The following is a 57,671-nucleotide window of genomic DNA, read 5'->3' as shown; positions in this document are numbered from 1 at the left end:
ATAACGGTCCTAGCGGACTTCCAGCGTAGTCCGGGCATACAAGATTCACCCTAAGGTGGTCGCCCCTGGATTTGTCGCTCGGCGATGCCGGGTCTCGTCCCGCGGTAGTGCCTGCTGTACCCGAAGACGGCAGCTGACGGGATCGATCACTCCTCACCGCTCCGCCAGGCTGGAATCGTTCTCGATCGATTCGGCTGGGGAGTTCTCATGGGTCGGAAAGTGTCTCTCGTCGCCGGTGCGCTGGTGGCTCTCACCGCTGTGGCGTCGCTGGCCGGGCCGGCGGCCGCCGGTGACCGGGTGCAGCATCGGCTTGACGCGCTGGTCAGTCAGGATGGTTTTCCGGGGGCGCTCGCCTCCGTGCGGAGCAACGGGAAGGTCCGCGACTATGCGGCCGGCGCGCGCGTGCCGCTGGACGGGCGGGTGCGGATCGGCAGCAACACCAAGACCTTCACCGCCGTTGTGGTGCTGCAGCTGGTCGGTGAGGGCAAGGTCGCGCTGGATCAGACCGTCGCGCACTACCTGCCGGGGGTGGTCGAGGACCGCCGGATCACCGTGCGGCAGCTGCTTCAGCAGACCAGCGGGCTGCCCGACTACGACGACGTGCTCTTCACCGAGCCGCAGGACCTGGTCGGCCTCAGTCACTCCTACTACGACCCTCGGCGGCTCGTCGACGCGGCTCTCACCCGGCCCGCGGGCACGCCGGGGGCGAAGTGGGAGTACAGCAACACCAACTACATCCTGGCGGGGCTGATCGTCGAGCGGGTCACCGCGCGGCCCGTCGGGGAGGAGATCACGCGGCGGATCATCGAGCCGCTGCGGCTGCGCGACACCTACTGGCCGCAGCAGGGTGAGCAGGACATCGCCGGGCGGCACCCGCGGGGATATGTCGCTGTCGCGCCGGGGGCGCCGTGGGTGGACGTCACTCGGATGGATCCGTCGTTCGGGTGGGCGGCGGGGCAGCTGATCTCGACGCCGAGCGACCTGCGGACGTTCCTCGAGGCGCTCGTCCAGGGCCGGCTGCTCGCGCCGGCGCAGCAGGCCGCCATGCTGAAGACCGTTCCCTCGCCCGATTTCGAGCCGACCGACGGCTGGGAGTACGGGCTCGGCATCGCCCGCCACGCGCTGCCCTGCGGCGGCTTCGCCTGGGGGCACGGCGGCGACATCCAGGGCTTCGAGACGCGCAACCTGGTGACCGGCGACGGCCGCAGCGCCGTGGTCGCCGTGACCGCGCTGCCGACCACGCTGGAGATGACGGCGCACGTGTCCGAGGCCGTGGACGCGGCCCTCTGCTGAGGCGGGACTACGAGGTTCAGTGATTCGAGCGGGGCGACTCCGTTCCTACGGTGGGGACAACCCAACGAAAGTGAACGGAGTCGCCATGTCTCTCTCCACGTCCCTGCTCTGGCGCGGAGTCCTCGCCGTCATCCTCGGCATCGTCTCCGTGGCGTGGCCGGACATCACGATCGGGGCCTTCGCCGTCCTGTTCGCGGTCTACGCGTTCGTCTCCGGCGTGCTGGAGATCGCGCGCGCGTTCAGCAGCGACAAGGCCGGGCCGGTGTTCGGGTGGCTGCTGCTGGCGCTGCTGTCGATCGCGGCCGGTGTCGTGGCGCTGGCCTGGCCGGGCATCACCGCGCTGGTGCTGACCATCTGGATCGGCGCGTGGGCGCTCGCCACCGGCATCCTCGAGGTGGCGCTCACCTTCCGACAGGGGCAGAGCGCCGGCGAGCGGGCGGCCTGGATCCTCGGCGGCCTCGTCTCGATCGCGCTGGGCGTCGTGCTCTTCATCCGGCCGGACATCGGCGCGGTGTCGCTGGCCGAGGTATTCGGCCTGTTCAGCCTCTTCTACGGCATCCTGGCGATCGTCCAGTCCATCCGCGCGCGCCGGGTGATCAAGGCGTTCCAGCCGGCGTGAGAAGGACGCGGACCAGCTGCGTGCGGGACCGGACGCCCAGCTTCCGGTAGACCTTCGCCAGGTGGTACTGCACCGTGTTCTGGCTGAGGAACAACTGCTCGGCCACCTCGCGGTTGGAGTGTCCCTCGGCGACGAGCCGGGCGACCTCAGCCTCCTGGGCGGTCAGGCCGTCGCGCTCCCCCACCGTCTCGGCCGTGGCGCCCAGTTCCACGGCGGCCCGGCGGGCGAAGGCGACGGCATTCATCGACGCGAACATGTCGCCGGCGGTCCGCAGGTGGTCGCGGGCGTCGCGGCGGCGGCGCCGGCGGCGCAGCCACTCGCCGTAGAGGAGATGGGCGCGGGCGAGCGACACGTGCCGGAGCTCGTCGAGGGCCTGGCGGTAAAGGTCGTCCACATCACCGTACGAGAGCAGCGCGCGGCACAGCGGCGACAGCACGCCGACGTCGACGCCCCGGGCCGCCGTCGGCACGGCACCGGGGTGGCTGCTCCGGGTCGCCGCCTCGAGCAGGTCGGGAACGATCTGCTCGCGCAGCGGCGGCGGCCCGCAACGGCGCACCGCCAGCGCGTGCCCGAGCGCCGCGTCGTAGCGGCCCAGCCCCAGTTCGAGGATCGTGAGCGCGTGGTGGGCGGCGGTGCGGGACTCCGGTGAGCCGTCACGCAGCAGACCGGTGGCCAGCGAGCGCGTCTCGCCCTCCCACCCGCGCCAAGCCGAGACGAGCGCGTCACGCCCAGCCGAGACGAGCGCGTCACGCCCAGCCGAGACGGGCGGGTCTCCGTCCAGGCCGGCAGGGTCGGGCAGCGTCCGCAGGCGATGCGCGACGAAGTCGAGCACCGAGGCCCGCGACGACGACGTCGAGGCCAGCAGGCCGAGCAGCACGCGGTCGAGTTCGTCCATGCCGTCGATCGTGAGTGCGGCGCGGCGCGGCGCCCTACGTAAGATGACGGCCCGGCGCGGCGGGAAGCGCCGGCTGCCCCCGGGTGCACGATGCCGCCCGCGCGGCCCGTGCGCCCGGGGATCGGCAATAGCGTTCCCCCGCATGAAATCCGTTCAACTGCACGAGTACGGCAAGCCCGTCACCCTCGTCGAGGCCGAGCCGGCGCCGCTCGGCGACACGGACGTGCGCGTCGCCATCGAGGCCGCGCCGCTCAACCCGTCGGACTTCCTCACGCTGAGCGGCCGCTACGCCGTCCGGCCGCCGCTGCCCTCCCCGGTGGGCGGCGAGGGCGTCGGCGTGGTGACCGAGACCGGCGCGGGCGTCACGGCCGTGCGGACCGGCGACCTCGTGCTGGTGCTGCCGAACCCGCGGCCGGGCACGTGGCAGGAGGAGATCGTCGTCCCCGAGCGCTTCGTGGTGCGCGCCGACCCGAGGGCCGAGGTCACCCAGCTCGCCACCGCGGGCATCAACGCGGCGACCGCCTACCTGCTGCTCTCGTACGGCGAGCTCCGGGAGGGCGACTGGGTCGTCCAGACCGCGGCGAACTCCGGCCTGGGCACCTTCGTCAACGCCCTCGCGAAGCTCCGCGGCGTGCGCACGCTCAACGTGGTGCGGCGGGCGGACGCGGTCGTGCGGGGCGGCGACGCCGTGGTGGTCAGCGACGGCACGCTCACGGAGCAGATCGCCGCGGCGCTGGCCGGCGATCGCCCGAGGCTGCTGCTCGACGGCGTCAGCGGCCCGGTCGTCACCGAGCTCGCCGCCGTCCTCGCGCCGGGCGCCCACATCGTCAGCTTCGGGGCGCTCAGCCAGCAGCCGTTCACGCTCAGCACGCCGCATCTGCTCTTCAAGAACCTCACCGTGCACGGCTTCTGGCTCAACAACTGGATCGCGGCCGCGCCCCGGGAGGAGATCGAGCGGGTGTACGCCGACGTGACCGCCCTGATCGCCGAGGGCGTCCTGCGCACCGAGATCGCCGCCGAGTACGCCCTCGCCGACTACGCTCGCGCCATCGAGCACGCGAGCGCTCCCGGGCGCACCGGAAAGGTGGTCTTCACCAGATGATCGAGCTGACCGAGGCCGAGTTCATGTACGCCTACGAGACCGGCACGCCGGAGCCCGCGCGGTCTCGTCTCGGCGTGGCGGCCGCGCGGATCGGCGGCGGTGTGGCGCTGGCCATGCCGAACGACCCGTCGGGCTACTGGAGCAAGGCGCTCGGCTTCGGCGTGACCGAGCCGTTTACGCTCGCCGTGCTCGACGAGGTGCTCGACTTCTACCGCGCGCACGGGGTGCGGCAGGCGGTCCTCCAGCTGATCCCCTCGGTGCTGCCGGACGGCTTCGCCTCGCGCGGCCTCGAGAAGACCGGCACGTGGGTCAAACTGGGCGGCGATCCCGCGGCGGTCGCCGAGGCCGCCGCGCCCACCGGGCTGCGCATCGCGCCGGTGACGCCGGACCACGCCGAGCGGTGGGCCGACACGGTGCTGGAGACCTTCGGCATGCCCACCGGCGATCTCACGGCCATGCTCGCCGCGACGGCCGGCCGCGACCATTGGCGTCCCTTCGCGGCCTGGGACGGCGACGAGATCGTGGCGGGGGCAAACCTTTATCTGCACGGAGAGAGCGCCGCCCTGAACGCCGCCGCCACGAAACCGGGCCACCGCGGCCGGGGCGCCCAGTCGGCCCTCATCGCCGCCCGCGCGCGGGCCGCCGCCGAGGCCGGATGCCGGCATCTCTACGCCGAGACGTGGCGGGGCGACGGCAACCAGTCACTGTCCAACATGGTCAGAGCCGGCCTGAAGCCGTTGTACGAGCGCGAGAACTGGACAGCACGTTTCTGAGCTGGGCGCGGTTGCTGACGCCCAGCTTCGGGAACACCTTGTACAGGTGCGTGCCGATCGTGCGGTGCGACAGGTAGAGCTGGTCGGCGATCTCCTTGTTGGTCAGCCCCTCGGCGGCCAGCTCGACGATGCGCAGCTCTTGCGCGGTCAGCTGATCGAGCACGTCCCGGCCCGGCCGCGCCGAGACGGGCGCGACCCCGGCGGCCCGCAGCTCGGTCGAGGCGCGTTCGATCCACGGGTGGGCGCCAGCGGTCTCGAAGGCCCGCAGGGCCGCGCTCAGCTGCTCGCGGGCGTCGACGATGCGCCGGCGCCGGCGCAGCCACTCGCCGTACGCGAGCCGGGTGCGGGCCAGTTCGAGCGCGCCCGCCTCGCGGCCGGCCGTGGCCAGCGCCGCCTCGTAGTGCTCCTCGGCCCCGCCCTCCGGCGCGACCTGCGCGAGCCCACGGTGCACCACATTGGTGAGGTACGGGCTGGCGAACAACTCGGCCTGCCGCGCCGCCCGCCGCAGCAGCGGCTCCACCTCGGCGCCGCGGTTCGTGCGCACCGCCGCCTCGGTCAGGTCGCCCAGCGACCACAGCCCGGTGGTGGCGATGGCCTGCGCGGCCGACAGCGCGGTCCACGCGTCCTCGTAGCGGTGCTGGTTGAGCGCGATCAGCCCGGCCGACCAGCTGGCGCGGGCCTTGATGAAGGTGAGGTCGACGCCGGCGCCCCGTTCGACCGCCGCCAGCGCGCGGGCGTTGTCGCCCTTCCACGCGTACGCGCGGGCGGCGGCGAGCGCCGAGTCGGCCGCGGTGACGCGCAGCCCGAGGTCAACGCTGAGCCGCAAGGCCATCTCGGCGTCGGCCAGGCCCTCGTCGAGCTGCCCGAGCCCGATGCGGATCAGGGCCCGCTCGCGCATGGTCCACGCCTCGTCGCCGGTCGCGCCCGCGCGGTGGAAGTGGTCGACGCCGAGGTTCCACCATTGCAGCGCGGCCGGCAGGTCGTGCACCGCCTGGGCCGCGAGGCCGATCCCGATGATGATCTGTGAGCGGCTCGGCGGGCCGCCGGCGAGGTAGTCGCGGACCGTCCGGTGCAGGCCCGGCAGCAGCTCGCGCGCCTCGGCGGCATGCTCGGCGGGGTGCAGCAGCACCCGGCCGACCAGCACGTGCGGCCCGCGCTCGCCGCCGGCAGCCGCGTCGATGGCCGCCGCGAGCCGGTCACGCAGCTCGCCGGGGAGGCCCTGGATGGCGTGCGCGGTCGCCGCCGTGGCGAGCACGCGCAGCCGCTGCGTCCGGTGGTCGCCGCCGTCCGGCCCGGCCAGGCGGTCGACGAGGGCGAGCAGCTCGTCGGTGCTGTGCCCGGGCACCGCGGCGCTGGCGCCCAGCGCGACCTCGGTGAGCGCCAGGTGGGCGAGCACGTCGGCGTCGGTCGCCAGCGGCCATGCCTCGCCGACCAGCTGGGCGCTGTCGGCGACCTCGCCGGCCTGCCGGGCTATCTCCGCGGCGGCCGCGAGCCGGCGGGCACGATCGGCCGTCGACGACGAGAGGGCCGCGGCCCGGCGCAGCGCCGCGACCGCCTCCGTCTGCGCGCTGCGGTCGCGGGCGCGGTCGGCCGTCCCCTCCAGCGCGGCGGCCACCTCGTCGTCGTAGTCGGGGGTCGCCGCGGCGGCGTGCCAGGCGGCCCGGTCGGGGTCGGTGGCGGCGGCGGCCAGCAGCCGGTGGGCGGCGGTCCGCTCGGCGAACGACGCCGCGTTGTAGACGGCCGAGCGCACCAGCGGGTGGCGCAGCACCACCCGGTCGCCGGAGACGCAGGCCAGCCGGGCCCGCTCGATCGGGGCGAAGTCGTCGAGGGTCAGGCCGGCGCCGGCCGCCGCGGCCATCAGCTGGCGCAGCGACGACTCGGGCGCCGCGGCGACCAGCAGCAGCATCTGCCGGGAGCGCTCGGGCAGGCCGGCGGCGCCGTCGAGGAAGGCCTGCTCGAGCCGGCGGGTCATCGGCAGCCACGCGGCGGCCGCGCCGGGCGCGTGGGCCACCGCCTGCGGCAGCTCGGTCAGCGCCAGCGGGTTGCCGACGGCCTCGGCGAGGATCCGCTTGCGGGCCGGGCCGGGCAGCTCCGGCTGGCGGGCGGCGAGGAGCCGCTCGGACTCCTCGCCGGAGAGCGGGCCGAGCGGCATCTGCGGCAGCGAGGCGAACAGCTCCGAGGCGGCCCGCACGGTCACGACCATCAGCACCGGGGCCTGGGACAGCCGGCGCGCCACGAAGGCGAGGGTCTGCGCCGTCGACGCGTCGAGCCACTGCGCGTCCTCCACGACGACGAGAGTGCGCCGCTCGGACGCGTATTCCTCCAGCAGGCCGAGCACCGCGAGGCCGGTCATCAGCCGGCTCGGCGCCGGACCGTCGGCCCGGCCGAGCGCCACCTCGAGCGCCTGGCGCTGCCGCTCGGGCAGGGTCGCCAGGCGGTCCAGGACGGGGTGGAGCAGCTCGTGCAGGCCCGCGAAGCCGGACGTCGTCTCGCTCGCCACGCCCGTGCAGCGCAGCTCGCGGAACCCCTGCTCGGCGGCGAGCCCGGACACCGCGTCGACGAGGGTGCTCTTGCCGATGCCGGCCTCGCCCTCGACCAGCACGGCGCGGCCGCCGGCGCCCACCTCGGCGAGAAGCTCCCGGAAGTGGGACAGCTCACGCTCCCGACCGACGAAGAAGGCGCTCTGAGCTGGCACGCGATCGAGCTTAGCGGCGCGGCGGGCAACCACCGTTGCCCCTGTGACGCCGCGAACGCTCAGCGGGTGACGGACGCCACCGGCGCCTGCCACCGTTGCCGGGTGAACAGGACGTCTTTTCCCGAGATCGAGGACCTGCCCGCCGCCGCGACCGCCCGGCTCACCGCCGAGCAGCTCGGGCGCGCGGCCGCGTACGGCGAAGAGCTGACCGTGACCGCCGGGACCCGGCTGTACGAGGTGGGCGAGGCGAACTGCGACCTCATCCTCTGCCGGACCGCCACGCTGTGGGACGGCTCGTTCACCTACGGGCCGGGCGGTTTCGCCGGGGAGCTGAGCCTGCTCACCGGCCAGACGCGCAACCAGGCGGTGACCGTTGTCGAGTCCGGCACGGTGCTGGTGATCGGCCAGGGCGAGTTCCGGCGGCTGATGGCCCAGCAGACCGACCTCGGCGACCTCTTCCTGCGCGCGTTCCTCGCCCGGCGGCGGCTGCTGCGGCTCGGCGCCGAGCAGACGACGACGATCGTCGGTGACCCGCGCTCGGCCGGCGGGCTCGCCCTGCGCGTCTTCCTGAGCCGGCAAGGGCTGCCGCACCTCTGGCTCGACGCCACCTCCGGCGAGGGCCGCCGCGTCCTCGCCGAGGCAGCGCTGACGGACCGGGACCTGCCCGTGGCGATCACCCCGGAGACCGTGATGCGCGCCGTCACGCCGGGCGTGCTGAGCGAGCACCTGGGGCTGACCTACCGCAGCATCGGACGGGGAACCGTGGACCTCGCCATCGTGGGCGCGGGCCCGGCGGGGCTGGCGGCGGCCGTCTACGGCGCCTCGGAAGGGCTGAGCACGCTGCTGCTCGACGGTGTCGCGACCGGCGGCCAGGCGGCCACCAGCGCCCGCATCGAGAACTACCTCGGCTTCCCGTTCGGGCTCAGCGGCCTCGACCTGACCACGCGGGCGGCGGTGCAGGCGCTCAAGTTCGGCGCCGAGATCGCCACCCCGTGCGGGGTGGCGGCGCTGCGCCAGGGCGACAAGGAGCACGTGCTGCTGCTGGAGGACGGCACCGAGATCCCGGCGCGGGCCGTGATCGTCGCGACCGGAGCCGCGTACCGCTCGCTGCCGATCGACCGGTGGGACCACTTCGTCGGCAACGGCATCTATCACGCGGCGACCGACCTGGAGGCCCAGGGCATCGCCGGTGAGCCGGTCGCGGTGGTCGGCGGGGCGAACTCGGCCGGGCAGGCGTCGCTGCACCTGGCCCGCTACGCCAGTCACGTCACGCTGATCGTCCGGGGGCCCGACCTGTACGCGAAGATGTCCTCCTACCTGGTGGAACGCATCCTCGCCGACTCGCGCATCACGGTCCTGACCGGCACCGAGATCCGCGGCATCGGCGGCGGCGACCACGTCGAGAGCCTGACCCTCACCGGCCGCGACGAGCCCCTGGCGTGCCGCGGGCTGTTCAGCTTCATCGGCGCCGTCGCCGCGACCGGCTGGCTCGAGGGCGTACGGCTCGACAGGTCCGGCTTCGTCGAGACCGACGCGCTGTTCCGGACGAACGTCCCGCGGGTCTTCGCGGTCGGCGACGTCCGGCAGGGCTCGCTCAAGCGGGTGGCGGCGGCGGTCGGCGAGGGATCGGCCGCGGTGCGCTCCGTCCACCAGGCGCTCGCCGAGGTTCAGTGATCTGACTTATGCCTCCTCGCGGCGCGCGCGGCACTGTTGCCGAAGCAAGCCGCGAAGGAGGACTCCCATGACCCAGGCCCTGGTCAAGACGCTCGACGTGTCGGTGCAGGCGACCGACCCGCTCACCCTCGCCGGGCTGACCGTGCTGCTGGCGGACCGGCCCGAGCTGCGGGTCCTTCCTCAGGACGAGGCCGGCGGCGACGTGCTGGTCTTCGCCGCCGACCGCCTGGACGCCCGGGTCGTGGCGGCGCTGCGCCGTTCGGCCGCCGCCACCCGGCGTCCCGTGGTGCTCGTCCTCGACAAGATCAACGACTCGGAGCTGCTGCTCGCGGTCGAGTGCCGGGTGCACTCGGTGCTCCCGCGCGCCGCGGTGACCGCCGAACGGCTGAGCCGGGCGGTGACCGCCGTCGCCGCCGGCGACGGGATGCTGCCGCCGCCGCTCGTCGGCGACCTGCTGGAGCACCTGCGCTCCCTGCAGCAGCGGGTGCTCGACGAGGCTGGCCTCAACGCCGCCGGGCTGACCCCGCGCGAGATCGACGTGATCCGGCTGATGGCCGAGGGCCTGGAGACCACCGAGATAGCCGCGAAGCTCTGCTACTCGGAGCGCACGGTCAAGGGGATCATCCACACGATCACCCGGCGCCTGGGGCTGCGCAACCGGTCGCACATCATCGCGCACGCCATGCGCTACGGAGTCATCTGAAAGACCGCGCCAGCTGGGCGCGTGTGGTCACGCCCAGCTTCGGGAACGCCTTGTAGAGATGGGTCGCCACGGTCCGCGGCGACAGGTGGAGCTGGTCGGCGATCTCCTTGTTGGTGAGCCCGCCGGCGGCCAGCTCGGCGATGCGCAGCTCCTGCGGGGTGAGCTGCAAGCGGTCGGCGTCGCGGGCGCCGGCGGGCGCCGTGCCGGTGGCGAGCAGTTCGCGGGCCGCCCGCTCCGCCAGGTGCGCCGCCCCGGCCCGGCGGAACTCGGCGAGCGCGGCCTGCAGCGGCTCGCGGGCCCGCACGATGTGGCGGCCGCGGCGCAGCCATTCCGCGTACGCCAGGCGGGTCCGGGCCAGTTCGAGGGGGTTGCCCGCCTCCTCGGCGCTCGCCATCGAGCGCAGGTACGAGCCCTCGTCCGGGCTGACGATCGCCCGGGCGCGATGGACGATCGCCCACAGATGCGCCGAGCCGAACGCGGCGGCCTGCTTCTCGGCCGCGGCGACCGCCTCCTCGGCCTCCTCGGTGTGGCCGCTGCGGGTTCCCGCCTCCGCCAGGTCGGCCAGCGCCCACAGTCCCGTCGCCGGGTGGGCCGCCACCTCGGCGAGCTCCCGCCAGGCCTGCGCGTGCCGCCCGTCGGCCGCGGCCAGCAGCCCGGCCGCCCAATGTGCCCGGGCGGTCGTCAGGGCGTACGGCTGGCTCTCGTTGAGCTCGGCGCTGTCGGCGATGCGCTTCTCCGCCTCGGCGGTCTCGCCACGCAGCGCGTGCCCGAGCGCGGCAATGGCCGCGGCCTGCCCCGCGATGCGGACGAGGCCGTTGCCGTGGGCCAGGTCGAGGGCCTGCTCGGCGTCGGCCACGCCGCCGCTCAGGTCGCCGCGGAGCAGCCGGTTGAGCCCACGCCCCTGCAACCCGAACGACTCGTCCGCCAGGGTGCCGGAACAGTGGTGGAAGCGCCAGAAGAGCTCCCAGCACTCGCCGGCCGTGTCGAGGTCCTGCTGGGCCTCGGCGGCGCAGACGAAGATGGACAGGCTGCGGCTGCTGCCCATCACGCTCTCGCGGCCGTTCACGAACGCGTAGGCGAGCGCCTCGGCCAGCAGCTCGGGCAGCCGCGGCCGCACCCGGGGCGCCTGGCCGGCCGGGTCGGTGATGGCCAGCCCGATGTCGCGCTGCCAGACTCCCTCGTCGACGAGGTCGAGCACGGCCTGGTGCAGCCGGCTCATGGTCTCCGGATCGTGGGCGAAGCCCCAGGCCCGCCCGATGGCCGTGTTGAGCGCCCGCATCCGCTGGAGGTTGTCGCCGGGTATCCGGGCGGCCAGCCCGATCACCTGCTCGGCGCCGCGCACCGGCGTGCCGTACTCGATGCCGAGCAGCAGCTCGGTGGCGGCGAGGTTGACCGCGTCGGCCGACGCGTCGGCCAGCGGCATGGCCTGCAGCAGCAGGCTCTGGCAGAGCACCGAGAGCCCGGCCTGGCGCGCCAGCTCGGCGGCGAGGGCGAGCCGGTGGGCGCGACCGGGCACGGCCGGCGAGAGGGCGGCCGCCCGGCGCAGGGCCTCGACGGCCTCGCGCAGCGCGCCGCGGCTCCGGGCCACCTCGGCCGCCTCGGTGAGCTCCCGGGCGACCTCCTCGTCGAGCCCCGGCGTGGCGGAGGCCCGGTGCCACGCGGCCCGGACCGGGTCGGTGACGACCTCGGCCAGCCAGCGGTGCGCCGACGCCCGTTGCGAGAGCGACGCGGCGCCGTAGACGGCCGAGCGGACCAGCGGGTGGGTGAACTCGAGCCGTCCCGGCTCCACCACGATGAGCCGGTTGTGCTCCAGCGGCTCGAGGTCGGCCGGCCCGGCGCCGGCCAGGGCCCCGGCCGCGAGGACCTCCGCGAGCGAACCGCCGGCGGCCGCGACGAGCAACAGCCGCCGGCTCGGCTCGGGCAGCGACGACAGGTCGCCCAGGAAGGCCCGCTCGATGCGGCGGGTGATGGGCAGGCTGCCCCCGGCGTCCAGATGCCGGGCCTCGCCGCCCAGCTCGCGCAGCGCGAGCGGGTTGCCGGCGGCCTCGGCCAGGATGCGCTCGCGCAGGTCGCCGGGGAGGCCGGGCGCCGCGGCCGACAGCAGCTCGGCCGATTCGCCGGCGCTCAGCGCGCCGAGCCGCAGGCGGCGGACCCCGGCCCCGGCCAGGACGGGGTTGCCGGTGCGCACGGCGGCCAGCAGCGTGACCGGCGCGTCCCGCAGCCGGGTGGCGATGAACTCGAGGGCGGCGAGACTGGACGGGTCGAGCCACTGCGCGTCGTCGGCCACGACGACCACCGGTGTCTCGGCGGCCGCCTCCTCGAGCAGGCCGAGCAGGGCGAGGTTGACCAGCAGCGGGTCGGGGGCGGAGCCGTCGGCCAGGCCGAGGGCGACCAGCAAGGCCTCCCGTTGCCGGCCGGGCAGGGCGTCCGCCAGCGGCATCAGCGGCGGCAGGAGCTCCTGCAGGCCCGAGTAGCCGAAGACGGCGAAGCTCTCGAAGCCGGTGCACCGCAGCACGCGCAGGCCGCGCGCCTGCGCCGCGTCGGCCACGGCGGCGACGAGCGTGGTCTTGCCGATGCCGGCGCCACCCTCGACGACGATGCCCTCGGTGAACCCGAGCGCGGCCGTCAGGGCGCTCATTTCGGCCTTGCGTCCGATCATGACGGGAGCCTAAGCACGCCACCCGCCGGCCCCTTCAGTCACGTGACTTATACACGCTCGCGACCTCCGTCACCAGGCTTGCCTCATGGAGATCGGCGCATGGGTGGAGGCGACCGCCGGAGCGGTGGTGATCGGCGGCGACGCCGGCTCGGGCAAGACGACCGTCCTCGACCGGGTGGCTCGTGGCGCGCGGGAGCGCGGAAGTCTCGTGCTGCGCTGCTCGGGACTGCGCTGCGAGACGGCCGAGCCGGGCGCCGGCCTGCACGAGCTGCTGCACGAGGTCCTCGACCGCGCGGACGGCCTGCCGGCCTTTCTCCGCACGGCGCTGCGCGCGCAGTTCGGCCTGGACCCCGCCGGGGCGAGCCGGGCCCACCTGGGCCTGGCCACTCTGCGGCTGCTGGAGAGCCTCGCCGCCGACCGGCCGGTGACCGTCGTGGTCGACGACGCGCAGTGGCTCGACGAGCTGACCGCGGGCGTCCTGGAGTTCGTCGCCCATCGCCTGCGCACCACGCCGGTCCTGCTGGTCGCCGCTTCGCGGCTTCCCCTGCGGTGGCCGGGCGAGGCGATCCGCTTGCGCCCCCTTGCGGTGCGCGCGGCCGAGGACTTCCTGACGTCCCACGCGTCCACCTTGTCCGCTCCCGCGCGCCGCCGTGTCATCGAGATGGCTCAGGGCAACCCGCTCGCGCTGCGCGAGTTCGCCACCGTCCTGTCGGAGCGGGGCGACGACGGCGGCCCGCTGCCCGTCACCCGGAGGCTGCGGGCCAGCCTCCTCGCCGAGGCGGCGACCCTGCCCCCGGCGACGTGGCGGTTCCTCGTCCTGCTCGCCTGCGCGGAGGAGCAGCCGCTGCGCGAGCTCATGTCGGCCGCGGCCCGCGCCGGGCTGCGGCCCGAGGACCTCGACCCGGCGGAGCGCGCCGGTCTGGTCGTGATCACCGGCGACCGGGTGCGGTTCCGGCAACCCCTGGTGCGCGCGGCGGTGCAGGGGGCGGCCACCTGGTCGGAGCGCAGTGTCGCGCACGGCGCCGTGGCCACCGGCGCGCTCGACCCGGGCTGGGCCGCGTGGCACCGCTCGGCGCTGACGGTGGGCGCCGACGAGGCCGCCGCGGCCGAGCTGGAGGCCGCCGCCACCCGCACGTCCGGCGACGGCGCCGAGCGGCGCGCGATCCGGTTCCTGCGCCGGGCCGCGGCGCTCTCCGCGGCCCCCGAGGAGCGGGCCCGCCGGCTCGCGGGCACGGCGGAGCTGGCCCGGCAGGCGGGGCGCAACGCCGAGGCGTGGCGGCTGATCGGCGAGGTGACGTCGCTGTCGCCGCCGCGCGCGGTGCTGGCACAGGCCGAGCTCACCCGCTCGATCCTGGTGCTGACCGACGGGCTCGCCGGCCGGTCGGCGGCCGAGACGATCGGGGCGACGCTGCGCGCGGCCACCGATCCGTCGTCCCCGTACGAGCGGGAGGCCGCGGCCCGCATGCTGATCGCCGCCGGGTCGATGGCGTGGACGCACGAGGTGTCCCCGGACGTCCGGGCGGAGCTGCTGCGCAGCGTGGACGCGGCGCTGGCGGCGATGGACGCGACGCTGGTGAGCGACGTGCTGGCGCTGAGCCGCAGCTGGACCGACCCGCTCGGCGGCGCGGCCGGCGCCCGGGAACGGCTGCCCCGGGTCCTCACGGCGCTGCGCGAGCGGGTGCTCGCCGACGTGCCGGAGCTGCGCCGGCCCACCCGCCATTTCTTGATCGCGGCCGCTCGTACCGCCGAGACCCTGCACGACCCGGTGACCGCCGCGAAGGCGTGGGACCTGCTCGACGACGCCATGTCGACCACCGCGACGGCCACCACCGACGAGGTGCGACGGCTCGCCGAGCGGTCGCTGAGCCTCGTCCTCGGCGGCCGGCTGGAGGACGCCGCGGCGCACACGGACCGGGCGCGCGAGCACGCCGAGTGCCTGGGCCTGCCGGTGCTCGGCGCCCTGGCCACCACCACCCACGCGCTGGCGCGGGCCTGGACGTCCGCCCCGGCGCAGGCCCCGAGCGTGTGCGCCGGCGGCCATTCGGCGCTGGTGCTGGCCGTCGGCTCGTGGGCGACGGGCCTGCTGGCACTCCGCGAGCGGCAGTACGCGAACGCGTGGTCCGCGCTGCGCGGGGCGCGGGCCCATCGGGTCGTCGCCTGGAACGCCGTCGGCGATCTGGTCGAGGCGGCGGCCGGCACCGGCGACGGGGAGCTGATCGCGGCCGCGCGGGCGACGCTGGCGGAGGCCGAGACCGGCGCCGGCCTGCTCGACTCCGACCATCTGCGCGCGCTGACCGCCCGCGGCCGCGCGCTGCTCGACGAGGAGGGCGCGGAGCCGCACTTCCAGCGGTCGGCCGCGGCGGCACGGCGGGCGGGCATTCCACTCGAGCTGGCCCGCACGCTTCTGGCGTACGGGGCGTGGCTGCGCCGCCGGGGGCTGGTGCTCAAGGCGCGCGAGCAGCTGGGTGAGGCGCTGTTCGTCTTCGAGCGTGCCGGTGCGCGGCCGTGGGCGGAGCTGGCGGCGGTGGAGCTGCGGGCGGCCGGCGTGGCGGCCGGCGGCCGGGGCGTCGACGCGGCCGAGGTCCTCACCCCGCAGGAGCTGCGGATCGCGCGGATGGCGGCGCGGGGCATGACGAACAAGGAGATCGCGGTGGTGATGCAGCGGTCGAGCCGGACGATCGGCTCGTACCTCTATCAGATCTATCCCAAGCTGGCGATCAGCAGCCGGGCGCAGCTGCGCTCGGTGGTGGGGGACCCCGAGCCGTAGCCCGGGGCCCCGCCGGTCCTCATCGGACCGTGACGTCCTTCAGGTCGATCGAGACGATCAGCGGATCCGGGATCCGGTGGTTGTTCTCGTCGGTGCTGTAGATCTTGCGGCTGGTCGCGACGACGAGCCCGTCGACCGTGGCGAAGTCGAGGGCGTACTGCGCGCTCGGCGCCCGGCCGGCGATGTCGACGGTGTAGTCGCGGCGGCGGATCAGCCCGTCGCTGTCGACGTAGAGCACCTGGCGCGGCGTGTGCGTGGCGATGCCGGCCGGATAGGTGACGGCGAGGCGGCGGAACTTCTTGCCGTCCTCGGTCCAGCCGCCGATCTCCTCGGTCTCGACGCCGGGCAGCAGCAGCGAGGCCGGCTCGGTGGTGTACGTCCACATCGCGTACCCGGAGAAGTAGGCCAGCTGGAGCCGGGTCCAGGGCGTGGTGAGCTCGTGCCCCGCGAAAGAGGCCCGCGGGTCCAGCAGCTCCTCGACCACGTCGCCGCCGTCGGTCTCGACGGCGACCCGCTGCGGGGTGAAGTCGGTGTGGTGGCCGTCGGCGAAGAACGGCTCCTGGCGGGTGTGCTCACGGTGCAGGTCGACGGTGACCTGGACGTCGTTCAGCGCGCCGGGCCAGCCCTTCATCGCCCACAGCACGCCGCCGAAGAACTGGCGTGCGCTGATCTGCCGGGCGTCCGCCCAGGCCGTGCGGCCGCCGTAGGTCTCCAGGATCTCGTCGAGCAGCTCGGTCATCGGTCTTCCTCTCCGGCCAGGAACTCGTTGATGTCCGCGGCCGCCCGGGTCGCGTACTGGAAAAGGGACGCGTGCGCCGCGTCGGGGTAGATGCGCAGGCGGGCGCCGGGGATCAGCCCGGCCATGGTGTGGCTGCCCTTGGTGGGGATCATGAGGTCGTCGTCGCCCTGGAGGATCAGCGTGGGCGCGGTGATGCCGGTCAGCCGCTCCAGCGCGGACAGGTCCGGGATGCCCCACTCGATGATGGCGTCGAACTGGGCGTCGCGGACGGCGATCGTGGTCGGCGCGTCACGGTCCTCGGTGCGCGCGAAGATGCGCCCGAGGAACTCCTTGCCGAGCTGCTGGCTGGTCTCGGTGTGCGCGAAGAAGATGTAGAGCAGGTCCTCGGCGTCGTTGACCTGCGCCCGCGCGTGCGACTCGATGTCGGGCCGCCACGCGTGCATGCCCGGCGCGCCCTTGGGCCCGGTGCCGGCGAGCACGAGCTTGCGGATCAGGCGGGGTCGCACGAGGGCGATCTCCTGCGCCACGAAGCCGCCGAGCGAGAAGCCGAGCAGGTCGATCCGCTCGAGCCCGAGCGCCTCGGTGAAGGCGATGATGTGGCGGGCGCTCTGTGCCACCGAGGTGGCCGGCTCGCCCGTCGACGATCCCACGCCGGCGTAGTCGACGAGGATCACCTCGCGCGACGCGGCGAGCCCGTCGGTCAGCGCCGGGTCCCAGTTGTCGAGGTTGCCGCGGTAGTGCTGGAGCAGCACCAGCGGCACCTGGCCGCCCGACCCGAAGCGCCGGTAGGCGTACGAGATGCCGCCCGCCTCGGCGAACCGGGTCGGCGCGGTCTGATGAGTGATGTCTGGCATGAGTCGAGTACAACCACGCCACCGGTCCCCCGCCCGCCCGCGGCGACGACCATGGCCTAACGGGTCACGCCGGTCGCCCCCGCGAACTGTTTTCGAGCGCGCGGTAGAGCTCGCGCGCGCCCGGCGCGGGTGGCAGCGGCTCGGTGTCGCCGGCCTCGCAGGCGCGCAGCAGGTAGGCGACGAGCCGCCGCCCGGCCACGGCGAGGGCCTCGCTGCCGGGCCGCACGACGCCGGAGGTGGCCAGCAGGAACAGCGGCAGGTCGTGCGGCGAGAAGTCGGCGCGCAGCTTGCCGGCGGCCTTGGCCCGCCCGACCAGGCGGATGAAGTCGCGCAGCGCCGCCTGCCGCTCGGCCTCGAGCCGCTCGGCCCCGGGGAACATGGTGGTCAGCACCTGGTTGAAGCCGCGGTTGCCGCCCTGCACCCGCACGAGGTAGCCGAGGAAGCCGCGAAAGCCCTGCCACGGGTCGGGGTCGGCGGCCGCGGCGGCGGCCGCCGTGGCGTAGTCCCTCATCGCGGCGAGGAACGTCTCCTCGATCAGCTCCTCGCGGGCGGGGAAGTTGCGCATCACCGTGGCGATGCCGACCCCCGCCCGCCGTGCCACCTCGCTCATCGGCACGTCGATCCCGGCCTCGCCGAAGACCTCCTCCGCCGCCCGGACGACCAGCGCCCGGTTGCGCTCCGCGTCGGCCCGTCGTGCCATCGATCACACTCCCGAATATTTGGAAGACCTCTTCCGTTTAGGCTAGCGTACGGAAACGGAATACCCCTTCCACTTCACTGAGGAGCACTGACATGAGCATGGACGAGCTCGACTTCTTCGTCGGCACCTGGAAGGCCGAGGGCCGGTTCCACGACACCCCGTTCGGGGCCGGCAAGCCGATCGAGATGGTCATCACCGGCAGCCGCGAGGACCGGGGGCACTGGACGATCGTGCGCACCGAGGAGGTCGCCACCGACCAGAACCCCGACCCGCTGACGGCCCGCTACATCTGGGGCTACGACGAGCAGGCCGGCGAGTTCGTCGCCGAGTGGTTCGACGCCAACGGCGGCCGCGCCACCCAGCGCTCGACGGGCTGGCAGGGCGACACCCTCGTCTTCGAGGGCACCATCACCATGGGCGGGCACCGCCTGCCGCTGCGCGACTCGTTCACCCGCCTGGGCGACGACCGCTACTACCACATCGGCGAGACCGACCTGGGCAACGGCTGGATCACCGTCGACGACGAGACCGCGACCCGGTCATGACGATCGAGATCGGCGTCTCGACCCTGACCGACCTGCACGGCGACCCGGCGCGGCGCATGGCCCGGATCGTCGAGCTCGGCGTGCAGGCCGACGAGGTGGGACTGGACGTCTTCGGCGTGGGCGAGCACCACAGCCCCGACTTCCTGGTCTCCTCGCCCGTGCCGGTGCTGTCGGCCGTGGCGGCACGCACCGGCCGGATCCGGCTGACGAGTGCGGTGACCGTGCTCAGCGTGCACGACCCGGTGCGGGTCTACCAGGATTTCGCGACGCTCGATCTGATCAGCGGCGGCCGCGCCGAGATCACGACGGGCCGCAGCGCCTACCCCGACCCGTTCCCGCTCTTCGGCGTCGACATCAACCGGTACGACGAGGCCTTCGCCGAACGGCTCGACCTGCTGCTGCGGCTGCGGGACGGCGACACGGCGCCCTGGTCGGGCCGGCACCGGGCACCGTTGGTGCCGGCCGCCGTGGTGCCCCGCGCGGTGCAGCAGCCGCTGCCCGTGTGGATCGGGGCGGGCGGCAGCCCCGGCAGCGTGCTGCGCGCCGGGGCCGCGGGCCTCCCGCTGATCCTCGGCTACATCGGCGGCACGCCGGACGACCTGCGGCGGCTCGTCGACCTCTACCGGGCCGCCGGCGGCACCCGGGTGGGGCTGGCGGTCCACTTCCTCGCCACGGCGACGGAGGAGGAGGCCCGCGCGGCCTACCCCCACTACCGCGAGTTCCTGCGGCCCAAGCGCCCCGAGAGCCCCGGCATCACGGTCTCACCCGCCGCCTGGGCCGACGGGCTGCGACCGGACCGTCACCTCATGGTGGGCACCAGCGAGCAGATCGCCGAGAAGCTGCGGCTGCTGCACAAGGCGGTGCCGTTCGACCGGGTCCAGGCCCTGGTCGACTGGGGCGATCTCCCGGCCGAGGCGGTGCGCGCGTCCGTGCACCGCCTCGGCACCGAGGTGGCCCCGGCGCTACGCGATGTCGCCGAGTAGCGGGCCGAGGTCCACCTCGAGCCGGGGGCCGTGCTGGGCGAAGAGCTCGCGCAGGCCGCCGAGCCGCCGCGGGTAGCCCGGGAAGCTCAGCGAGGCCAGGAACTCCTGGTACGCGGCGTGCAGGTCGGCCTCCGGCGGCAGGGTGGCCCGGTTGACCTGCCGCTTGGCGGCGGCCAGGGCCTGCTTGTCGAAGCCGGCGAGCCGGGTGGCCAGCGCGTCGACCACGCCGTCCAGGTCGGCGTCGGGCACCGCGCGGGTCACCCAGCCGTACCGCTCGGCCAGCTCGGCCGGGTAGTCGTCGGCCGACAGGATCGCCTCGAGGGCCCGGTCGCGGCCGATCAGCCGGGGCAGCCGCTCGGTCGCCCCGCCGCCGGGCAGGATGCCGGTGCCGACCTCGATCTGGCCCACGACGGCACGCTCCCGGCTGGCATACCGGATGTCGCAGGCGAGCAGCAGCTCGTCACCGCCGCCGCGCGCCCGCCCCCGGACCTTCGCGATCGACACGACCGGCGCGGTGCTCAGCTTGATCACCGCGTCGGTCCAGAGCGGCGGAAAGTCCTTGATCCGCGCCAGGTCGAAGTGGTTGACCCAGAAGAGCTCGTTCGCGCTCTCGAAGACCACCACCTTGAGCTCCGGCTCGGCGACGATCCGCTCCACTGTCGCGTGCAGATCCCGGACGAGCTCGGGGGTGACGAGGTTGGTCGGCCCGTTGTCGACGACAACCCGCCACCGGTGCTCATCCACAACGTCAACGGTCAGTGTCTCGGTAGTCATGGCCTACCGTCCCCCGCCCACGGCCGCCATGGGGACATGACGGCGCGCCTTCGCCCACAGGGGCAAAGGCGCGCGTCCGTCAGTCGTTGGCGGGGTCGCGGACCAGGATGCCGTCGAGGTTGGCGATCTCGAGGACCATGCGGACCATGGCCGTCGGCTCGCGCAGCATCAGGGTGGCGCCCCGGGACGCGGCCAGGCGCTGGGCCGCGACCAGGACGCCGATGCCGCTGGAGTCGAGGAAGGTGACGCCGCTCATGTCGACGTCGATGCGGTCGCTGTCGGTGGCCTCGACGGTGCCGCGCAGGACCTCCCTGAGCACATCGACCGTCTCGAGGCTGATGTCTCCCTCGGGCACCACCGTGATGGTGCCCGACTCGCGTTCGATCCGGTACTCCAACGACATGTCGACCTCTGGTTGATCTCGTGCTGCCGGGTGGTCGGTGCGCGATACCCGGGCAGGCCGCCGTCAAACGTCCCGTTATTCTCCCGGCTTCTTGAACTCGACGCTCGGCTGGCCCTCCATGTAGTCGGCGAGCGTGCGGTAGACCACCGGGTTGACGATGCTGTGCGGCATGCGGTCGGTGTGGTTGGCCCAGTCCGGGTTGACCATGTAGCCGGCCACGACCAGGTTGCGCGAGCCCACCACCAGCGACGCCGTCTTGTCGTTGTCGGTGGTGCCGGTCTTGCCGAAGATCGGGTGCTTGATCGTGCGGTACGCGTTCGGCTCGGTGGCGCCGGCGCAGTTGCCGAGCTGGGCGCGGTCGCCGACCGGGCAGCGGGCCGCGTCGAGGGCCTTGCGGGCCACGTCGGCGGTGGTGGCCCGCTTGCACGACGGCTGGCCGGCCTTCACCTTCGAGCCGTTCGACGCGTAGATCTGCGTGATCGGCGTCGGCGCGCAGTACATGCCGTCGCCGGCGAGGGTGGCGTACGCGTTCGCGATCTCCAGCGGCGTCGACGCGGTCACGCCGAGGGTGAAGGCGCCGAACTGGTGCGCCGCCTCCGGGGTGGCGATGAGGTCACGGTCGGTGGAGCGGTACTGCATGCCGAACCGCTTCGAGACGTCGACCACCTTCTCCGCGCCGACCTGCTCCTGGAGCGGCACGAAATAGGTGTTCACCGACTTGCCGAAGCCGGTCCACATGTTGAACGTGCCCTTCTCGCTCTTCGACGCGTTCTCCGGGCAGTAGAACGACGTGCCGGGGCAGGCCGCCGGCGAGTTGAACGCAACCGGGTAGCGGGACTTGTAGAAGTAGTCCGAGGTGATCGAGTGGCTCAGCTCGAGCCCGTTCTCCAGCGCCGCCACCATGGTGAACATCTTGAACACCGAGCCGGCCTGGTAGCCGTTGATGTCGCCACCGCCCGTGATGATCGGGTTGGTGGTGTTCGGGTAGGTGGCCTTCGCGCCGTACTTGCGGGTCTGCGGGTTCGAGCTCAGCGGGTTGCTGCCGTTGTCGAGCTTGAAGGTGCGGTTGGCGGCGAGCGCCTTGACCTCACCCGAGCCGGGCTCCACCGCGGCGATCAGGACGGCGTTCTTGTTCCTGTCCTTGATCTTCTTGCTGATCTCGGTGCGGGCGGCCGTCTGCGCCTTGATGTCCAGCGAGGTGACGATGCGGTAACCGCCGGTCTTCAGCTGGCGCTCCCGCTCGTACGCGTTGCTGCCGAACGCCTTCTGCTCCATCCACCAGCGGTAGAAGTAGTCGCAGAAGAAGCCCCAGTTGTTCTTGGCGACGTTGGTGCAGCCGTTGCCCGGGCGGTTGGTCGTCCGCGCCAGCTTGGTCTTCTTGGCCGCGTCGCCCTGCTCCTTGGTGATCTGGCCCAGCTGCACCATGTTGTCGATGATGTAGTTGCGCCGGTCGAGCGCCTGCGGGTAGCCGGTGGCGGTGGTCGGGTCGAACGCGGTCGGCGCCTTGACCATGCCGGCGAGCAGCGCGGCCTCGGCGATCGTCAGGTTCTTCGGCGTCTTCTTGAAGTAGACCTGGCTGCCGGCGTAGATGCCGTACGCCCCGTTGCCGAACGGCGCGAGGTTGAGGTAGCGCTCGAGGATCTGCTTCTTGTCCAGGTCCTTCTCGACCTGGAGCGCGTACTTGATCTCGGTGACCTTGCGCTCCGGGCTGTCCTTCGTCGCGTCGATCGCCTCCTGCGGCGTCTTCGCGCCGTACGCCTGGGCCATGCGCACGTACTGCATGGTCAGGGTGGAGGCGCCCTGCTTGGACCCGCCGTTGTTGTTGTTGACGAACGCGCGGGCGATGCCCTTGAGGTCGACGCCGTTGTGCTCGTAGAACTTGTGGTCCTCGGCGGCGACGATGGCGTCCTGCATGTACTGCGAGATCTGGGTGATCGGCACGTCGCTGCGGAACTCGTCGTAGAGCACGGCGATCTGCGTCTTGCCGTCGTTGGCGAAGACCCGCGTCACCTGCGGGGCGGCCTGCTGCTCGATGGTGCTCGGCAGCGACGCGAACTCCTCGGCGCCGGCCTTGGCGACCAGGCCGCCGAGCGCGAACGCCGGGAACGACGCGGCCGAGACCACCACCCCGGTGAGGAGCCCGCAGAGGAGCAGCAGAACGGCCTTGCTGGGCCACTTACGGTCTTTCGTCCGGTTAGCGACAGACACGGAGCTCCAGACCACCTTTCTCGACGATTAACCCGCGAACACGCCGGCACAGGGAACCATCCCCGCGCAACAGGCCGGGCAAGCCTACGTGATCTTGTTTAACGCTGCCTGGGAGCGCCGTCGCCCCGGCCAGGCCACCACTTCCCCGGCCCGGGCGAGTGACAAACGTCTCGGTGGCGGCGCGCGGGCCCCTGCCAGAATTCACCCGTGCTTGCCTCGCTGGGATTGACCGAGCTCGAACAGAGGGTCTACGTGGAGCTGCTCACGGGGCGCGCGACCACGGTGGGTGAGCTCGCGGCCGCGCTGGGCGCCGATCCGGCGGAGGCGGTCGAGGGGCTGCGCCGTCATCGGCTGGTCGGCTGGGACGGCGAGCGGCTGCATCTCACGCCGCCCGACCTGGCGCTCGACTCGCTGCTGCTCGACCGGATGCGGCAGCTTCAGGAGGCCCGGCTCGGCGTGCGCGACTGGGTGCGCAGCCAGCAGGGTGGCGAGGGCAAGGACGGCGGGGTAGAGGTCGTCGCCGGCGCGGCGGCGGTCGGCCAGGTCTTCGAGCAGGTCCTGCGCGGCGCCCAGGAGGAGGTGCTGGGCTTCGACCGGCCGCCGTACCGGGGCGGCTACCACGACAACCCGACCGAGATGGAGCTGCTGGAGCGCGGGGTGCGGTTCCGCATCGTGTACGACCGGCGCACCCTGGAACGGCCGACGGCGGCGCAGCGGATCGGGGCGTGCGTGGCCGCCGGCGAGCAGGCGCGGGTGGCGGCCGACGTCCCGGCGAAGCTGGCGGTGGCCGACGGCCAAGTGGGCATGCTGTCGTTCCCGGGCCCGGGCGAGCTGCCCGCGGAGCCGTGGGCGTTCGTGATGCGGGGCCGCCCGTGGGTGGAGGTGCTCGCCGCGCTCTTCGGCGAGGTGTGGGACAGGGCGACCCCGCTGCGCCTGTCCCCCGCCGCCGACGAGATCGACCACCGGAGCACCCCCACCCCGGCCGACCGGCAGATCCTGTCGCTGGTCATGTCGGGTCTGCCGGACAAGGCCGTGGCGTCCCAGCTGGGCATGTCGCTGCGCACGATCCAGCGCAGGTTGCGGCACCTGATGGACGTCACCGGCTCCGCAACCCGCATGCAGCTGGGCTTCTTCGTGGCTCGCCACGACTGGCTGTGACGAGCCACCGCACTACTTCCGTACGGTCAGCGACACGGTCACCGGCACCGAGGCCGCCCGCGCCCCGTTGCTCACCAGCAACAGCGTCGCCTGGTACGTGCCCGGCGCGAGCGACGTGGCGTCCACGGTGACCCGCAGCGGCGCCTTCCCGCCGGCGGCGACGGTGCCCGCCGGGTTCTCCGCCGTCAGCCACGGGATGTCGCTGTACGCCGGCAGCTGCCCCGACAGGTGATAGACCGCCGCCTGCCCGGGAACCCGGGTCTGGCCGACCGTCCAGACGTCGCCGCGCGAGTCGAGCGTGAGGCCGGCGCCGCTGAGCGGATCCGCGTCGGGGTCCGGCATCCAGCTCAGCTCGGCGCACGTGTCCGGGTCGAGCGCCCGGATCGCCTCGCCGCTGCTGTCCTGGTTGATGCTCCACAGCACGCCGTGCTCCTGGTTGAGCTCGATGCCCGTGGTCCACGGCACCTTCGGCGTGCACTGGCCGAGCACCTCGCCCGGCCGCGCGTGGCCGAGTCCCGCGATGTGCCGGATCCCGCCGTCGCCGGCCAGGTAGAAGGTGTCGTCCGACTCGCGGTACGCAAGGCCGTAGTAGAGCGTGCCCGGCTTCGGCGTCGGGATCTCGGCGACGACCTTCAGCGACTCCCGGTCGAAGCAGACGATCGGCAGGTCGCCGACGATGGACATGCTCGGCCCGCAGGACAAGTGGCGCGACGGCACCGAGGTGAGGTCGGACGCCCATCCGTTCATCGGGATGACGCCCTTGCCGAGCAGCGTGCCCTGCTCGTCGAAGCGCTCGACCTGTCCCCAGAAGTACGTGTCGGTGACGAGCACCTTGCCGTCGTGCCAGTCCACGCCGTACGCGTTGTAGAGGTCGCCGATCCCGAAGGAGCCGAGCACCTTGCCGGGCTCGCCGTCCGGCGGCGCCGGCGAGTTGATCTCCCGGGCGTCCCAGGTCGCCGGCAGGCCGCCCCGGTTGCTCAGCGTGATCTCGGCGGTCGCCTTCGCGCCCGCGCGGACGGTCACGCTCTGCTTCCGCGGCGCGCTCAACAAGGGGGTACGCAGTTTCGCGTCGACCACCCGCACGGCGGCCGCGGCCACTCGCACCGGCACCGCCGCGTTCTCGTACGCCGGCTTGCTGATCGCCACCGTGGCCGCGCCGGCCGGCGCCTGCACCTGCCACACGCCGTCGGCATCGGTCTTGGTGGTGACCGGGGTGGCGCCGCCGGACACCTGCACCGCGGCCTCGGCGACCGGTTCGCGGTCGTTGGCATCGAGCACCCGGCCACGCACGAGGCCCGCGCCGGGCACCGCGAAGGTCACCGCGATGTCGTCGCTCACCGTGTCCGCCGGCGAGGCGTACGAGAGGAAGGCGTTGCCGCCGTCGGCGATGCCGACCGCCGCGGTGCGCCCGCCGACCGACCGGAACCGGATCGTGACACCGCCGTTCTCCAGCAGCAGGATCTGCACGTCGACCCGGTCCGCGGTGCCCTTGACCAGCGCGCCGGTCCAGGTGACCTCGAAGGCGGCCGAGGTGGTGCGGGTGTGCACCTGGGAGCGCTTGTCGAGCACCAGGTCGGTGCGGAAGCCGTCGATCGACGCGTCACCGAGCGTCAGGTAGCCGTCGGTGTGCACCTCCACGGAGCGGTAGGTCTTGCCGTAGAAGGTGACCGGGAACGGCAGCCTCGCCGTCGCCGACGCGTCGTCACCGGTGAGCCGCACCAGATTGCCGCCGGTCGTGAAGCGCGAGCGCGACTCGGTGACCGTGTAGCCGTACTCGTCGGTCTTGGCCTTCAGCGTCACGTCGAGTGACTCGTCGCCGTCGACGGTCACCGCCACGGTCGCGGGCGCGAGCCACCGTCCGTAGTCGACCACCACGTCGTACGACCCCTCGGGCAGTTGCCCCGCGAAGCGGCCGTCGCCGCCCGTCACGAAGCCCGGGAAGGTCTCGTCCGCGAGCCGCACGCGGGCGCCGGCCAGCCCGCGTCCCGCCGGGTCGCGCACCACGCCGGTGACGGCGTGCCACGGCGCCGCGGCGGTCAGGTCGACGTCGACGTGCGGGTCCGCGCCGGCCGCCAGGGTGAGCGTGCGCCGCTGGGTGAGCTGGGCGAAGCGGGACACGGTCAGCGTGTACGTGCCGGCCGGCACCCGGCCCAGCTCGACCGTGCCGTCCGCGCCGGTGCGCGCCGTGCGGGTGACCACGTCGGACGCGAGCGTCACCTTCGCCTCGGCCATCGGGCCGCCGCCGGCGGTCACGGTCACCGTCACGCCGCCGTGCTGGCCGCCGGTCGCGCTTTCCACCAGGGCGTACGCGTCGAGCCGGCCCTCGCCGTAGACGTTGTTGTCGGCCGCCGTGCCGCCGCAGGTCTCGTCGTCCACGTCGTGCGCCGTGCGGTCGAGCAGCTCGCGGGTGGCGGCCACGTCGCGCCGCAGGTTGGGCTGGGCCGACCAGAGCAGCGCGACCGCGCCGGCGACGTGCGGCGCGGCCATCGACGTGCCGCTGTTGAGCCCGTAGCCGCCGCCGGGGACGCTGGAGAGCACGTCGACGCCGGGCGCGGCGATGTCCGGCCGGGTGGAGCCGTCGGCCGCCGCTCCCCGGCTGGAGAAGTAGGCCGCGGTGCCGGCCCGGTCGACCGCGCCCACCGCGTACGCCTGCGCGTTGGCGGCCGGATAGCCGGCGGTGTCGCAGCCGTACTCGCCGTCGTTGCCGGTGGAGAAGACCGGGAAGATGCCGGCGGCCGTCCACGAGCCGATGATGTCGTCGTAGAAGCGGTTGCCGTCGTCCGGGCCGCCCCACGAGTTGTTCACGATGTCGGGCGACAGGTCCGGCCGCGGGTCCGAGCCGTCGGCCGCCGTCGGGGCGAGCATCCACTGCCCGGCCGCGAGCAGCGCCTCCTCGGTGCAGCCGTCCACCTGGCAGCCCTTGGCCGCGATCCACGTGGCGCCGGGCGCGACGCCCACCGCGTGCCCCGCACCGTCGTCGCCGACCATCGTGCCGGTGGTGTGCGTGCCGTGGCCGACGTCGTCGCAGGGCACGCCGGCCGTGGGGCAGGTGCCGGTGGCGTCGAACCAGTTGTGGTCGTGCGTGAACGTGCCGTCGCCGTCGTTGCCGCGGTACTGCCGCACCAGCGCCGGGTGGTCGAACTGCACGCCGGTGTCGAGGCTGCCCACGACGACGCCCTCGCCGCGCACGCCGTAGGAGTCCCAGACCTTGTCCGCGCCGATCTGGGTCAGCCCGTACGGCAGCTCGGCGCCGCTCGCGGCCGTGGCACCCAGCGGATCCACGGTCACCGCGACCGCCGGCAGCGCGATGCGGCTCACGTCGGCGCGGGCGGCCAGCTCGCGCACGAGGGCGGCGTCGCCGGTCACCTCGATCGTGTTCGAGATCCAGAACGGGGTGTACGCGACCCCGCGCGCGCTCAGCAGCTCCCGGAGCCCGCGCTGGGTCTCCGCGGCGTGGCCGACCTTGTCGCGGTAGACGCGCGCCGTGCGGGCGACCCGTCCTGCCCGGCCCGGCTGCGCCGCCTGCACCCGGTCGAGCTCGGCGCCGTCGAGCCGGCCGGCGTCGGCCAGGTCCACGAAGAACGTCTGCTGGTCACCCGAGCCGAACGCCCGCAGCAGCGCGGGGTCCACAAAGGCCCGCGGCGCCGCGAGCGCCATGCTCGTCCCCGGCGCGATCACGGCCGACGCCACGAGCACGGCCGCGACCGCCCCCGTGAGCCACCGAAGTCTCTGACTGGACAACTACTCCTCCTCGCGCGGTCACGCCGAAGTCAGGAAGGCGTGCCACGAGGCTGATTCTGGGCACCGGCGGCCGTTGCGGAACCGGCGCGAGCTGGCGAAGAACCGACATGGCGGAACTCCGCCACGTCATCGAGGCCCGTCGTTACGGCCGAGCAACACGCCGGAAGCGCCGGAAGCACTTTTCGACGAATGCCGTAAAAGTTAGGTCGGTCGATCCAAAAGTCTGGACAGGGCCGACGCGAACTTCATAACGTGGGCAGCACTACGGGAATGTTTCCGGCAGATGTCCCCCTCGCTCATCCCCAGGTAAGGAAGGGACTCCGTGAACCATCAGACCCGAATCCATCGATTAATCGCGATGGCTTCCGCCTCTCTCCTCCTCACGTTCGCGGCCGCCGCCCCAGCGGCCGCGGTCATCAACCCGGCCGACTTCCAGCAGGTCACCCTGGCCAAGGGCGTCGCCGAGACCGGCGAGCCGATCGGCCTGGCGGTTCTCCCCGACCGCTCGGTGCTGCACACGTCCCGCGACGGCACGCTGCGGCGCACCGACGCCAACGGCACCACCACCGTGTCCGGCAAGCTCGCCGTCTACACCCACGACGAAGAGGGCCTCCAGGGCGTCGCCGTCGACCCCGGCTTCGCCACGAACCGGCACATCTACCTCTTCTACGCCCCTCCGCTCAGCACCCCCGCCGGCGACGCTCCCGCCACCGGCACGGCCGCGACCTGGGCCACCTGGGCCGGCGTCAACCGCCTGTCCCGGTTCACCCTCAACGCCGACTACACGCTCGACACCGCCAGCGCGGTCACGGTCCTCGACGTGCCCACCGACCGGGGCATGTGCTGCCACGTGGGCGGCGACATGGACTTCGACGCAGCCGGCAACCTCTACCTGTCGACCGGCGACGACTCCAACCCGTTCGACTCGGCCGGCTACTCCCCCATCGACGAGCGCAGCAACCGCAACCCGGCCTACGACGCGCAGCGCAGCGCCGCCAACACCAACGACCTGCGCGGCAAGATCCTGCGGATCAAGGTGAACGCCAACGGGACGTACTCCATCCCGGCCGGCAACCTCTTCCCGCCCGGCACGGCGAACACCCGGCCCGAGATCTACGCGATGGGCTTCCGCAACCCGTACCGGATCAGTGTGGACAAGGCCACGGGCGCCGTCTACGTCGGCGACTACGGGCCGGACGCGGGCACCACCTCGGCGACCCGCGGGCCCTCGGGGCAGGTCGAGTTCAACCGGGTCACCGCGCCCGGCAACTTCGGCTGGCCCTACTGCACCGGCACCAACACGGCCACCGAGACCTACAACGAGTGGGACTTCGCGGCCAACACCGGCGGCGCCAAGTACAACTGCTCGGGCGGGCCCACCAACAACTCGTTCCGCAACACCGGCCTGACGACCCTGCCACCCGCACAACCCTCCTGGATCCGGTACGCGGGCGACGCCGGCTCGCCGCCCGAGTTCGGCGGCGGCTCCGAGTCCCCGATGGGCGGCCCGGTCTACCGCTACAACGCCGCCAACCCGTCCACCACGAAGTTCCCGCAGTCGTTCGACGGGCAGTTCTTCGCCGGCGAGTTCGGGCGCGGCTGGATCAAGCCGATCGTGGTCAACGCGAACGGCACGCCCGGCACGATCGACACGTTCCCGTGGAACGGCAAGCAGGTCATGGACATGGCGTTCGGCCCCGACGGCGCGCTCTACGTCCTCGACTACGGCACCGGCTACTTCAACGGCGACGCCAACTCGGCGCTCTACCGCTACGACTACGTGGCCGGGGCCAACCGGGCGCCGACCGCCGCCGCGAGCGCCACCCCGACCTCCGGAGCGGCCCCGCTGACCGTCGCGTTCTCGTCGGCGGGCAGCAGCGATCCCGAGGGCGGCGCCCTGACGTACTCGTGGGCGTTCGGCGACGGCACCACGTCGACCGCGGCCAACCCGGCGAAGACGTACGCGACGAACGGCACCTACAGCGCGACGCTGACCGTCCGCGACCCGCAGGGCGCGACCGGCACGGCGAGCGTGACCGTCACCGTCGGCAACACCGCCCCGGCGGTCACCATCACCACCCCGGCCGCCGGCCAGCTCGTGTCCTTCGGCGACAGCGTGCCGTGGAGCGTCACGGTCACCGACCCCGAGGACGGCGCGATCGACTGCTCGAAGGTGACGATGGCCTACGTGCTCGGGCACGACCAGCACGGTCACCAGATCACGTCGCAGACCGGCTGCTCGGGCACGATCACCATCCCGACCGACGGCGAGCACGACGACGCGGCGAACATCTTCCCGATCTTCGACGCGGCGTACACCGACAAGGGCGGGCTGACCACGCACACCCAGCACATCCTCCAGCCCCGCAAGCGGCAGGCCGAGCACTACAAGACGTCCTCCGGCGTCAACAAGTTCGCCAAGGCCACGGCCGAGGGCGGGCAGACGGTCGGCGACATCACCAACGGCGACTGGATCCAGTTCGACCCGTACCGGCTGAGCAACGCCACCTCGTTCACGGCTCGCGTCTCGTCCGCGGGATCCGGGGGCACGCTCCAGATCCGCACGGGCTCGCCGACCGGCACGGTGATCGGCTCCGCCGCCGTCGCGCCGACCGGCTCGTGGGACACGTTCGTGAACGTCACCGGCGCCCTCTCCGGGGCACCGGCGGGCACCACGTCGCTCTACCTGACCTTCGCCGGCACGGGCACGGGCGCGCTCTTCGACGTGGACAGCTTCACCTTCGCCACCGCGAACCTGCTCTCGCTCGGCAAGCCGGCGACGGCGTCCAGCGTCGAGAGCGCCACCTACCCGGCCTCCGCGGCGGTCGACGCCTCGACGACCACCCGGTGGTCGAGCGCGTTCGCCGATCCCCAGTGGATCCGGGTCGACCTGGGCTCGTCACAGCCCATCTCCCGGGTGCGCCTGCAATGGGAGGCCGCCTACGGCTCGGCCTACCAGATCCAGACGTCGCCCGACGGCACCACGTGGACCACCGTCCGCTCGGTGACCGGCGGCGACGGCGGGGTGGACGACCTCACCGGCCTCAACGCACAGGGACGCTACGTCCGCGTCAACGGCACCACCCGGGCCACCGCCTGGGGCTACTCGCTCTTCAACTTCGAGGTGTACGGCAGCTGACCTTCCCCGCAAGGAGGTGGGCGCTCGTCCCCCCACGCGAGCGCCCACCCTCCCCCGAGTCAACGGAGGTTCCATGCGCAAGCTCCTGGCCGGCGCGATGGCCCTGATGGCCACCGCCGCCTGCACCATGAGCGCGTCGCCCGCCAACGCGGCCGACGCGCCGTACGACGTTCTCGTCTTCTCCAAGACGGCCGGGTTCCGGCACGACGCGATCCCGGCCGGCATCCAGACGATCCGCGACCTGGGCGCCGCCAACAACTTCACGGTCACCGCCACCGAGGACGCGGGCGCGTTCACCACGGGCAACCTCGCCCAGTACGAGACGGTGGTGTTCCTCAACACCACCGGCGACGTGCTCAACGCGACGCAGCAGAGCGCCTTCGAGGCGTACATCCGGGGAGGTGGCGGCTTCGCCGGCGTGCACGCGGCCGCCGACACCGAGTACGACTGGCCCTTCTACGGCCAGCTGGTCGGCGCGTACTTCCACTCGCACCCGGCCATCCAGCAGGTCACCTCGCGGGTCGAGGACCGGGCGCACGCGAGCACGGCCCACCTGCCGCAGGCGTGGACGCGCACCGACGAGCTCTACAACTACCGCACCAACCCGCGCGCCGACGCGCACGTGCTGGCCACGCTCGACGAGTCGACCTACTCCGGCGGCAACATGGGCGCCGACCACCCGATCGCCTGGTGCAAGACGGTCGAGGGCGGCCGGTCCTGGTACACGGGATTCGGGCACACCCAGGCCTCGTACGCGGAGCAGAGCTTCCGCAGTCACCTGCTCGGCGGCATCCGCTACGCGGCCGGGCGCGCCAAGGCCGACTGCCGTCCCGAGACCGGCTACACCGCGCTCTACAACGGCGGCACGACCGGCTGGTCGCAGTCCGGTCCGGGCAGCTTCACCAACACCGACGCCACGCTCACGTCGGTCGGCGGCATGGGCCTCTACTGGTATTCGGCCAAGCAGTTCACGTCGTACTCGCTCAAGGCCGACTGGCGGCTCACCGGCGACAGCAACTCGGGCATCTTCGTCGGCTTCCCCAACCCGGGCGCCGACCCGTGGGTGGCCGTCAACCAGGGCTACGAGGTGCAGATCGACGCCACCGACGCGGCCGACCGCACCACCGGCGCCATCTACGGCTTCAAGTCGGCGGACCTGGCCGCCCGCGATGCCGCGCTCAACCCGCCGGGTGAGTGGAACACCTACGAGCTGCTCGTCGAGGGCCAGCGGATCCGGGTCTACCTCAACGGCCGGCTCGTCAACGACTTCACCAACACCGACCCGGCCCGCAACCTGGACGGCTACATCGGCCTGCAAAATCACGGCAGCGCCGACACGGCCGCCTTCCGCAACGTGCGCATCAAGGAGCTGACCGGGCAGCCGCCGGCCACCAACGTGGCGCTGAACAAGCCGGCCACCGCCTCCAGCGTCGAGAACGCGAGCTACCCGGCCGCCAACGCGGTGGACGCCTCCACGACCACCCGCTGGTCGAGCGCGTTCAGCGACCCGCAGTGGATCCGGGTCGACCTCGGTGCCACCTACACGGTGTCGCGGGTGCGCCTGCTGTGGGAGGCCGCGTACGGCTCCGCGTACCAGATCCAGACCTCCCTGGACGGCAGCACCTGGACCACCGCCCGCTCGGTGACCGGCGCCGACGGCGGAACGGACGACCACACCGGCCTCTCCCAGCAGGCGCGATACGTCCGGATCAACGGCACGACCCGCGGCACCCCGTGGGGCTACTCCCTCTTCACCTTCGAGGTCTACGGCAACTAGCAACAGGAGGTTCGGATGACGACCGGCGTGTGGTTGATCGGAGCACGAGGATCTGTGGCGGTGACCAGCATGGTCGGCGCCACCGCACTACGCGCCGGGCTCGCCGAGCCGCTCGGCTGCGTCACCGAACTGCCGGAGCTGGCGAGCGAGGCCGTGCCGGGCCTCGGCGACCTGGTCTTCGGCGGGCACGACATCAGCGACATCACCCTGGAGAAGAAGGTCGAGGACCTGGTCGCCGCCGGCGTGCTCCCCGCGCGCCCGGCGGCGGCCGTCGCCGACAAGCTGGCCGCTCTCGAACGCGAGCTGCGCCCGGTGCCGTCGGCGGCGACCCAGCTCGAGACCGCCCGGCTCATCGCCGAGGACATCGACGACTTCCGGCGCCGCCGCGGCCTGGTGCGCGTCGTGGTCGTCAACGTCTCGTCGACCGAGCCGGCGGTTGTTCCGCACCCTGCTCATGGCGTGTTGGCGGACCTGGAGGACGCCCTGTCGTCACCAGGAGCCATCCTCCCGCCCAGCTCGCTATATGCATATGCGGCTCTTGTCGCCGGCTGCTCCTATGTGGACTTCACGCCGTCGACCGGCACACGGCTGCCGGCGCTGCGCGAGCTGGCTTCGTCCGCCGGCCTCCCCTACGCCGGGCACGACGGCAAGACCGGCGAGACGCTGGTGAAGTCGGTGCTGGCCCCCATGTTCGCCATGCGCAACCTGCGCGTGCGCACCTGGGCCGGCACCAACCTGCTCGGCGGCGGCGACGGCGCCAACCTGGCCGACCCGGCCGCCAACGCGGCGAAGGCCGGCAGCAAACAGCGGGTGCTCGCCGAGACCCTCGGCTACCAGCCGCAGGGCAGCAGCCACATCGAATACGTCGACGACATCGGCGACTTCAAGACCGCGTGGGACCTCATCACGTTCAGCGGCTTCCTCGGCACCCGCATGCGCATGGAGTTCTCCTGGCACGGCTGCGACTCCGCCCTGGCCGCCCCGCTCGTGCTCGACCTGGCCCGCCTCACCGCGGCCGCACACGCCGCCGGGCGCAGCGGGCCCCTCACCGAGCTGGCGTTCTTCTTCAAGGACCCGATCGGCGAGGTCCCCCACGACCTGCCCGGCCAATGGGCGGCGCTGGTCGCGTTCGTGCGGGGGCTCGATGGGGCTGCGTGACCTGGCCGAGCTCGTCCGGGCGCCGGCCGCCCTCTCGGTGCCCGGCGACGTGGTCGCGGGCGCGGCCGCCGCGGGCGCGCTGCGCCGGTCGACGGCGGGCCTGGCCGCGGCGTCGGTCCTGCTCTACTGGGCCGGGATGGCCGCCAACGACTGGGCCGACCGCGAGCTCGACGCCCGCGAGCGTCCCCGGCGGCCGATCCCGTCCGGCCGGGTGAAGCCGCGGCACGCCGTGCTGACGGCCGCCGGGCTGACCGCCGCCGGGGTCGGCGTGGCCGCGCTGGCGGGCGGCCGGCGAGCCGTCGCCGTCGCCGCGCCGCTGGCGGGTGCGGTGTGGGCGTACGACCTGTGGGCGAAGAACACCGCGGCCGGGCCGGCCGTCATGGCGGTCTGCCGGGGCCTCGACGTGCTGCTGGGCGCGAGCGGCGGGCCCGTGCGGCGGGCCGTGCCGCCGGCGCTCACCGTCGCGGCGCACACGTACACGGTGACGGCGTTGTCGCGGCATGAGGTGTCGGGGACTACGGCGGCTGTGCCGTTGTCGACGCTCGCCGGGACCGTAGGGGTGGCCGCGACGACCAGCCGCTTCTCGGTGGCAGCGGCGGCCCTGTCCGCCTGGTACCTGGCCGGCTACGGCCGCGCGCAACTCACCGCCGCGAGAAGCCCCGACGCCGGCCACATCCGAGCCGCGGTGGGCGCCGGCATCACCGAGCTCCCCCAGCTCCAGGGCGCCCTGACCGCACGGGCCGGCGCCCCCGCGCACGGCCTCGCTGTCGCCCTGATCGCCCCGCTCGCCCGCCGCCTGGCGCGAAAGGTGTCACCGACATGAGATTCGGCTACGGCACGAACGGCTTCACCAACCACCGCCTGCCCGAGGCGCTGGCCGTCATCGCCGACCTCGGCTACGACGGCGTCGCCCTCACCTTGGACACCAACCATCTCGACCCGTTCGGCGCCGATCTGGCCAGGCGCACCGCGGCCGTGGCCAGGGACCTGGAGAAGCACAACCTCGCCGTCGTCATCGAGACCGGCGCCCGCTTTCTGCTGGACCCGTGGCGCAAGCACTCCCCCACCTTGATGGACGACGATCCGGCTCTCCGCCTCGAATATCTGCGCCGCGCCGTGCGGGTGGGCGCGGATCTGGGCGCGGAGGCCGTCTCGTTCTGGGCCGGCATCGGCGCCCCCGAGCGCTGGGACCGTCTCGTCGCCGGCTGCGCCGAGATCGTCGAGTTCGCCGCGGCGAACGACGTGACGCTCGGCTTCGAGCCGGAGCCCGGCATGCTGGTCAACGACATCGCGGACTGGCGGCGGCTGTACGACGCTCTGGGCCGGCCGCCGGGCTTCGGCATCACGCTCGACATCGGTCACTGCCGCTGCCTGGAGCCGATGCCGGTGCCGGACTGTGTGCGTGCGGTCTCGGAGCATCTCGTCAACGTGCAGATCGACGACATGCGCCGCGGCACGCACGAGCATCTCGAGTTCGGCGACGGCGAGATCGACTTCCCGCCCGTGCTCGCGGCGCTGGCGGGCTACCCCGGGCTCGTCTCGGTGGAGCTGCCCCGCCACTCGCACGCCGCGCCCACGATCGCGGCGCAGTCCCTGGACTTCCTGCGCAAGGCGGCCGAGGAAGCACGAGGAGGAGTCGCATGACCACATTGGACGACCTGCGGGCCGCGCTCGGCGGCGACGAGAAAGTGACCGAGGACCTGCAGCGCGCCGCCGACGACCCGGGCGCCGTCGCCGCTCTCTTCCCCGCCGCCGGCCGGCGTTACGGGCGCGGCCCGCTGACCGACGGCTGGACGGCCGATGAGGCCGCCCGCGCGCTGCTGCTCGCGTTCCTGCCGCCCGAGCAGGTGGCCGACGTCTACCGCTACGGGGACACGGCCGAGAAGCTGGCCGTGCTCAAGGCCCTGCCGCTGCTGCCGATCGGCGACGCCGGTGTGCCGCTGCTCGAGGATGCGTTGCGCACCAACGACACCCGGCTCGTGGCGGCGGCCCTGGGGCCGTACAGCGACCGTCTCGGCCAGGAGGCGTGGCGGCAGGCGGTGCTCAAGTGCGTCTTCATGGGCGTACCGCTGAAGTCCGTGCACCGCCTCACCGAGCGCGCCGACGACCAGCTCGGCGCGATGCTGCGCGCCTTCGCCCTCGAACGTCACGCCGCCGGCCGCGACATGCCGCCCGACGCGCTCGCCCTGCTCGATCAGCTGAAGGAGGCCTGATGCGCATCTTCGATCCGCACATCCACATGACCTCACGCACCACCGACGACTATCAGCGCATGGCCGAGGCCGGGGTGCGCGCCGTGGTGGAGCCCGCGTTCTGGCTCGGCCAGCCGCGCACGAACCCCGGCTCGTTCACCGACTACTTCGACTCGATCATCGGCTGGGAGCCGTTCCGCGCCTCCCAGTTCGGCATCCGGCATCACGCCACGATCGCGCTCAATCCCAAGGAGGCCAACGATCCGCGGTGCCGCCCGGTGCTCGATCTGCTGCCCCGCTATCTGGCCAAGGACGGTGTCGTCGCGGTCGGTGAGATCGGGTACGACTCGATGACGCCCGCCGAGGACGAGGTCTTCGCCGCGCAGCTCGCCCTGGCGCTCGACCACGACCTGCCCGCGCTGGTGCACACGCCGCACCGGGACAAGGCGCGCGGCACACTGCGCAGCCTCGACGTCGTCAAGGAGTCGGGCATCGACCCGGGCCGCGTGGCGCTCGACCATCTCAACGAGGTGACCGTCGAGCCGGCCCGCGACGCCGGGGTGTGGATGGGCTTCTCCATCTACCCGGACACCAAGATGTCCCCGGACCGCATGGTGGAGATCCTGCGCAAGTACGGGACGGAGCGCGTGCTCGTCAACTCGGCCGCCGACTGGGGGCGCTCGGATCCGCTGCTGACGCTCAGGACCGGCGAGGCGATGCTGGCCGGCGGCTTCTCCGCCGACGACGTCGACCAGGTGCTATGGCGCAACCCGGTCGCGTTCTACGCGCAGTCGGGGCGGCTCGACCTCTCCGACGCCGCGGGCACCGAGGCGACGTTCGCCGGCAACTCGATCCTGCGCGGAGGCAGCTGATGCATCTGAGCTACTGCACCAATGTGCACCCGGCCGAGGACCTCGACGGCATCATCGGCCAGCTCGACACGTACGCCCTGCCGATCCGCCGCAGGCTCAAGTCCGACGTGCTGGGCCTCGGGCTGTGGCTGGCCGCGCCGGCCGCCGCCGAGCTCGCCGCCGATCCCGGCAAGCGCAAGCGGCTGCGCACCGAGCTCGACGCGCGCGGCCTGGAGGTGGTGACCCTCAACGGATTTCCGTACGAGGCGTTCCAGGCGCCCGTGGTGAAGCACGCCGTCTACTACCCCGACTGGACCGAGCGCGAACGGCTCGACTACACCCTGGACTGCGCGCGGGTCCTGGCCGATCTGATGCCGGACAGGGCCTCGTACGGCTCGGTGTCGTCGCTGCCGCTGGCGTGGCGCACCCCGTGGGACGCCGAGCGCGCCTCGGCCGCCTCGCGGCACCTGGACGAGCTCGCACGGGGGCTCGACCGGATCGCCGGCGAGACCGGGCGGACGATCCGCGTCGGCTTCGAGCCCGAGCCGGGGTGCCTCATCGAGAACACCACGCAGGCGGCCTCGCTGCTCGCCGGGGTGGACACGCGGTGGCTGGGCGTCTGCCTCGACCTGGCGCACCTCGCATGCGCCTGGGAGGAGCCCGCGGGGGCCCTGCAAAGGCTGCGGGCGGCCGGTGTTCCGGTGGTCAAGGTGCAGGTCTCCGCGGCGCTCCAGGCGGACGACCCGGTTGCGGCCGAGGACGTGCTCCGGGCGTACGTGGAGCAGAGGTTCCTGCATCAGACCCGCTCGGCGCTGGGCGAGGCGGCCGACGACCTCGACGAGGCGCTCGACCGCGGGCTGCCCGGACCGTGGCGGATCCATTACCACGTGCCGTTGCACGCCACGCCGGTCGCGCCGCTGACGTCGACGGTGCCGGTGATCCGGGAGGCCCTGCGCCACCTGCTGACCGCGCCGGGGCCGCGGTGCGAGCACTTCGACGTCGAGACGTACACGTGGGGCGTGCTGCCGGAATCGCAGCGCCCCAAGGATGACGCGGGACTGGCGGACGGGATCGCGGCCGAGGTCGCGTTCGCCGGGGACCTGCTCTCGAGTGCGGGGGTGGCACGATGAGCAAACTGCTGGTGCTCGACGTCGTCGGGCTGACACCGCGCCTGCTGGCGCACATGCCCCGGTTGCGATCCCTTGCCGCGCGGGGCTTCCAGGCACAGCTGGGCACGGTGCTGCCGGCCGTCACCTGCTCGGTGCAGTCCACGTTCCTGACCGGCGCGCTGCCGTCCGAGCACGGCATCGTCGGCAACGGGTGGTACTTCCGGGATCTCGGCGAGGTGTTCCTCTGGCGCCAGCACAACGCGCTCGTCGGCGGCGAGAAGGTCTGGGACGCGGCGCGGCGGGTCCGCCCGGACTACACGGTCGCCAACGTCTGCTGGTGGTACGCGATGGGCGCGCGCGTCGACTGGACCATCACGCCACGGCCGATCTACCGCGCGGACGGGCGCAAGGAGCCGGACTGCTACACGTATCCGCCCTCGCTGCACGACGAGCTGCCGACGTTCCCGCTGTTCACCTATTGGGGCCCGGGCGCGGGCATGCCGTCGTCGCAGTGGATCGTCAACGCCGCCCGGCACCTGCTGCGCACCCGCGAGCCCGATCTCACGCTGGTCTACGTGCCCCATCTCGACTACGACCTGCAGCGGTACGGGCCGTCCGACACCCGTTCCGCCGCGGCCGCGACGGCGCTCGACAAGGTGCTGGCGCCGCTGCTCGACGACGCGGCGGCCAAGGGCATCACGGTGGTGGCGCTCTCCGAGTACGGGATCACGGACGTGAGCCGGCCGGTCGACGTGAACCGCATGCTGCGTACCGAGGGATTGCTGGAGGTACACACCCAGGACGGCATGGAGTATCTGGATCCGTGGACGTCGCGGGCCTTCGCCGTGGCCGACCATCAGGTGGCCCACGTGTACGTGCGGGACCCCGCCGACGTCGCCGCGGTCGCCAAGCTCTGCGCGGCGCTCCCGGGCGTCGACCGGGTCCTCACCGAAGCGGAGAAGCCGGAGTACGGACTCGACCACTCGAGAGCGGGTGACCTCGTATTGGTGGCATCACCGGACTCCTGGTTCACGTACTACTACTGGCTCGACGACGCGGCGGCGCCCGACTTCGCCCGGGTCGTCGAGATCCACCGCAAGCCGGGGTACGACCCGGCGGAGCTCTTCTTCGACCCGGCCAACCCGTCCGCCGCCCGGCGCCGCGCGGTCACCGCCGTGGCCCGCAAGAAGCTGGGCCTGCGGTACGTGATGGACGTGGTCGGCCTCGACGCGGGAGCGCGCGCCGTGCGCGGGTCGCACGGCCGGTTGCCCGACGATCCGAACGACGGACCGGTGCTGTTGTGTTCCGACCCGTCCGCCGTGCGGCACGAGATCGCCGCCACGGAGGTGAAGGCCCTGCTGCTGTCGCTCGCGGGCCTGGCGTCATGACGCTCCAGGCAACGCGCCTGCCCCTGAGCGGGCGCTTCGACACCGCCCTCGCCGAGTTCATCGACCGCCAGGACCCGGCGTGGCCGGACGGCGCCCCACGCGGCGCCCTCGACTCACTGCGCCGCTTCGTCCTGGCCGGCGGCAAGCGCCTGCGCCCCACCTTCTGCTACTGGGGCTGGCGCGGCGGCGGGGGCGAGGACTGCCCCGAGGTGATCCGGGCCGCGGCGGCGCTGGAGCTGTTCCACGCCTTCGCGCTCATCCACGACGACATCATCGACGGCAGCGACCGGCGGCGCGGCCAGCCGTCCATGCACCGCCTCTTCGCCACCCTGCACGACCGCCACGCGTGGCGGGGCGACTCGCTCGCGTTCGGCCGCAACACCGCCCTGCTCTGCGGCGATCTGTGCGCCGCCTGGGCCGAGCAGATGTTCCACGAGTGCGGCCTGCCACCCCGGCAGATCCATCAGGGGTACGCGGCGTTCGCCCTCATGCGCACCGAAGTCATCGCCGGCCAGTACCTCGACCTCGTCTCCGGCGTCGGCGACGGCTCGGTGGCGAGCGCCCTGACCGTCATCCGCATGAAGGCGGCCCGCTACACGGTCACCCGCCCCTTGCAGATCGGCGCGTGCCTGGCGGGTGCGCCGCACGCGCTGTACGCGGCGTTCACCGAGTTCGGCGACCCGCTCGGCGACGCGTTCCAGCTGCGCGACGACGTCCTGGGCGTCTTCGGCGACCCCGCGGTCACCGGCAAGTCCACCCTGGACGACCTGCGCGAGGGCAAGATGACGGTGATGATGGCCCTGGCCCGCGACGCCGCCGACCGCGCCCAGGCGGCCCGCCTGGCGGAGCTCTTCGGCAACCCGTCCCTCGACCCCGACGGCGCCGAGGAGCTCCGGTCCATCATCAAGGCGACGGGCGCGCTCGACCGGATCGAACAGATGATCCGCGTACGGGCGGAAGCGGGACTGACCGCCCTCGCCGCAGCGCCGCTGCCGCCCTTTGTCACGGAGGCCCTCACCGGCCTGGCCAAAGCCGCGGTGGACCGGGCGCTATGACCTAGTCAAGTGCCTGGCGCCCGAGCTCAGCGTCGATCTCACGCTGATCGGCAAGCCGCTCCCGCGCGTCGGCCACCCGGTCCCGCTCGTCAGCGGCCGCGTCCCGCCGGTCGGCCTCGGCCGCGCGCAGGTCGGCGACGGCGTCGCGCTCATCCGCGGCGTCGTCGCGCCGATCGGCCCACCGATCACGCCGGTCCGCCGCTTGTTCCCGCAGGACAAGCAGCGACTCTCGGCGCTGCGCTTCGCTGTCACGGCCCTCCAGGTTGATCTCCCGCTGATCCGCCTGGGCATCCCGCCGATCGGCAGCCGCCTCCCGCGCGGTGGGGGTGCGCTCGCGCTCTTCACCCCGCCGCTCGTCGCCATCGCCGGGCTCGGTCACCACCTGCCCATGCTAGACCCTTCGACGCATGATCGAGCCGACCCGTCTCAGTGACGGCGACGGGACGTCAGCGAGCCGGCCTGCCGTGCGGATCGTGGCCGCCCGGCGAGCTCGCGCCGTACGCGCCGGGGAACCGGCCGGTCGGCGGCCCCATGTGCAGCACCGCCGTCGGTGCGTCGATCACGCCCGCTCCGCCCTGCGCCGCCGGGTGCGGAGCCGGTATGTCCGGCGTCCTCCGGCGGCGGACCACCAGCAGGGCCAGCGCGCCCAGGCCGGCGGCGACCAGCAGGCCGCCCAGGACGAAGGGCAGCGGGCCGCTGCCCTCGTCGCTGACAGTCTTGAGCGCGAGGGGTGCCTCCGAGGATGCGACCGTCTCCGGCACGGGAGCCTCGTCCACAGCCGCCGTCGCGGTCGGCGACGGCGAGGTCGTGGCGGGCGTGGCCACGGCGGCCAAGGTCAGCCGCACGGTCGCGGTCTCGCCGGCCGAGCCCTGCACCGTCGCGCGGGCGGTGCGATAGCCGTCCAGGGACGCGACGACCGTGATCCGGCCCTTGGCGATCGTCCTGCCGGCCCCCGCCTTGACGGAGAACCGGCCGCTCCGGTCGCTGGTCGTCCGGTATTCGTGCCCGGCGCTGTCCCGGACGGTCAGGGCCGCGCCGGCGAGCGCCTTGCCACTGCCGTCGCGAACCCGGCCGGTCACAGCGACCACGCCGGACGGCGGCTTGGCCGCCTCGGGCTGCGGCGCCCCCGCGCCGCTGATGGAGACCATCTTGAAGGCGTAGCTGTTCTGCCCGCCGAGCCGCACGCCGACCGAGATGTTCAGGCCGAGAGTCTCGCCCGGGCCGACCTGGGGTGCCACGACGGTGGCCTGGAAGTCCTGGCTCTGCCCGCCCTTGAGGTTCGGTTCCGCCCGGCAGCCGGCGATGCACGCCAGGCCGCCACCGACCACCACGATGGCCGTGTCGGCCCGGCTCCCGGTGTTCGTGACGCGAAACCTCACGCGAACCTTGTCGCCCGGCTTCACGTTCTCGGCCGACACGCTCACAATGCTGACGGGCGAGGGAGCAGCCGCCACGGGCGCCGCCGGCACCACGAGCGCGGCCCCGCCCAGCGCGATCATTGCCGCGGCCCGGCCCCACCGAGCACGTAAGCGCGTCGTCACGTCCAACCACCTTCCGCACAACCAGCCGACGTCGGCCAATGACGCCGCGGCACACTATGCCTTGTCGATGCCTGCAACGGCCAGCCGATCGCCGCGAGCAGCGGTCAACAGGCCCATCACCCCAGGTCGAGCCCGCGGCGCATGGCGGCCGCGGAGTCCGGGCCGACGCCGGCTTCGCACGTGAAGGCGTTCGCGTTGGCGAACCACCCTCAGCGCTCTGCAGCGTCGAGGGCCGCGATCCGCTCGGGCAGCTCCGCCAGCGAGTCGATCCGCAGAGTCGGCACCCGCTCTGCATCAGGTTCATGCTGCTGGATGGAGGCCCACGGCCCGCGCCGGATCAACGCCGTCTTGAAGCCCGCACGAGAAGCCGGGATCACGTCGTTGTCGAGACGGTCGCCGACGTAGACCGTCTCCTCCGGCAACGCGGGCATCTCCTTGGCCAACGCCTCGAAGAAGCCCAGATTCGGCTTCGACACGCCCCAGTCGTCCGAGGTCGCGATCAAGTCGGACGGCAGGTCCAACGACCGCAGAATTCCGCCCGCGCGAACCGTCTGGTTACCCGCGATACCGACCCACAAGCCGGCCGCACGCAGCGCGCTCAGAGTCTGCCGGACGTCGGGGTAAAGATCGTCCTCGCCGAACCACTCCGGCTTCCCCGCCGCGGCCCGCTTCTCCCGCTCCTCCGTTAAGTCGAAGCCCGGCCGGAACACCTGGAACGTCTCGCGATAGTCGCGGCCCTGCGCGATGACCGCGCCGAACATCGCCGAGAAGGTGTGCCGCGGCACGCCGAGCCAGTCAGCCCAGGTCCCATACTCCCGCGTCTCATCGACCAGACACTCACCGACGTCGAACGCCACGGCACGGATCATGGGGTGAGCCTAAAGCGACGTGTTTCGATGTCTTAGCCGCAACCCGCTTCGGCCGCGCCTGAGCGCCACTCAGTTCCACAGGTCGGCGCCGTGACTGGAGGGCTGCGGTGCGCTCCCGCGCAGGCGGAAGGAACGGTCTCGTTCGGCGCGGAGGAACAGGGCGGGGAACCGGCCGCGCTCGTCGTAGCAGTCCCGCGCCAGCTCGTACAGGTGGGTGACGAACGCGACGGTGATGTCCGCTTCGGTCATCGCGTCGAGGATGCGGCGGGCGATGCCGGAGCCCTCGCGTTCGGACGAACGTTCCGGCGGCCGCCATCAGCTGGGCCAGCCCCACGCTGCGCAGGAAGGTGGACTTGCCGCCGCGGTTCGCGCCGGTGGCCATGATCAGCGTCAGGCCGTCGGCCCGCACGTCGTTGGCCTCGGCGGGAGGGTCGAGACGCAGGGCGAGGCCCGGGTCGTACAGTCCCTCGGCGCTGAACAGCCGCGAGGCCGGGTCGTGCACCGCCGGCAGGCAGACGGCCGCGCCGCGCTGGGCAGCTTGGGCGCGGTGCCGCGGCGAGAACGAGGCCCGTGGATGCGGAGCCCGAGTCGTCGCGCTACGGCAGGCCGGCCGACGGCCGGCGGGGCGTTGCGTCACTTGACCGCTCGCGCATGAGCCGGCTGCGCCGTGCGGCGACGTAGCGCCGCATCTTCTCGGCGGTGCCGCAGTCCTCCATGCTGCACCAGCGGCGGCTGCGGTTCTTGCTCTCGTCGTGGAAGACGAAGCTGCAGCCCTCGCACCTCTTGATGCGTTGCGTCGTGGCCGTGGTGAGCAGCGTGATCGCCGCGTGCACCACCGGCCGTAGCGGGCGCGCCGGCGAGTGGTCGTCCCGCCAGGTCCAGGCGAAGCCGCTGTCCGGGTCGAGCTGGGCGTGGGCGATCGCGTCCGCTTCGTCGTCCCGCAATCGGGCCAGGGCGGTCGGGTCCGGGCTCCGGCCGGCGGCCAGCCCCTGAAATATCGCGTCGAGGTAGTCGCGGGTGTGCAGCGCGCGCAGAAAGGTGGTCTCCGCGCCGGCTGCGTCGTCGCGGGCGTGGTGGCGCAGGGCTGTCGCCTCGGCGTCGGTGAGGTCGCCCGCGTACCTGCCCCAGGCGATCAGCTCGGGATAGCCCGTGAGCACGTCGTCGTCCGGAGCGGCGCCCGGTGGACCGACCCGCGTGTTGACGAAGTCGAGGGCGAGGTTGCCGCCGACCAGGCGCATGCGCGTCACTGTTTCCATCAAAATGGACTTTACCAGTTGCGCGTCGGCCGGTGCCATGTTTCCATCAAAACTAACTTAGCTGGAAACGAGGTGAACCCATGAAGCGCGCGGTTGGTGCTCTGATCGGCTTGGCCGGCGGCACCTTTCTGTACGGCACTGCTGAGGGCCTGCCCGTCGGCCTGCTGCTCCCCATGGCCGCCGACCTGGACATCTCCCCGTCCCGAGTCGGCATGCTGGTCACCGTCTACGGCGCGGTCGTGATGATCGCCTCGGTCCCGTTGACCGTGCTGGCCCGCCGCATCCCACGCCGGCGGTTGCTGTCGGGGCTGCTGGCCGGCTTCGTCGTCAGCAACGCGGCCACGGTCTTCGCGACCTCGTTCGCGCAAGCAGCGGCGGCCCGGGTGGCCACCGGACTGACCCACGCCCTGTTCTGGGCGGTGGTGGTGCCGGCCGCGGCCGAGCTGTTCCGGCCCGGCCTGCGCGGACGGGTGGTCGCGGTGGTGTTCGCCGGCGGCAACGTCGCGCTGCTCGCCGGCGTGCCCGCCGGCACCTGGCTGGGCGAGAAGGCCGGGTGGCAGGCGTCGTTCTTGGCGGTGGCCGGCCTCGGCGCGGTGGTCCTGGTCGTGGTGGCCACCCTGCTGCCGTCGACGCGGCCCGGCGAGGGGCACGCCACCTATGGCGCGACTCCCGACGCCCGGCGGTTCTGGCTGCTCGTGGTGATCGCCATCCTGACGACGGCCGGCGCGATCGCCGCCTACACCTATGTCGCCCTGTTCGTCACCGAGGTCACCGGCTTCGCCGCCGCGTCCGTCGGCGCCATCCTGCTGGCGCGCGGCATCGCCAGCGTGCTCGCCATGCTCGCGATCGGAGCGTTCGTCGACCGCAACCCGTGGCTTGCCCTGATATCGACCGTGATGCTGCAGACCGTGACACTGCTCGTCCTGTCCATGTTCGGCCGGCAGCCGGTGGTGGCCGTCGGCATGATCGCCCTGTCCGGCATGGCGTTCGCGGCGTTCACGGCAGCGCTGGGTGGTCTGGTCCTGCAGGTGGCGCCGGGACGCTCCGACGTGGCGGCCGCAACGCTGTCAGCCGCGGTCAACGTCGGGATCGCGCTCGGGGCCGTCGCCGGTGGCCTGGCGGTGTCGGGGTTCGGCGTGGCGAGCACGGTGGTGATCGGGGCGGCGCTCGGGGGGATCGCCTTGCTGCTGGCCTGCGGTCAACCGGCCGGCCGCGGGCGGGAGCAGCTGGCGTTGCGCACCCGGTGAGGGTGCGAAGCCACGCACGAGGATCCGGGCGTGGGTCAGGTCAGGTCGAGGGTGAACTCGGCGCGGTGGACCTCGCCGGCGACCTGGAACTCCAGGAAGGCGCGATAGCGGGCCGCGGCCGGGATCGAGACGGCCACCTTGACGGCGCCGTCGGCGAGGGCGGGGTCGGGGTGGACGTGGACGTAGCCGAGGTCGCCCTCGCGGAGGATGACCAGGTGGCCGTACGAGCCGAGGTAGGGCTCCAAGGTGGCGGGCGTGCCGGAGCGGGTGACCCGGAACAGGACGGGCACGGTGGCGCCGGCGCGCGGTGCGCCCTGCATGGTGACGGTGAAGGGGCCGGCCTGGGCGGTGCCGGCGGGTGACGGCAGCTCGGCGTGGGGTGCGTCGCCGGCGACGTGGTGGTCGGCGCCCAGGACCAGGGGGACCGTGGCGCCGGCGGGGGTTTCGACGGTGAAGTCGGCGAAGACGCGGTAGGTGCCCGCCTTGGGGAGGGTGAGCGGGACCGACCAGAGGCCGTCCGGGGACATCGTGGGGTGCAGGTGCTGGAAGCCGGTCAGGTCGCGGCCGGTGACCACCAGGTGCAGCGGCTTGTCGTGGACCACGGCGTAGCGGGTGGCGGGCTGCCTGTCGGGGCCGACGATGCGGAAGGAGTAGGCGGCCTTGGTGCCGCGCGGCTGGGAGCGGTGGACGGGCTGGAAGGTGTAGCCGCCGGCGCTGACCGTGGTGCCGGTGGCATCGAGGGTGGCGGCGCCGCCGCCGTGCTGGTGTCCGGTCGCCACCGCGGCGGCGGCCTGGGCCGATGGGGTGGGGCGCTCGGACGTGGCCGTCGTGCGGCCCAGCGCGTAGCCGCCGATGAGCGCCACCACGACGGCGCCGACGGCGAGCGGGCCGAGTGAGATCGACCGGCGATCCGCCGTGGCCGGCTGCGGGTCGGCGGGCGCGGCGGGGCTGACGGCCCCGCCCGGACGTTTCGGCCGGTCGCGCCCCTTGGCGCGGGCGGCAGCCCTCGGCCGGTCCCGGGTCGCGCCCCTCGGCGACGGCCGGGCCGTGGACAGGGTGTGGCGTCGCCGCCAGAGCAGCAGGCCGGCCACCGCGGCGACGGCGGCCGTCCCGCCGCCCAGCCACGCGAGCAGCCCGCCCCGGCCGTCCTCCGCCTGCCGGGCGGCCGCGGGCGGAGCCGCCGCGGAAGCCGGAGGGGCGCCGGCGGCGGGCGCCGACGCGGGCGCCCCCTCGTGCCCCGCGGTCAGCGCCGGATCCGCCTGGTTCGCCGGCGGCACCCATCCCACCGGCGCCGCCGTCGCCGGTCCCGTGTACTTGAACGTCACCGACCCGCGCACCGAGTCCCCGTCGGAGGCCCGGGACAGGTACTCGACGCGGTACTCGCCCGCCTCCGGCAGGTGGGCCACGCGCACCCGGGCCGGGTAGCCCGTCGTGTACTGCCGCGGCTCGAACTTCCCGTTCACCATGAAGTACTCGGTGACCGGCTTGTCGAGCGGTCTCGGCGCCGCGTGCTCCCACCCGTTGTCGACCCGGCCGCCGCCGGGCGCGGTGATGGCGAAGTACGCGTTCGCGGGCACCTGCTCGGTGAAGAAGAGCTCCACACTGCCCAGTGGCGAGCTGACCGTGGCCCCCTGGGCGGGAATGGACATCCCGAGCGTCCCGTGCGCCGCGGCCGGGGACGGCGGCAGTCCGAGGGCGACGGCGGCGACGGCGGCGAGCGCGAGGAGGACCCGGCGGAGCGGCTGCATGCTCTCATCCTCGGGAGCGCGAAGCTTTAGTCAAGACATCGACAACTTTTTACTTGGCTGAGAAAAGTTCGAGCCCATTGCTACATCGAAATATGTGAGATTTTATGGCTCCACGGGAAGAACATTCCGGAAGGAGCACGACTCTTGAGGAAGAGAATCAGCGTCGCGCTGGCCGGCGCGGTGGTGGCGAGCCTCATCGCCACGCCCGCCGCCGCCGCGCCCGGCGCGGGGCCGGAGCGAGCCGACAGGGAGCCGACCGCTTCGCTCGGCGAGGACAACCTGCCCCACCCGCTCGGCGAGGAGCGCGAGGCCGAGCGTACGGAAGCCCTGCGCAAGCTCATCGCCGGCCAGGCGACGACCGAGCAGAGGACCGGGTCCGAGGTCATCAAGCTCGGCCAGGGCCGCTACGTCGAATACCGCAAGAAGGAGACCAAGACCGACCCGGTCCTCACCTTCCTGGTCGAGTTCGGCGACGCGACCTACCCGGCGGCCGGCGGCACCGCCGGGCCGCTGCACAACCAGATCCCGCAGCCCAACCGGGCGGTCGACAACTCGACGATCTGGCGCGCCGACTTCACCCCGGCGTACTACAAGGAGCTCCTGTTCGCCAAGAACAAGGAGTCCATGACGAACTTCTACTACAAGCAGTCGGGCGGCCGGTACACGGTCGGCGGCGACGTCTCCGACTGGGTGAAGGTGCCCTACAACGAGGCCCGCTACGGCAGCAACGAGATCGACGAGTCCGACGGCTACTGGAACTTCGTCAAGGACAGCGCCACCGCCTGGTACGACGCGCAGATCGCCGCCGGGAAGACCCCCGCCGAGGTCGCCGCGTACCTGAAGACCTTCGACGTCTGGGACCGCGACGACTTCGACGGCGACGGCGACTTCAACGAGCCGGACGGCTACGTCGACCACTTCCAGGCCATCCACGCGGGCGAGGGTGAGGAGGCCGGCGGCGGCGCGCAGGGCGCCGACGCGATCTGGGCCCACCGCTGGTACGCGTTCTCCGACCTGGCCGGCGAGGCGGGCCCCGAGGGCAACCTGGCCGGCGGCGTGCAGATCGGCGACACCGGCATCTGGATCGGCGACTACACGACCGAGCCGGAGAACGGCGGCCTCGGCGTCTTCGCCCACGAGTACGGCCACGACCTCGGCCTGCCCGACCTCTACGACACCGCGGGCGGCGACAACGGCACCGGCTTCTGGACGCTGATGTCGGCCGGCTCCTGGCTGGGCCGCGGCGCGCCGACCATCGGCTCGACGCCCGGATACATGGGCGCCTGGGAGAAGATCTTCCTCGGCTGGTCCAACTTCGTGACGGTCAAGCCCGGCACGAGCAAATACATCACCCTGGGCACGGCGGCGAACGGCGAGAGCGCGCTGCCGCAGGCCGTGGTGATCCCGCTCGCCGACGGCTCGTACTACGCCGCGGAGTACCGCACCTACACCGGCTACGACGAGACCCTGAAGGTCGGCCCCTACAACTGGGGCTGGGCCGACACGAAGCCCGACTGGGCCGAGCGCTTCCCGTACCAGGACGGTCTGCTCGTCTGGTATGTGAACCCGGCGGCCGGCAACAACAACACGAGCCGGCACCCCGGCACCGGCCTGTCCCTGCCGGTCGACGCGCGCCCCACGCCGATCGTCTTCCCCGACGGCGTGCTGCTCGGCAACCGGCGCCAGCCGTTCGACGCCACGTTCGGCCTCCAGTCGACCGACCCGGTGACGTTCCACCGCAACGGGGCCGCCGTGTCCGTGCCGCGGCAGCGCGCGATCCCGGTCTTCGACGACTCGGATCCGCTGCGGTACTACAACACCGCCAACCCGCAGAACTCGGTGAAGGTCGCCGGCGCCGGCGTGAAAATCGAGGTGAAGACCCAGATCACCGGGCCGCTGCCACTGATGACGGTGAAAGTGACCCCACCCGCGAAGTGAAACTTCGATAGGTTCCCGGCATGTCCGATCCGCAGCCGCTGCTGAGCATGCCGTCGTACGTGCCGGGAACCACGCTCAACGACACCACGCGCCAGCTGTGCGGAGCGCCCTATCTGGACCCCGACTTCGCCAACGCGGTCATCCGCGAGGTCGTCGAGTCGGAGCGCAAGGCGGTGCCGCCCTCGTACGGGTTCGACCTCGATCCCGTGGTGCGGCACTGCCTCCGCGCCCGGCGGCTGCTGCTGATCCGGTACGCGGTGGTCACCGCGCTGCTGATCGCCGGCCTCTGCGCCAACAGCATCGCCACGATCGCCTGGCTGGGCTTCGCCGCGATCGTCGTGTTCCTGCGCTCGTCGGCGTACCGGGAGCTGCCCCGCGCGATGCGCCTCGCCGGCCTGGCGGCGCTCGCGGGCCTGGTCTTCTGCTTCCTGGGCTACCTGCTGCTCCAGGTCGTCGCGGCCGGCTTCATCGCGTCCGCCGGGTTCTCCGTGCCGGACGATCCGTTCGACGACTACGGCTCCACGTCGAGCGGGCTCCTCGCCGGCGGCGTGCAGACCTTCCTGCTGGTGTCGCCGCTCGCCCTGGCGATCGCGATGGGCGCGGCGCTGTTCCTGTCGCGCCGGCAGGCGTACGGCATCCTCACCACCGAATTGGCGCCGGGCGTCCCGCCGGTCGTGCCGCGCGGCCACAACCCCCGCGTGGAGTGGCGGCTCGGCGTGGTCGCGGCGATGCAGCGGGGCAACATCTGCGTGCAGGACACCGATCCGTACGCGGGTGCGGGCTTCATCGAGCACAGCTGGTCGTTCGCCGTCACCCTGCGCCCGTCCGCCGGCGACGACGGCCGGGTGGCCCTCGACACCGCCGCCCTCAACCGGCGCGTGCACGACGCCGTCCTGGGCCTGCGCGACGAGCGGCTGCGTGCGGGCGAGCGCATCCCGAACATCTACGTCGTGCCCTACGTGGCCGCCGACGGCAACCGCCGCGCCGACGACCCGCTGATCGACCCGCAGACCCGCACCCCGCGCACGCTCGCCTCACCCGAGACCATCGACGCCATCATGGCGAGCCCGCAGGGCGGCCTGCGCCACTACCTGCGGGCCGTGATCCCCGCCAGCGGCAAGGAGATCCGTACGCCGGACGGCCGTCTCGTGCTGCCCGCCCAGGACTCGGGGATCGGCGTCACCGCGTTCATCCACCTGGCTGTCGAGGGCGGCATGCTCTACACCGAGTTCGTGTGCACGGTGATGCCGCAGGTGCGCCCGCTCTACCAGTTCGTCGACAACGTGCGCCCCGAGCGCGTCACGGCCCACGCGGTCGCGGACACCTTGAGCAACTTCCTCCGCGACAACGTGCTCGGCCCCGTACACCTGATGCGCCTCGCCTGGGACACGCTGCGCCTGCCGAGCAGGATGGCCCGCTCGGGCCGCAGCGCCGACGAGTTCCGCTTCTACGACTACGGCGCCCACTTCAGCGTCCGCGAGCTGGCCTCCCAGCGCCCGACGGTCAAGTTCATGCAGGTGCTCGACGCGGAGAAGTACGTGAAGCTGCTCGACCGCGTGGTCAACGAGACGGTCCTCGACCACCTGGCGGACAGCGGCGTCGACACCACCGAGTTCCGCGCCGCCGTGGCCTCCGTCTCCATCGAGAACGCCACCTTCCACGGCGGCCAGCAGAGCTTCGGCGGCCGCACCGTCAACATCCAGCACAACGCGCCCGGAGGATCCCGTGCCTGATCCACAGATCAACATCGGCAACATGAACATCCACGGGGGACAGCAGAACATCGGCGGCCACAACACCAACATCCAGCACAACACGTACGCCGCCCCGGCCGACCAGGTCCGCGATCTGCTGACCGCCATCCGCACCGAACACCCCGACCCCGCCTACGCCGGCCGCGAGGTGGAAGCCATCGAGGGCGACCTCCAGGAGGGCACCCCCCAGGCGCGATCGCGCATCCAGACCCGCCTTCAGGCCCTCGCGAGAAGCGCCACCGACACCCGGACGGTCGCGGAGGCGGCCGCCGCGATCGGCGCCATCGTCGCGACCCAGTGGCCGTTCTGAGCGAGGGACCGTTTCTGTCGTAGGGGTGGGCTAGCGTTCCCAGCGCTGAAGATCGGCCTGGGGAGAGACCTGATGCGCAAGTTCGTACTGCCGAACGAGGATTCCTGGACGCTGCCCGCCCTGTGGCGGCAGAACCTGCGGCCACGCCGGGGTGGGCTGACGGTGCCCCGCCAAGGTGTTCCCGGCGACGCCGCCGAGCGGTTGCGGGCCTCGCTGGCCGACCCCAAGGTCGTGAAGGCGATGGCACGCGTTCGCGATCGGGACGTCATCTTCGATCCTGAGCTGCTCGCCGCCGGCGAGAGGCATCTGGACGGATGGCGGGAGGCTGGCGCGCCCGGCGGGCAGGCCGATCCGCGGGCGGCCGCGGCGGCCGCCCTGCTGGTCCGGCCCCGCATCTATGAGATGGACACCCGGCTCGTGCACGCGTGGGTGTCCCGGTTCGGGCTCGAGTTCGCGGTCCGGGCCGTCGGGGAGATGAGCCGGCTGATCGCCGACGGTGTGCTGTGGACGGTCGACCCGGAGCCGGAGAAGACCTACGAGCGGCTGTGGCGCGGCGACGACCTCGAAGACCTGGTGGCTGTCGCCCACGTGATGCGCGGTCTGCTCGCGGCCGCCTCCGACAGCGAGTACGAGCGGGCCTGCGAGATCCTCGCCGGCTACCGCGTGTCGGCGGTGGGCCGCATCCTGACCTCCTTCCTGGCGCCGACCCAGGTGGCCTGGGTCGACGAGGACTGCGCGGCGACCGCGGCCGGCTGGCCGGGGGTGCCCGACCGTGGCGAGGACTTCAGCTGGGGCGATCACCGGGCGCTGAGCGGGATCCTGGTCGCGGCCGCCGGCTCCGTCGATCATCTGGACCAGCTTCGCGGCAACATCAAGAACAAGTTCCTGGGCTACCAGGACCACGGCCTGGTCGGCACCATCCTGGACGGGGTGGGGCCGGCCGCCGTCCTGCCCGTCTTCAATGATCCGTTCTACCGCGACATGTTCCGCCTCAACGACCAGGGGTGGGTCAACCGGCACCGGCTCGGCGCGGACGCGATCCGGCTGCTCGCCGAGGTCCCGGACGACGAGGCGCTGCGGCTGATGTTCCGGGAATGCTTCGCGGGACCGCGGCGGCGCCCGGGTCTCGCGCTGAAGACGAAGGTGCTGGCCCGCTTCCCGGTGCGGGCGCTGCGCGTCCTCGCCGAGATGGCGGCCGAGGAGGACAACCCGCTGTGCACCGCCATGCTGGGCAGCCATGTGCTGGCGGACCCCCGATTGCTGCCGGCCGTGGCGGAGTCGCTGCCGGCCACGGTGCGCGCCCGGGTGGCGGAGATCGCGGCCGGTGGCGCCGGAGTCGGCGCCGCCTGGGCTCAGGCACTCGATGCCGTCCCGTGGCGGAACAACTACCAGCTCGACGGCGCCGACGAGGTGAAAAAGGCGATCGCCGCACTGGCCGCGATCCCGACCGAGGAGGCGCTGAGTCTGGTCGTCGACCGGGTCGACCGCAAGCATTTCCGGCCGGCGCTGCTCGCCGCCGCCAAGCGCGACCCGCGCCTGGCGTTGCGGGTGCTGGCCGCCAAGGCCACCGACGAGACCGTCACCGAGCTGCTGCGCAATCACGTGCTCGCCTATCCGGAGGCGGTGGCGCAGACCCTGCCGGCCCTGGAGGGCGAGGCGCGGGCCCGCGTCGAGGCGATCACCGGGCCGGCGGCCGGGACAGGCCACTCCGCCGCCACACCGCCGGTGCTCGCCGGGCCGCCGCGCCGCGCCGACGGCAAGCCGATGCGGGTGCCCGCCCTGCCGGACTGGCTGGTCCTGGCCACCCTGCCCGCGGTGGTCACGCATGACGGCGGCGAGCCGCTCTCCCCGGAGGCGGTGCGCAACCTGTGCGGGCTGCTCGCCGTTTCGAAGATCGCGGAGCCGCACCCGGGGATCGCCGAGGTGCGAGCTGCCTGCGACGAGCGGGACCTCGCCGTCTTCGCCTGGGCGATCTTCGAGCAGTGGCAGGCCGCGCAGTACCCGCCGAAGAGCAACCTGGCGATGGTGGCGCTCGCCGCGCTCGGCGACGACAGCACGGTGCCGCCGCTGGTCGCGCTCTTCCCGGACTGGGCCAACGCCGCCATGCGCGTCCGCACCGGCATGGACGTGCTCGGCGCCATCGGCACCGACCTCGCGCTGACCCAGCTCGCCCGGCTGGCCCGCAAGGCGAGGACGGCCGGCATCCGCGGGTTCGCCGAGGACCGGCTCAGCGCCGCGGCCGCCGCCCGGGGCCTGTCGCCCGTGGCGCTGGCCGACCGGATCGTGCCCGACCTCGGCCTCGACCGCGACGGCCGCCTCGTCCTCGACTACGGTCCCCGGCAGTTCACGGTCGGTTTCGACGAGCATTTCCAGGCGACGATCACCGACCGGCAGGGCGGGCGTCTCGCCCGGCTGCCCCGCCCGGCGGCCACGGACGACGCGACGCTCGCGCCGGCCGCCCAGCGCCGGCTCACCGAGCTGAAGAAGGACGTCAAGACCATCGCCGGGGAGCGGACCCGGGCCCTGGAGGAGGCGATGGCGACCGGCCGGCGGTGGACCGGCGCCGACTTCCGGCGGTTCTTCGTCGACCACCCGCTGCACTGGCAGCTGACCCGGCGGCTGCTGTGGGCAGCCTTCGACGAGCGGGGCCGGATGACGACCGCGTTCCGCGTGGCCGAGGACCGCACGCCGGCCGACATCGACGACAAGACCTGGGCGCTCGACGCGGACGCGACGGTCGCTGTGGCGCACCCGTGGCACGTCCGCACCGACCGGGCGGCCTGGGGCGAGATCTTCGCCGACTACGCGATCATCCAGCCGTTCCCGCAGATCGGCCGCGAACTGTTCACCCTCGCCGACCTCGACCTCGACGCCGTCGTCGGCAGTCAGATCGAGGGTCGCCGGCTCTACGCGCTGAGCGCCCGCGGCTGGCGCTTCGGCGACGGCCACGCCGCCCTGCTGCGGAACTGGCCGGGCGGCATCACGATCGAGCTCCGGTTCGGGCCGGGCTACCACTGGCAGGAGCCGGATGCCCCCCAACACCTGCACAGCGTCCGCGGCGACCTCGCCGGCCTGGACCCGGTCGGCGCCTCGGAGGTGGTCCGCGACGTGCGCTCGCTGGTCAACTGAAGCGGGGCGCGCTAGAGGGTTGAGTCCGAGATTTGGGCTGGTGGCGGTGCGGTCACGCCGCAATAGGGAAGGGTTGTTGTCTGCGCGGGGGCGCTGGCCCGGGTGATCGAGGCCGGCCACCACCTGATCACCGGCGGGCGGGTAATCCTGGCCGACCGCGGATTCGCCGGGGCGAGTTCGAGCGTTTCTGCGCCGAGGCCGGGGTGCATCTGGTCCGCCCGAAACGCGCCAACGCGAAGTCAGACGCGCCGCGTACCCCGGTCGAACGGGCCCTGCTGCGCTGCCGCCAATGGATCGAGTCGATCTTCAGACCCTGAAAGGCCAGCTGTCTCTGGAGCGCCACGGTGCCCGCCGACCGGCCGGGCTGTTCGCCCGGGCCGGTCAGCGGCTGCTCGCTCCGGCCGCGGTGATCTGGCACAACACCAACATCGGCGCGCCCACGGTCTCTAGATGCCTTGCCGGGTGCGGGCCGGGAGGCCGAGCTGCCCGGCGACCGGGTTCCACACCGCGAGGAACGCCGTCTTCGACGTGCCGGCCTGGTCGGAGGCGGCGAGGCCGCGGGCGTAGGCGGCCTTGCGGCTCGTCGTGTTCGCGCAGCCGTTGTCGACGGCGGCCTCGGCCCACTCCACGAAGGCGGCGTCGGCGTCGAGTGAGTGCTGGAGCGCGGTGACCAGGGTGGAGCGGATGGACTCGCCGTTGTCCACGGCGGACAGGTCGGCGGCCTTGACCTCGGCGATCTGGGCGCGGCGCTCGTCGCCGACGGCGCGCAGGTCGGCGAGGGCGCCGCTGAGGCCGGTGCAGCGGCCGACGCGGTCGATGGCGTTGTTGAGCTTGTCGCGGCTGCTCTTGCTGCGGTTGAGCACGTCGTCGACGACCCGGGCCTGCGGCAGCGGGTCGGCGGCGGCCGTGGTGGTGGCGGTCGTGGGAGGAGTCGTGGGAGCAGTGGTCGCCGGATCGGTCGTGAGGACACTGGTGGCCTGGGTGGTCGGGGCGGCGACCGGGTCCTTCTGATTGTTGCGGTAGAGGACCAGGCCGGCGACGAGCGCGATCAGGACGAGAACGGAGATGCCGGCCACCAGGGGCAGCCAGTTGCGCGGCGGCGGGCCGGGCGGGGGCGGCGCCGCGTAGCCGGGTTGGGGCGCCACATAGCCGGGCGGAGGATCGGCGCCGGGCGGAGGATAGGGCGAAGCGGCGGGCGAGTAGCCCGGCGGCGGGGACGACGGCGTGAAGGCGCCCGCGTAACCCGGCGGCGGCCAGGCCGGCGCCGACGAGCCGTCCGGCGGGGTCGCGTGCACCGGCAGCGCCGTGTTGCACCGGGCACAGGCCGTGGCGCTGGGGTCGTTGTCTAGCCCGCAGGTGGGACACACCATGGGGGCCACCTTATCGATGGATGGTCACCCGAGGTATGCCCGCAGGAGCGACATGTGATGACCGGAAGTCGTCAGCGAACGGCTCGACAGCTGACGGTAGGGTTCGACCTGTGAACCGGCCGCTCCAGCCCGACGATCCGCGCCGGCTGGGCCGCTACGAGCTGGACGCCCGGCTCGGCGAGGGCGGCATGGGCACGGTCTTCCACGGCCGCTCCCCCTCCGGGCGCCCGGTCGCCGTCAAGGTGGTGCGCCGCGAGTTCGCCTCCGACCAGGAGTTCCTGCGCCGGTTCCGCAGCGAGGTCAACCGGGCGAGGCAGGTGCCGCCCTTCTCGACCGCCGAGGTGCTCGACGCCGACCCCGATCACGATCCGCCCTACCTCGTCGTCGAGTATGTCGACGGGCCGAGCCTCGACGCCGTGGTCCGGCAGCGCGGACCGCTGGACGGCGCCGCGCTGCACGGCGTGGCCGTCGGCATCGCCACCGCGCTCTCCGGCATCCACGGCGCCGGCGTGATCCACCGTGACCTGAAGCCGGCCAACGTGCTGCTCGCCATGGGCGGGGTCAAGGTGATCGACTTCGGCATCGCCCGGCCGACGGAGATGACCAGCCGCCACACCGGCACCGGTCACATGGTCGGCACGGTCGCGTACATGGCGCCGGAGCGCTTCGACAGCGACACGGCCGGCTTCCCGGCGGACATCTTCGCCTGGGGCGCGGTGGTCGCCTTCGCCGCCACGGGCCGCACCCCGTTCGGCGGCGACTCGCCGACCGCCACCGCCATGCGGATCATGACGCAGCCGCCCAACCTCACCGGCCTCGACGGTCCGCTCCGGGCGATCGTCGAGCGCGCCCTCGCCAAGGACCCGGCCGCCCGCCCGACCGCCCGCGAGCTGCTCGACGCCCTGCTGGGCGAGCCGACGGTCGTGCCGGCGCCGGAGCCCGTCGCCCCCGACCCCGACCCCGTGCCGCCTCCCCGGCGCCGCCGGCCGTGGCTGGTCGCGGCCGCGGTCGTGCTGTGCGCGGTGGCCGCCGGCGCAGTGGGGCTCGTGCTGCGCGACCGCCCCGGCTCCGAGGCCGCGAACCCTCCGGTTGTGACGACGACCGCGGGGCCACCCTCGCCCGCGCCGACCGGCCTCGACGGCATCCTCCAGGGCCGCCGCCGCACCCTGCTGCACATGGCCAACATCGACCGCGACCTGGCCCTGCCCCAGAACGCCCCGGCCAAGGCGGGCGGCGGCACCACTCCCGAGTCGGTCTTCGTGCTCCACCCCCGCGGCGACGCGTACCTGATCGCCTCGACGGTCGCCGGCCTCACGGGCGAGGTCCGCTGCCTCGGCATCCAGCCTTCCGAGAGCCGCGCCTCCTCCGACCTGGTGCCCACCGGCTGCTCGGCCTCCGACAAGACCCTGTTCAGCCTCTCCCCCACCGGCGAGCGCGACGATAAGGACCGGCCGACCTACACCCTCGCCAACGAGGCGTACGGCGTGGTGCAGTGGAGCGAGGACGACGCCCGCCTCTACGTCGAGCTGGCCGGTGACTTCCCCGCTTCCATCCCGTTCAGTTTCGTCGACCGAGGTCCTCCGTAGGCGAGAAACGCCTATAACGGAAAGTGACGTACTGTTTCCTTTCCGTGATTGCCGAGGATCTCATGACAACAGTCGCCCCGAAACCGGTGGTCGCCCGGCCCTATCCGGCACGCCGGCAGGTGAGGGGATCGGCGCTCGCCCGGGTTCTCCGCAGCACCGACGCGAAGCAGATCGGCATCAACTACCTCATCACGTCGGTTCTCTACTACTTCGCCGGCGGCCTGCTGGCGCTGCTCATGCGCGCGGAGCTGGCCCGGCCGGGCATGCAGTACCTGTCGCCCGAGCAGTACAACCAGCTCTTTACCATGCATGGCACGATCATGTTGCTGTTCTTCGCGACGCCGATCGTGTTCGCCTTCGCGAACTACATCGTGCCCATGCAGATCGGCGCGCCCGATGTGGCGTTCCCGCGGCTCAACGCGTTCGCCTACTGGCTCTATCTGTTCGGCAGCCTGACGGCGATGAGCGGCTTCATCACGCCGGGCGGCGCCGCCGACTTCGGCTGGTTCGCCTACACGCCGCTCAGCGACTCGCTGCACTCCCCCGGCATCGGCGGCAACATGTGGGTGGTCGGCCTCGCCGTCTCGGGTCTGGGCACCATCCTCGGCGCGGTCAACCTGATCACCACGATCCTGACCCTGCGCGCGCCCGGCATGACCATGTTCCGCATGCCGATCTTCACGTGGAACATGCTGGTCACCAGCCTGCTGCTGATCCTCATCTTCCCGTTCCTCGCGGCCGCGCTGTTCGCCCTCGCCGCCGACCGCGTCCTCGCCGCGCACGTCTACGACGTGGAGACCGGCGGGCCGATGCTCTGGCAGCACCTGTTCTGGTTCTTCGGCCACCCCGAGGTGTACGTGGTCGCGCTGCCGTTCTTCGGCATCATCACCGAGGTCATCCCGGTCTTCAGCCGCAAGCCCGTGTTCGGCTACAAGGGCCTGGTCGCCGCCACGCTGCTGATCGCCGCCC

General features: G+C 72.9%; 44 protein-coding genes and 1 pseudogene. 28 read left to right on the top strand and 17 right to left on the bottom strand.

The window, feature by feature from the left end; translation table 11 throughout:
- Positions 1-207 precede the first annotated feature (207 nt).
- Positions 208-1,293, top strand: a complete 1,086-nt coding sequence (locus Ade02nite_RS14585; protein WP_203762309.1) for a serine hydrolase domain-containing protein — start codon at positions 208-210, stop codon at positions 1,291-1,293.
- Between the two features lie 85 nt (positions 1,294-1,378).
- Positions 1,379-1,912: an HdeD family acid-resistance protein gene (locus tag Ade02nite_RS14580; protein WP_203762307.1), complete on the top strand. Its 534-nt coding sequence runs from the start codon at positions 1,379-1,381 to the stop codon at positions 1,910-1,912.
- On the opposite strand, the gene Ade02nite_RS14575 is transcribed toward Ade02nite_RS14580, so the two are convergent.
- Positions 1,890-2,807, bottom strand: a complete 918-nt coding sequence (locus Ade02nite_RS14575) for a helix-turn-helix transcriptional regulator (protein ID WP_239168753.1) — start codon at positions 2,805-2,807, stop codon at positions 1,890-1,892. The genes Ade02nite_RS14580 and Ade02nite_RS14575 overlap by 23 nt on opposite strands.
- Before the next feature lie 142 nt (positions 2,808-2,949).
- Between Ade02nite_RS14575 and Ade02nite_RS14570 the strand changes: the two genes are divergently transcribed.
- Both Ade02nite_RS14570 and Ade02nite_RS14565 read left to right on the top strand, forming a co-directional pair.
- Complete coding sequence (locus tag Ade02nite_RS14570; protein WP_203762303.1) at positions 2,950-3,909, top strand: zinc-dependent alcohol dehydrogenase family protein; 960 nt, start codon at positions 2,950-2,952, stop codon at positions 3,907-3,909.
- The gene (locus Ade02nite_RS14565) at positions 3,906-4,682 is read left to right on the top strand and encodes a GNAT family N-acetyltransferase (protein ID WP_203762301.1); all 777 of its coding nucleotides are present in this window, start codon (positions 3,906-3,908) and stop codon (positions 4,680-4,682) included. The genes Ade02nite_RS14570 and Ade02nite_RS14565 overlap by 4 nt, the downstream gene beginning before the upstream one ends.
- On the opposite strand, the gene Ade02nite_RS14560 is transcribed toward Ade02nite_RS14565, so the two are convergent.
- Positions 4,627-7,377 (bottom strand): AAA family ATPase, encoded by a 2,751-nt coding sequence (locus Ade02nite_RS14560; RefSeq protein ID WP_203762299.1) that lies wholly within the window; start codon positions 7,375-7,377, stop codon positions 4,627-4,629. The two genes, Ade02nite_RS14565 and Ade02nite_RS14560, sit on opposite strands and share 56 nt — an antisense overlap.
- Before the next feature lie 102 nt (positions 7,378-7,479).
- On the opposite strand from Ade02nite_RS14560, the gene Ade02nite_RS14555 reads away from it, so the two are divergent.
- The gene (locus Ade02nite_RS14555; RefSeq protein WP_203762297.1) at positions 7,480-9,051 is read left to right on the top strand and encodes an FAD-dependent oxidoreductase; all 1,572 of its coding nucleotides are present in this window, start codon (positions 7,480-7,482) and stop codon (positions 9,049-9,051) included.
- Positions 9,052-9,118: 67 nt separating this feature from the next.
- Positions 9,119-9,754, top strand: coding sequence for a helix-turn-helix transcriptional regulator (locus tag Ade02nite_RS14550; protein ID WP_203762295.1), 636 nt, complete (start codon positions 9,119-9,121; stop codon positions 9,752-9,754).
- Here Ade02nite_RS14550 and Ade02nite_RS14545 read toward each other — a convergent pair.
- Positions 9,747-12,413: an ATP-binding protein gene (locus Ade02nite_RS14545; RefSeq protein ID WP_203762293.1), complete on the bottom strand. Its 2,667-nt coding sequence runs from the start codon at positions 12,411-12,413 to the stop codon at positions 9,747-9,749. The two genes, Ade02nite_RS14550 and Ade02nite_RS14545, sit on opposite strands and share 8 nt — an antisense overlap.
- An 85-nt stretch (positions 12,414-12,498) precedes the next feature.
- Between Ade02nite_RS14545 and Ade02nite_RS14540 the strand changes: the two genes are divergently transcribed.
- On the top strand, positions 12,499-15,180 hold the full coding sequence (locus Ade02nite_RS14540; protein WP_203762291.1) for a helix-turn-helix transcriptional regulator: 2,682 nt from the start codon (positions 12,499-12,501) through the stop codon (positions 15,178-15,180).
- A 19-nt stretch (positions 15,181-15,199) separates the two neighbouring features.
- Here the strand turns inward: Ade02nite_RS14540 and Ade02nite_RS14535 are convergent, their stop codons facing one another.
- The 3 genes from Ade02nite_RS14535 to Ade02nite_RS14525 form a co-directional block, all read right to left on the bottom strand.
- A complete protein-coding gene (locus Ade02nite_RS14535; RefSeq protein WP_203762289.1) occupies positions 15,200-15,919 on the bottom strand; it encodes a hypothetical protein in 720 nt (239 codons plus the stop codon).
- A complete protein-coding gene (locus Ade02nite_RS14530; protein ID WP_203762287.1) occupies positions 15,916-16,773 on the bottom strand; it encodes an alpha/beta fold hydrolase in 858 nt (285 codons plus the stop codon). Before Ade02nite_RS14530 ends, Ade02nite_RS14535 begins: the two co-directional genes overlap by 4 nt.
- Before the next feature lie 64 nt (positions 16,774-16,837).
- On the bottom strand, positions 16,838-17,473 hold the full coding sequence (locus Ade02nite_RS14525) for a TetR/AcrR family transcriptional regulator (RefSeq protein ID WP_203762285.1): 636 nt from the start codon (positions 17,471-17,473) through the stop codon (positions 16,838-16,840).
- A 92-nt stretch (positions 17,474-17,565) separates the two neighbouring features.
- On the opposite strand from Ade02nite_RS14525, the gene Ade02nite_RS14520 reads away from it, so the two are divergent.
- The gene (locus Ade02nite_RS14520; RefSeq protein ID WP_203762283.1) at positions 17,566-18,018 is read left to right on the top strand and encodes a hypothetical protein; all 453 of its coding nucleotides are present in this window, start codon (positions 17,566-17,568) and stop codon (positions 18,016-18,018) included.
- On the top strand, positions 18,015-19,001 hold the full coding sequence (locus Ade02nite_RS14515; RefSeq protein WP_203762281.1) for an LLM class flavin-dependent oxidoreductase: 987 nt from the start codon (positions 18,015-18,017) through the stop codon (positions 18,999-19,001). The genes Ade02nite_RS14520 and Ade02nite_RS14515 overlap by 4 nt, the downstream gene beginning before the upstream one ends.
- Here Ade02nite_RS14515 and Ade02nite_RS14510 read toward each other — a convergent pair.
- The 3 genes from Ade02nite_RS14510 to Ade02nite_RS14500 form a co-directional block, all read right to left on the bottom strand.
- Positions 18,981-19,775 (bottom strand): enoyl-CoA hydratase/isomerase family protein, encoded by a 795-nt coding sequence (locus tag Ade02nite_RS14510; RefSeq protein ID WP_203762279.1) that lies wholly within the window; start codon positions 19,773-19,775, stop codon positions 18,981-18,983. The two genes, Ade02nite_RS14515 and Ade02nite_RS14510, sit on opposite strands and share 21 nt — an antisense overlap.
- 79 nt (positions 19,776-19,854) lie before the next feature.
- Positions 19,855-20,178 (bottom strand): STAS domain-containing protein, encoded by a 324-nt coding sequence (locus tag Ade02nite_RS14505; RefSeq protein ID WP_203762277.1) that lies wholly within the window; start codon positions 20,176-20,178, stop codon positions 19,855-19,857.
- A gap of 75 nt (positions 20,179-20,253) precedes the next feature.
- The gene (locus Ade02nite_RS14500) at positions 20,254-22,386 is read right to left on the bottom strand and encodes a transglycosylase domain-containing protein (RefSeq protein ID WP_203762275.1); all 2,133 of its coding nucleotides are present in this window, start codon (positions 22,384-22,386) and stop codon (positions 20,254-20,256) included.
- A 207-nt stretch (positions 22,387-22,593) separates the two neighbouring features.
- On the opposite strand from Ade02nite_RS14500, the gene Ade02nite_RS14495 reads away from it, so the two are divergent.
- Positions 22,594-23,544, top strand: coding sequence for a helix-turn-helix domain-containing protein (locus Ade02nite_RS14495; protein WP_203762273.1), 951 nt, complete (start codon positions 22,594-22,596; stop codon positions 23,542-23,544).
- 12 nt (positions 23,545-23,556) lie between these two features.
- On the opposite strand, the gene Ade02nite_RS14490 is transcribed toward Ade02nite_RS14495, so the two are convergent.
- Positions 23,557-27,285 (bottom strand): S8 family serine peptidase, encoded by a 3,729-nt coding sequence (locus Ade02nite_RS14490; RefSeq protein WP_203762271.1) that lies wholly within the window; start codon positions 27,283-27,285, stop codon positions 23,557-23,559.
- Positions 27,286-27,643: 358 nt separating this feature from the next.
- Here Ade02nite_RS14490 and Ade02nite_RS14485 point away from each other — a divergent pair, with 358 nt between their 5' ends.
- The 10 genes from Ade02nite_RS14485 (at position 27,644) to Ade02nite_RS14440 (ending at position 39,954) form a co-directional block, all read left to right on the top strand.
- The gene (locus Ade02nite_RS14485) at positions 27,644-30,424 is read left to right on the top strand and encodes a PQQ-dependent sugar dehydrogenase (RefSeq protein WP_239168752.1); all 2,781 of its coding nucleotides are present in this window, start codon (positions 27,644-27,646) and stop codon (positions 30,422-30,424) included.
- Between the two features lie 73 nt (positions 30,425-30,497).
- Positions 30,498-32,201, top strand: coding sequence for a ThuA domain-containing protein (locus tag Ade02nite_RS14480; RefSeq protein WP_203762269.1), 1,704 nt, complete (start codon positions 30,498-30,500; stop codon positions 32,199-32,201).
- Positions 32,202-32,216: 15 nt separating this feature from the next.
- Positions 32,217-33,359 carry an inositol-3-phosphate synthase gene (locus Ade02nite_RS14475; protein WP_203762267.1) on the top strand — a complete coding sequence of 381 codons (1,143 nt, stop codon included), beginning with the start codon at positions 32,217-32,219 and terminating at the stop codon, positions 33,357-33,359.
- Positions 33,346-34,182 carry an SCO3242 family prenyltransferase gene (locus Ade02nite_RS14470; RefSeq protein WP_203762265.1) on the top strand — a complete coding sequence of 279 codons (837 nt, stop codon included), beginning with the start codon at positions 33,346-33,348 and terminating at the stop codon, positions 34,180-34,182. The genes Ade02nite_RS14475 and Ade02nite_RS14470 overlap by 14 nt, the downstream gene beginning before the upstream one ends.
- On the top strand, positions 34,179-35,003 hold the full coding sequence (locus Ade02nite_RS14465) for a sugar phosphate isomerase/epimerase family protein (protein WP_203762264.1): 825 nt from the start codon (positions 34,179-34,181) through the stop codon (positions 35,001-35,003). The genes Ade02nite_RS14470 and Ade02nite_RS14465 overlap by 4 nt, the downstream gene beginning before the upstream one ends.
- Positions 35,000-35,572: an EboA domain-containing protein gene (locus Ade02nite_RS14460; protein WP_203762262.1), complete on the top strand. Its 573-nt coding sequence runs from the start codon at positions 35,000-35,002 to the stop codon at positions 35,570-35,572. The genes Ade02nite_RS14465 and Ade02nite_RS14460 overlap by 4 nt, the downstream gene beginning before the upstream one ends.
- Positions 35,572-36,423 carry a TatD family hydrolase gene (locus Ade02nite_RS14455; RefSeq protein WP_203762260.1) on the top strand — a complete coding sequence of 284 codons (852 nt, stop codon included), beginning with the start codon at positions 35,572-35,574 and terminating at the stop codon, positions 36,421-36,423. The genes Ade02nite_RS14460 and Ade02nite_RS14455 overlap by 1 nt, the downstream gene beginning before the upstream one ends.
- Positions 36,423-37,532, top strand: a complete 1,110-nt coding sequence (eboE, locus tag Ade02nite_RS14450) for a metabolite traffic protein EboE (protein ID WP_203762258.1) — start codon at positions 36,423-36,425, stop codon at positions 37,530-37,532. Before Ade02nite_RS14455 ends, eboE begins: the two co-directional genes overlap by 1 nt.
- On the top strand, positions 37,529-38,899 hold the full coding sequence (locus Ade02nite_RS14445; RefSeq protein WP_203762255.1) for an alkaline phosphatase family protein: 1,371 nt from the start codon (positions 37,529-37,531) through the stop codon (positions 38,897-38,899). The genes eboE and Ade02nite_RS14445 overlap by 4 nt, the downstream gene beginning before the upstream one ends.
- Positions 38,896-39,954 carry a polyprenyl synthetase family protein gene (locus Ade02nite_RS14440; protein WP_203762253.1) on the top strand — a complete coding sequence of 353 codons (1,059 nt, stop codon included), beginning with the start codon at positions 38,896-38,898 and terminating at the stop codon, positions 39,952-39,954. Before Ade02nite_RS14445 ends, Ade02nite_RS14440 begins: the two co-directional genes overlap by 4 nt.
- A 1-nt stretch (position 39,955) precedes the next feature.
- Here Ade02nite_RS14440 and Ade02nite_RS14435 read toward each other — a convergent pair whose 3' ends face one another.
- The 5 genes from Ade02nite_RS14435 to Ade02nite_RS14415 form a co-directional block, all read right to left on the bottom strand.
- Positions 39,956-40,336, bottom strand: a complete 381-nt coding sequence (locus Ade02nite_RS14435; RefSeq protein ID WP_203762251.1) for a hypothetical protein — start codon at positions 40,334-40,336, stop codon at positions 39,956-39,958.
- A 64-nt stretch (positions 40,337-40,400) separates the two neighbouring features.
- Entirely contained in the window at positions 40,401-41,495 is a 1,095-nt protein-coding gene (locus Ade02nite_RS14430) for a carboxypeptidase-like regulatory domain-containing protein (RefSeq protein WP_203762249.1), read from the bottom strand.
- A gap of 209 nt (positions 41,496-41,704) precedes the next feature.
- Positions 41,705-42,364, bottom strand: a complete 660-nt coding sequence (locus tag Ade02nite_RS14425; RefSeq protein WP_203762247.1) for an HAD family hydrolase — start codon at positions 42,362-42,364, stop codon at positions 41,705-41,707.
- A gap of 69 nt (positions 42,365-42,433) precedes the next feature.
- Positions 42,434-42,613, bottom strand: a complete 180-nt coding sequence (locus tag Ade02nite_RS49250) for a hypothetical protein (RefSeq protein WP_239168751.1) — start codon at positions 42,611-42,613, stop codon at positions 42,434-42,436.
- Between the two features lie 347 nt (positions 42,614-42,960).
- Positions 42,961-43,620 (bottom strand): CGNR zinc finger domain-containing protein, encoded by a 660-nt coding sequence (locus Ade02nite_RS14415; RefSeq protein WP_203762243.1) that lies wholly within the window; start codon positions 43,618-43,620, stop codon positions 42,961-42,963.
- 80 nt (positions 43,621-43,700) lie between these two features.
- Here Ade02nite_RS14415 and Ade02nite_RS14410 point away from each other — a divergent pair, with 80 nt between their 5' ends.
- Complete coding sequence (locus tag Ade02nite_RS14410; protein WP_203762241.1) at positions 43,701-44,867, top strand: MFS transporter; 1,167 nt, start codon at positions 43,701-43,703, stop codon at positions 44,865-44,867.
- Between the two features lie 35 nt (positions 44,868-44,902).
- Here the strand turns inward: Ade02nite_RS14410 and Ade02nite_RS14405 are convergent, their stop codons facing one another.
- Positions 44,903-46,615 carry a copper resistance CopC family protein gene (locus tag Ade02nite_RS14405; RefSeq protein WP_239168750.1) on the bottom strand — a complete coding sequence of 571 codons (1,713 nt, stop codon included), beginning with the start codon at positions 46,613-46,615 and terminating at the stop codon, positions 44,903-44,905.
- A 144-nt stretch (positions 46,616-46,759) separates the two neighbouring features.
- Between Ade02nite_RS14405 and Ade02nite_RS14400 the strand changes: the two genes are divergently transcribed.
- The 5 genes and pseudogenes from Ade02nite_RS14400 to Ade02nite_RS50915 form a co-directional block, all read left to right on the top strand.
- The gene (locus Ade02nite_RS14400) at positions 46,760-48,553 is read left to right on the top strand and encodes an immune inhibitor A domain-containing protein (RefSeq protein WP_239168749.1); all 1,794 of its coding nucleotides are present in this window, start codon (positions 46,760-46,762) and stop codon (positions 48,551-48,553) included.
- Positions 48,554-48,573: 20 nt separating this feature from the next.
- On the top strand, positions 48,574-50,286 hold the full coding sequence (locus Ade02nite_RS14395; RefSeq protein WP_203762239.1) for an AbeC-like domain-containing protein: 1,713 nt from the start codon (positions 48,574-48,576) through the stop codon (positions 50,284-50,286).
- Positions 50,279-50,617, top strand: coding sequence for a hypothetical protein (locus Ade02nite_RS14390; protein WP_203762237.1), 339 nt, complete (start codon positions 50,279-50,281; stop codon positions 50,615-50,617). The genes Ade02nite_RS14395 and Ade02nite_RS14390 overlap by 8 nt, the downstream gene beginning before the upstream one ends.
- 72 nt (positions 50,618-50,689) lie before the next feature.
- Entirely contained in the window at positions 50,690-53,746 is a 3,057-nt protein-coding gene (locus Ade02nite_RS14385) for a DUF4132 domain-containing protein (RefSeq protein ID WP_203762236.1), read from the top strand.
- 93 nt (positions 53,747-53,839) lie between these two features.
- Positions 53,840-54,206: pseudogene (locus Ade02nite_RS50915) on the top strand (transposase); the annotation flags it as partial.
- Here the strand turns inward: Ade02nite_RS50915 and Ade02nite_RS14380 are convergent.
- A complete protein-coding gene (locus Ade02nite_RS14380; RefSeq protein WP_203762234.1) occupies positions 54,193-55,116 on the bottom strand; it encodes a zinc finger Ran-binding domain-containing protein in 924 nt (307 codons plus the stop codon). The pseudogene Ade02nite_RS50915 and the gene Ade02nite_RS14380 overlap by 14 nt on opposite strands.
- Positions 55,117-55,226: 110 nt before the next feature.
- On the opposite strand from Ade02nite_RS14380, the gene Ade02nite_RS14375 reads away from it, so the two are divergent.
- A complete protein-coding gene (locus Ade02nite_RS14375) occupies positions 55,227-56,702 on the top strand; it encodes a serine/threonine-protein kinase (protein WP_239168748.1) in 1,476 nt (491 codons plus the stop codon).
- Positions 56,703-56,764: 62 nt separating this feature from the next.
- The coding region (locus Ade02nite_RS14370; RefSeq protein WP_203762230.1) for a cbb3-type cytochrome c oxidase subunit I at positions 56,765-57,671 on the top strand (907 nt) is incomplete at its 3' end.

Origin of the sequence: Paractinoplanes deccanensis, from assembly GCF_016862115.1 — a bacterium.
GTDB classification, from domain to species: Bacteria; Actinomycetota; Actinomycetes; order Mycobacteriales; family Micromonosporaceae; genus Actinoplanes; species Actinoplanes deccanensis.
Note: the sequence above shows the minus strand (reverse complement) of the source record. Positions and strands in the feature narration are given on the sequence as shown.

What these genes read in the sequence shown, in the direction of transcription:
- Ade02nite_RS14570 (WP_203762303.1), top strand. Translation starts at nt 2,950, where the DNA reads ATGAAATCCGTTCAACTGCACGAGTACGGCAAGCCCGTCACCCTCGTC.
- Ade02nite_RS14470 (WP_203762265.1), top strand. Translation starts at nt 33,346, where the DNA reads ATGGGGCTGCGTGACCTGGCCGAGCTCGTCCGGGCGCCGGCCGCCCTC.
- Ade02nite_RS14540 (WP_203762291.1), top strand. Translation starts at nt 12,499, where the DNA reads ATGGAGATCGGCGCATGGGTGGAGGCGACCGCCGGAGCGGTGGTGATC.
- Ade02nite_RS14440 (WP_203762253.1), top strand. Translation starts at nt 38,896, where the DNA reads ATGACGCTCCAGGCAACGCGCCTGCCCCTGAGCGGGCGCTTCGACACC.
- Ade02nite_RS14460 (WP_203762262.1), top strand. Translation starts at nt 35,000, where the DNA reads ATGACCACATTGGACGACCTGCGGGCCGCGCTCGGCGGCGACGAGAAA.
- Ade02nite_RS14455 (WP_203762260.1), top strand. Translation starts at nt 35,572, where the DNA reads ATGCGCATCTTCGATCCGCACATCCACATGACCTCACGCACCACCGAC.
- Ade02nite_RS14415 (WP_203762243.1), bottom strand. Translation starts at nt 43,620, where the DNA reads ATGGAAACAGTGACGCGCATGCGCCTGGTCGGCGGCAACCTCGCCCTC.
- Ade02nite_RS14480 (WP_203762269.1), top strand. Translation starts at nt 30,498, where the DNA reads ATGCGCAAGCTCCTGGCCGGCGCGATGGCCCTGATGGCCACCGCCGCC.
- Ade02nite_RS14565 (WP_203762301.1), top strand. Translation starts at nt 3,906, where the DNA reads ATGATCGAGCTGACCGAGGCCGAGTTCATGTACGCCTACGAGACCGGC.
- Ade02nite_RS14585 (WP_203762309.1), top strand. Translation starts at nt 208, where the DNA reads ATGGGTCGGAAAGTGTCTCTCGTCGCCGGTGCGCTGGTGGCTCTCACC.
- Ade02nite_RS49250 (WP_239168751.1), bottom strand. Translation starts at nt 42,613, where the DNA reads ATGACCGAAGCGGACATCACCGTCGCGTTCGTCACCCACCTGTACGAG.
- Ade02nite_RS14530 (WP_203762287.1), bottom strand. Translation starts at nt 16,773, where the DNA reads ATGCCAGACATCACTCATCAGACCGCGCCGACCCGGTTCGCCGAGGCG.
- Ade02nite_RS14465 (WP_203762264.1), top strand. Translation starts at nt 34,179, where the DNA reads ATGAGATTCGGCTACGGCACGAACGGCTTCACCAACCACCGCCTGCCC.
- Ade02nite_RS14520 (WP_203762283.1), top strand. Translation starts at nt 17,566, where the DNA reads ATGAGCATGGACGAGCTCGACTTCTTCGTCGGCACCTGGAAGGCCGAG.
- eboE (WP_203762258.1), top strand. Translation starts at nt 36,423, where the DNA reads ATGCATCTGAGCTACTGCACCAATGTGCACCCGGCCGAGGACCTCGAC.
- Ade02nite_RS14545 (WP_203762293.1), bottom strand. Translation starts at nt 12,413, where the DNA reads ATGATCGGACGCAAGGCCGAAATGAGCGCCCTGACGGCCGCGCTCGGG.
- Ade02nite_RS14505 (WP_203762277.1), bottom strand. Translation starts at nt 20,178, where the DNA reads ATGTCGTTGGAGTACCGGATCGAACGCGAGTCGGGCACCATCACGGTG.
- Ade02nite_RS14475 (WP_203762267.1), top strand. Translation starts at nt 32,217, where the DNA reads ATGACGACCGGCGTGTGGTTGATCGGAGCACGAGGATCTGTGGCGGTG.
- Ade02nite_RS14510 (WP_203762279.1), bottom strand. Translation starts at nt 19,775, where the DNA reads ATGACTACCGAGACACTGACCGTTGACGTTGTGGATGAGCACCGGTGG.
- Ade02nite_RS14580 (WP_203762307.1), top strand. Translation starts at nt 1,379, where the DNA reads ATGTCTCTCTCCACGTCCCTGCTCTGGCGCGGAGTCCTCGCCGTCATC.
- Ade02nite_RS14535 (WP_203762289.1), bottom strand. Translation starts at nt 15,919, where the DNA reads ATGACCGAGCTGCTCGACGAGATCCTGGAGACCTACGGCGGCCGCACG.
- Ade02nite_RS14410 (WP_203762241.1), top strand. Translation starts at nt 43,701, where the DNA reads ATGAAGCGCGCGGTTGGTGCTCTGATCGGCTTGGCCGGCGGCACCTTT.
- Ade02nite_RS14525 (WP_203762285.1), bottom strand. Translation starts at nt 17,473, where the DNA reads ATGGCACGACGGGCCGACGCGGAGCGCAACCGGGCGCTGGTCGTCCGG.
- Ade02nite_RS14425 (WP_203762247.1), bottom strand. Translation starts at nt 42,364, where the DNA reads ATGATCCGTGCCGTGGCGTTCGACGTCGGTGAGTGTCTGGTCGATGAG.
- Ade02nite_RS14405 (WP_239168750.1), bottom strand. Translation starts at nt 46,615, where the DNA reads ATGCAGCCGCTCCGCCGGGTCCTCCTCGCGCTCGCCGCCGTCGCCGCC.
- Ade02nite_RS14385 (WP_203762236.1), top strand. Translation starts at nt 50,690, where the DNA reads ATGCGCAAGTTCGTACTGCCGAACGAGGATTCCTGGACGCTGCCCGCC.
- Ade02nite_RS14575 (WP_239168753.1), bottom strand. Translation starts at nt 2,807, where the DNA reads ATGGACGAACTCGACCGCGTGCTGCTCGGCCTGCTGGCCTCGACGTCG.
- Ade02nite_RS14485 (WP_239168752.1), top strand. Translation starts at nt 27,644, where the DNA reads ATGGCTTCCGCCTCTCTCCTCCTCACGTTCGCGGCCGCCGCCCCAGCG.
- Ade02nite_RS14395 (WP_203762239.1), top strand. Translation starts at nt 48,574, where the DNA reads ATGTCCGATCCGCAGCCGCTGCTGAGCATGCCGTCGTACGTGCCGGGA.
- Ade02nite_RS14550 (WP_203762295.1), top strand. Translation starts at nt 9,119, where the DNA reads ATGACCCAGGCCCTGGTCAAGACGCTCGACGTGTCGGTGCAGGCGACC.
- Ade02nite_RS14515 (WP_203762281.1), top strand. Translation starts at nt 18,015, where the DNA reads ATGACGATCGAGATCGGCGTCTCGACCCTGACCGACCTGCACGGCGAC.
- Ade02nite_RS14380 (WP_203762234.1), bottom strand. Translation starts at nt 55,116, where the DNA reads ATGGTGTGTCCCACCTGCGGGCTAGACAACGACCCCAGCGCCACGGCC.
- Ade02nite_RS14445 (WP_203762255.1), top strand. Translation starts at nt 37,529, where the DNA reads ATGAGCAAACTGCTGGTGCTCGACGTCGTCGGGCTGACACCGCGCCTG.